Origin of the sequence: Corallococcus sp. RDP092CA (assembly GCF_041903675.1) — a bacterium.
Taxonomy (GTDB): domain Bacteria; phylum Myxococcota; class Myxococcia; order Myxococcales; family Myxococcaceae; genus Corallococcus.
This window is the reverse complement of record NZ_JAYESI010000008.1, coordinates 115,344-171,567: the sequence shown is the minus strand read 5'-3', so window position 1 is coordinate 171,567 and position 56,224 is coordinate 115,344. Positions and strand designations below refer to the sequence as shown.

General features: G+C 70.4%; 51 protein-coding genes, 1 tRNA gene and 2 pseudogenes (2 of these 54 only partly in view). 21 read left to right on the top strand and 33 right to left on the bottom strand.

All coding sequences use genetic code 11. From position 1 onward, the window contains the following. Positions 1-752: the final stretch of an amidohydrolase family protein gene (locus U8525_RS11990; protein WP_374264922.1), read on the top strand. Its footprint begins 832 nt before the window's first position; 752 of the gene's 1,584 nt are visible here — the last part of the coding sequence; its start codon lies off the left edge, out of view; it ends in the stop codon at positions 750-752. 139 nt (positions 753-891) lie between these two features. Further along, positions 892-2,247: a hypothetical protein gene (locus tag U8525_RS11985; RefSeq protein WP_374264921.1), complete on the top strand. Its 1,356-nt coding sequence runs from the start codon at positions 892-894 to the stop codon at positions 2,245-2,247. A 218-nt stretch (positions 2,248-2,465) separates the two neighbouring features. Here U8525_RS11985 and U8525_RS11980 read toward each other — a convergent pair whose 3' ends face one another. Then, a complete protein-coding gene (locus tag U8525_RS11980; protein WP_374264919.1) occupies positions 2,466-3,011 on the bottom strand; it encodes an ester cyclase in 546 nt (181 codons plus the stop codon). Positions 3,012-3,193: 182 nt separating this feature from the next. Here U8525_RS11980 and U8525_RS11975 point away from each other — a divergent pair, with 182 nt between their 5' ends. Next, a complete protein-coding gene (locus U8525_RS11975; protein ID WP_374264917.1) occupies positions 3,194-3,925 on the top strand; it encodes a hypothetical protein in 732 nt (243 codons plus the stop codon). A 128-nt stretch (positions 3,926-4,053) separates the two neighbouring features. Here the strand turns inward: U8525_RS11975 and U8525_RS11970 are convergent, their stop codons facing one another. The 3 genes from U8525_RS11970 to U8525_RS11960 all read right to left on the bottom strand — a co-directional run bounded on the left by U8525_RS11970 (position 4,054) and on the right by U8525_RS11960 (position 8,016). Next, positions 4,054-4,713 carry a hypothetical protein gene (locus tag U8525_RS11970; protein WP_374264915.1) on the bottom strand — a complete coding sequence of 220 codons (660 nt, stop codon included), beginning with the start codon at positions 4,711-4,713 and terminating at the stop codon, positions 4,054-4,056. A 204-nt stretch (positions 4,714-4,917) separates the two neighbouring features. Next, entirely contained in the window at positions 4,918-6,351 is a 1,434-nt protein-coding gene (locus tag U8525_RS11965; protein ID WP_374264913.1) for an aldehyde dehydrogenase family protein, read from the bottom strand. A gap of 33 nt (positions 6,352-6,384) precedes the next feature. Further along, positions 6,385-8,016, bottom strand: coding sequence for an acetolactate synthase large subunit (locus tag U8525_RS11960; RefSeq protein ID WP_374264911.1), 1,632 nt, complete (start codon positions 8,014-8,016; stop codon positions 6,385-6,387). A 101-nt stretch (positions 8,017-8,117) separates the two neighbouring features. Here U8525_RS11960 and U8525_RS11955 point away from each other — a divergent pair, with 101 nt between their 5' ends. Next, complete coding sequence (locus U8525_RS11955; RefSeq protein WP_374264909.1) at positions 8,118-9,002, top strand: LysR substrate-binding domain-containing protein; 885 nt, start codon at positions 8,118-8,120, stop codon at positions 9,000-9,002. Positions 9,003-9,015: 13 nt separating this feature from the next. Here the strand turns inward: U8525_RS11955 and U8525_RS11950 are convergent, their stop codons facing one another. Beyond that, positions 9,016-9,426 carry an MAPEG family protein gene (locus U8525_RS11950; protein WP_374264907.1) on the bottom strand — a complete coding sequence of 137 codons (411 nt, stop codon included), beginning with the start codon at positions 9,424-9,426 and terminating at the stop codon, positions 9,016-9,018. A gap of 363 nt (positions 9,427-9,789) precedes the next feature. Here U8525_RS11950 and U8525_RS11945 point away from each other — a divergent pair, with 363 nt between their 5' ends. Then, positions 9,790-10,383: a biotin transporter BioY gene (locus U8525_RS11945; RefSeq protein WP_374264905.1), complete on the top strand. Its 594-nt coding sequence runs from the start codon at positions 9,790-9,792 to the stop codon at positions 10,381-10,383. Between the two features lie 315 nt (positions 10,384-10,698). Continuing rightward, complete coding sequence (locus tag U8525_RS11940) at positions 10,699-11,946, top strand: DNRLRE domain-containing protein (RefSeq protein ID WP_374264903.1); 1,248 nt, start codon at positions 10,699-10,701, stop codon at positions 11,944-11,946. A 42-nt stretch (positions 11,947-11,988) separates the two neighbouring features. Here U8525_RS11940 and U8525_RS11935 read toward each other — a convergent pair whose 3' ends face one another. The 3 genes and pseudogenes from U8525_RS11935 to U8525_RS11925 form a co-directional block, all read right to left on the bottom strand. Next, positions 11,989-13,527 carry a dolichyl-phosphate-mannose--protein mannosyltransferase gene (locus U8525_RS11935; RefSeq protein WP_374264901.1) on the bottom strand — a complete coding sequence of 513 codons (1,539 nt, stop codon included), beginning with the start codon at positions 13,525-13,527 and terminating at the stop codon, positions 11,989-11,991. Continuing rightward, positions 13,422-13,967, bottom strand: a complete 546-nt coding sequence (locus U8525_RS11930) for a hypothetical protein (RefSeq protein ID WP_374264899.1) — start codon at positions 13,965-13,967, stop codon at positions 13,422-13,424. Before U8525_RS11930 ends, U8525_RS11935 begins: the two co-directional genes overlap by 106 nt. 139 nt (positions 13,968-14,106) lie before the next feature. Next, positions 14,107-14,412 (bottom strand): annotated as a pseudogene (locus tag U8525_RS11925) (CmlA/FloR family chloramphenicol efflux MFS transporter); the annotation flags it as partial. A 229-nt stretch (positions 14,413-14,641) separates the two neighbouring features. Here U8525_RS11925 and U8525_RS11920 point away from each other — a divergent pair. Continuing rightward, positions 14,642-16,090 (top strand): M20 family peptidase, encoded by a 1,449-nt coding sequence (locus U8525_RS11920; RefSeq protein ID WP_374264897.1) that lies wholly within the window; start codon positions 14,642-14,644, stop codon positions 16,088-16,090. A gap of 6 nt (positions 16,091-16,096) precedes the next feature. Here U8525_RS11920 and U8525_RS11915 read toward each other — a convergent pair whose 3' ends face one another. The 6 genes from U8525_RS11915 to U8525_RS11890 all read right to left on the bottom strand — a co-directional run bounded on the left by U8525_RS11915 (position 16,097) and on the right by U8525_RS11890 (position 19,494). Next, positions 16,097-16,726, bottom strand: a complete 630-nt coding sequence (locus U8525_RS11915) for an HAD hydrolase-like protein (RefSeq protein ID WP_374264895.1) — start codon at positions 16,724-16,726, stop codon at positions 16,097-16,099. Positions 16,727-16,748: 22 nt separating this feature from the next. Further along, a complete protein-coding gene (locus U8525_RS11910) occupies positions 16,749-17,321 on the bottom strand; it encodes a tRNA-uridine aminocarboxypropyltransferase (protein WP_374264893.1) in 573 nt (190 codons plus the stop codon). 7 nt (positions 17,322-17,328) lie between these two features. Then, positions 17,329-18,009 (bottom strand): hypothetical protein, encoded by a 681-nt coding sequence (locus tag U8525_RS11905; protein ID WP_374264891.1) that lies wholly within the window; start codon positions 18,007-18,009, stop codon positions 17,329-17,331. Positions 18,010-18,068: 59 nt separating this feature from the next. Continuing rightward, positions 18,069-18,281, bottom strand: coding sequence for a hypothetical protein (locus U8525_RS11900; RefSeq protein ID WP_374264889.1), 213 nt, complete (start codon positions 18,279-18,281; stop codon positions 18,069-18,071). A gap of 451 nt (positions 18,282-18,732) precedes the next feature. After that, positions 18,733-19,098, bottom strand: a complete 366-nt coding sequence (locus U8525_RS11895) for a cupin domain-containing protein (RefSeq protein ID WP_374264887.1) — start codon at positions 19,096-19,098, stop codon at positions 18,733-18,735. 195 nt (positions 19,099-19,293) lie between these two features. Beyond that, the gene (locus U8525_RS11890) at positions 19,294-19,494 is read right to left on the bottom strand and encodes a cold-shock protein (RefSeq protein ID WP_374264885.1); all 201 of its coding nucleotides are present in this window, start codon (positions 19,492-19,494) and stop codon (positions 19,294-19,296) included. A 356-nt stretch (positions 19,495-19,850) separates the two neighbouring features. Here U8525_RS11890 and U8525_RS11885 point away from each other — a divergent pair, with 356 nt between their 5' ends. The 4 genes from U8525_RS11885 to U8525_RS11870 are packed head-to-tail and all read left to right on the top strand — an operon-like array spanning position 19,851 to position 22,719. Continuing rightward, on the top strand, positions 19,851-20,384 hold the full coding sequence (locus U8525_RS11885) for a periplasmic heavy metal sensor (RefSeq protein ID WP_374264883.1): 534 nt from the start codon (positions 19,851-19,853) through the stop codon (positions 20,382-20,384). A 29-nt stretch (positions 20,385-20,413) separates the two neighbouring features. Next, a complete protein-coding gene (locus U8525_RS11880; protein WP_374264881.1) occupies positions 20,414-20,629 on the top strand; it encodes a hypothetical protein in 216 nt (71 codons plus the stop codon). Positions 20,630-20,644: 15 nt separating this feature from the next. Further along, complete coding sequence (locus tag U8525_RS11875; protein WP_374264879.1) at positions 20,645-21,325, top strand: response regulator transcription factor; 681 nt, start codon at positions 20,645-20,647, stop codon at positions 21,323-21,325. Continuing rightward, positions 21,325-22,719 (top strand): ATP-binding protein, encoded by a 1,395-nt coding sequence (locus U8525_RS11870; RefSeq protein ID WP_374264877.1) that lies wholly within the window; start codon positions 21,325-21,327, stop codon positions 22,717-22,719. The genes U8525_RS11875 and U8525_RS11870 overlap by 1 nt, the downstream gene beginning before the upstream one ends. 33 nt (positions 22,720-22,752) lie before the next feature. On the opposite strand, the gene U8525_RS11865 is transcribed toward U8525_RS11870, so the two are convergent. The 5 genes from U8525_RS11865 to U8525_RS11845 form a co-directional block, all read right to left on the bottom strand. Further along, on the bottom strand, positions 22,753-23,592 hold the full coding sequence (locus U8525_RS11865) for a carboxypeptidase regulatory-like domain-containing protein (protein ID WP_374264875.1): 840 nt from the start codon (positions 23,590-23,592) through the stop codon (positions 22,753-22,755). 92 nt (positions 23,593-23,684) lie between these two features. Then, positions 23,685-24,548, bottom strand: coding sequence for an ABC transporter permease (locus tag U8525_RS11860; protein WP_374264873.1), 864 nt, complete (start codon positions 24,546-24,548; stop codon positions 23,685-23,687). After that, positions 24,545-25,534 (bottom strand): ABC transporter ATP-binding protein, encoded by a 990-nt coding sequence (locus tag U8525_RS11855; RefSeq protein WP_374264871.1) that lies wholly within the window; start codon positions 25,532-25,534, stop codon positions 24,545-24,547. The genes U8525_RS11860 and U8525_RS11855 overlap by 4 nt, the downstream gene beginning before the upstream one ends. A gap of 40 nt (positions 25,535-25,574) precedes the next feature. Beyond that, positions 25,575-26,459, bottom strand: coding sequence for a heme o synthase (gene cyoE / locus U8525_RS11850; RefSeq protein ID WP_374264869.1), 885 nt, complete (start codon positions 26,457-26,459; stop codon positions 25,575-25,577). A gap of 204 nt (positions 26,460-26,663) precedes the next feature. Continuing rightward, on the bottom strand, positions 26,664-29,012 hold the full coding sequence (locus tag U8525_RS11845) for a tetratricopeptide repeat protein (protein WP_374264867.1): 2,349 nt from the start codon (positions 29,010-29,012) through the stop codon (positions 26,664-26,666). Between the two features lie 202 nt (positions 29,013-29,214). Between U8525_RS11845 and U8525_RS11840 the strand changes: the two genes are divergently transcribed. From U8525_RS11840 to U8525_RS11825, 4 genes are all read left to right on the top strand, one after another. Further along, positions 29,215-29,290: transfer RNA gene (locus tag U8525_RS11840), tRNA-Ala, on the top strand. Positions 29,291-29,385: 95 nt separating this feature from the next. Beyond that, positions 29,386-30,000, top strand: a complete 615-nt coding sequence (locus tag U8525_RS11835) for a DUF2760 domain-containing protein (protein WP_374264865.1) — start codon at positions 29,386-29,388, stop codon at positions 29,998-30,000. A gap of 87 nt (positions 30,001-30,087) precedes the next feature. Then, on the top strand, positions 30,088-31,950 hold the full coding sequence (locus tag U8525_RS11830; protein WP_374264863.1) for an Hsp70 family protein: 1,863 nt from the start codon (positions 30,088-30,090) through the stop codon (positions 31,948-31,950). A 25-nt stretch (positions 31,951-31,975) separates the two neighbouring features. After that, on the top strand, positions 31,976-34,756 hold the full coding sequence (locus U8525_RS11825) for an Hsp70 family protein (protein WP_374264861.1): 2,781 nt from the start codon (positions 31,976-31,978) through the stop codon (positions 34,754-34,756). A gap of 398 nt (positions 34,757-35,154) precedes the next feature. Here the strand turns inward: U8525_RS11825 and U8525_RS11820 are convergent. The 3 genes and pseudogenes from U8525_RS11820 to U8525_RS11810 form a co-directional block, all read right to left on the bottom strand. Then, a pseudogene (locus U8525_RS11820) lies at positions 35,155-35,523 on the bottom strand (hypothetical protein); the annotation flags it as partial. Between the two features lie 233 nt (positions 35,524-35,756). Then, positions 35,757-37,553 (bottom strand): bifunctional UDP-sugar hydrolase/5'-nucleotidase, encoded by a 1,797-nt coding sequence (locus U8525_RS11815; protein ID WP_374264859.1) that lies wholly within the window; start codon positions 37,551-37,553, stop codon positions 35,757-35,759. Between the two features lie 65 nt (positions 37,554-37,618). Further along, the gene (locus U8525_RS11810; protein WP_374264857.1) at positions 37,619-38,884 is read right to left on the bottom strand and encodes a myxosortase-dependent phytase-like phosphatase; all 1,266 of its coding nucleotides are present in this window, start codon (positions 38,882-38,884) and stop codon (positions 37,619-37,621) included. Positions 38,885-39,023: 139 nt separating this feature from the next. Here U8525_RS11810 and gmd point away from each other — a divergent pair, with 139 nt between their 5' ends. Then, positions 39,024-39,995, top strand: coding sequence for a GDP-mannose 4,6-dehydratase (gmd, locus tag U8525_RS11805; protein WP_374264855.1), 972 nt, complete (start codon positions 39,024-39,026; stop codon positions 39,993-39,995). A 1-nt stretch (position 39,996) separates the two neighbouring features. Continuing rightward, positions 39,997-40,923: a GDP-mannose 4,6-dehydratase gene (locus U8525_RS11800; RefSeq protein WP_374264853.1), complete on the top strand. Its 927-nt coding sequence runs from the start codon at positions 39,997-39,999 to the stop codon at positions 40,921-40,923. A gap of 19 nt (positions 40,924-40,942) precedes the next feature. Here the strand turns inward: U8525_RS11800 and U8525_RS11795 are convergent, their stop codons facing one another. The 6 genes from U8525_RS11795 to U8525_RS11770 all read right to left on the bottom strand — a co-directional run bounded on the left by U8525_RS11795 (position 40,943) and on the right by U8525_RS11770 (position 47,195). Continuing rightward, a complete protein-coding gene (locus tag U8525_RS11795) occupies positions 40,943-41,677 on the bottom strand; it encodes a hypothetical protein (protein ID WP_374264851.1) in 735 nt (244 codons plus the stop codon). A gap of 20 nt (positions 41,678-41,697) precedes the next feature. Next, on the bottom strand, positions 41,698-43,380 hold the full coding sequence (locus U8525_RS11790) for an ADP-ribosylglycohydrolase family protein (protein WP_374264849.1): 1,683 nt from the start codon (positions 43,378-43,380) through the stop codon (positions 41,698-41,700). Between the two features lie 21 nt (positions 43,381-43,401). After that, entirely contained in the window at positions 43,402-44,013 is a 612-nt protein-coding gene (locus U8525_RS11785; RefSeq protein ID WP_374265044.1) for a DarT ssDNA thymidine ADP-ribosyltransferase family protein, read from the bottom strand. Positions 44,014-44,027: 14 nt separating this feature from the next. Continuing rightward, positions 44,028-45,098, bottom strand: a complete 1,071-nt coding sequence (locus U8525_RS11780; RefSeq protein WP_374264847.1) for a 3'-5' exonuclease — start codon at positions 45,096-45,098, stop codon at positions 44,028-44,030. 393 nt (positions 45,099-45,491) lie between these two features. Beyond that, positions 45,492-46,049, bottom strand: coding sequence for a NigD-like C-terminal domain-containing protein (locus tag U8525_RS11775; protein WP_374264845.1), 558 nt, complete (start codon positions 46,047-46,049; stop codon positions 45,492-45,494). 36 nt (positions 46,050-46,085) lie between these two features. Next, the gene (locus tag U8525_RS11770; protein ID WP_374264843.1) at positions 46,086-47,195 is read right to left on the bottom strand and encodes a glycosyltransferase family 4 protein; all 1,110 of its coding nucleotides are present in this window, start codon (positions 47,193-47,195) and stop codon (positions 46,086-46,088) included. Positions 47,196-47,225: 30 nt separating this feature from the next. Here U8525_RS11770 and U8525_RS11765 point away from each other — a divergent pair, with 30 nt between their 5' ends. Both U8525_RS11765 and U8525_RS11760 read left to right on the top strand, forming a co-directional pair. Beyond that, positions 47,226-49,463, top strand: a complete 2,238-nt coding sequence (locus U8525_RS11765) for a glycosyltransferase family 4 protein (RefSeq protein WP_374264841.1) — start codon at positions 47,226-47,228, stop codon at positions 49,461-49,463. Then, entirely contained in the window at positions 49,460-50,542 is a 1,083-nt protein-coding gene (locus tag U8525_RS11760; RefSeq protein WP_374264839.1) for a hypothetical protein, read from the top strand. The genes U8525_RS11765 and U8525_RS11760 overlap by 4 nt, the downstream gene beginning before the upstream one ends. Before the next feature lie 109 nt (positions 50,543-50,651). On the opposite strand, the gene U8525_RS11755 is transcribed toward U8525_RS11760, so the two are convergent. The 3 genes from U8525_RS11755 to U8525_RS11745 form a co-directional block, all read right to left on the bottom strand. After that, positions 50,652-52,556, bottom strand: a complete 1,905-nt coding sequence (locus U8525_RS11755) for a hypothetical protein (RefSeq protein ID WP_374264837.1) — start codon at positions 52,554-52,556, stop codon at positions 50,652-50,654. Positions 52,557-52,573: 17 nt separating this feature from the next. Beyond that, a complete protein-coding gene (locus tag U8525_RS11750) occupies positions 52,574-53,509 on the bottom strand; it encodes a class I SAM-dependent methyltransferase (RefSeq protein ID WP_374264835.1) in 936 nt (311 codons plus the stop codon). A 215-nt stretch (positions 53,510-53,724) separates the two neighbouring features. Beyond that, positions 53,725-54,405 (bottom strand): hypothetical protein, encoded by a 681-nt coding sequence (locus U8525_RS11745; RefSeq protein ID WP_374264833.1) that lies wholly within the window; start codon positions 54,403-54,405, stop codon positions 53,725-53,727. A gap of 185 nt (positions 54,406-54,590) precedes the next feature. On the opposite strand from U8525_RS11745, the gene U8525_RS11740 reads away from it, so the two are divergent. After that, positions 54,591-55,133 (top strand): histidine phosphatase family protein, encoded by a 543-nt coding sequence (locus U8525_RS11740; RefSeq protein WP_223644160.1) that lies wholly within the window; start codon positions 54,591-54,593, stop codon positions 55,131-55,133. 17 nt (positions 55,134-55,150) lie between these two features. Then, complete coding sequence (cyaY, locus tag U8525_RS11735) at positions 55,151-55,483, top strand: iron donor protein CyaY (protein ID WP_374264831.1); 333 nt, start codon at positions 55,151-55,153, stop codon at positions 55,481-55,483. Between the two features lie 87 nt (positions 55,484-55,570). Here the strand turns inward: cyaY and frr are convergent, their stop codons facing one another. Next, positions 55,571-56,125 (bottom strand): ribosome recycling factor, encoded by a 555-nt coding sequence (gene frr, locus U8525_RS11730; RefSeq protein ID WP_223644158.1) that lies wholly within the window; start codon positions 56,123-56,125, stop codon positions 55,571-55,573. Positions 56,126-56,179: 54 nt separating this feature from the next. Next, on the bottom strand, positions 56,180-56,224 hold the end of the coding sequence (gene pyrH, locus U8525_RS11725) for a UMP kinase (protein ID WP_374264829.1). The gene runs 699 nt beyond the window's last position; only the last 45 of its 744 coding nucleotides appear in the window; its start codon lies beyond the right edge, outside the window; the stop codon is at positions 56,180-56,182.

The window sequence follows — 56,224 nt, the reverse complement described above, 5'->3', positions numbered from 1 at the left end:
GCGTGACGTTCTCCCTCGGCTGTGATTGGTCTCCCACCGGCAGCAAGAACCTGCTCCAGGAATTGAAGGTCGCGCGCCATGAAGCGGAGCGGCAGGGCGTGTCCCTGCCCTCCCGGACCCTGGTGTGCTCGGTGACGGCGGACGCCGCCCGGGTCGCAGGCTGGGAGACACAGGTGGGCACGCTCCGGGCCCATGCCCTCGCGGACCTGCTGGTCATCGCGGGCGCCGATGGCGACCCCTATGACACGTTGATTGGCGCCACGGAGAAGCAGGTGCGCCTCGTCACCGTGGATGGCGTGGCCCGCTTCGGAGACCGCGCGCTGATGGAACGGCTCGCCTTCAACCGGAGCCATCCCCCCGAGCCCTGGGCCGTCGACGGCGTCGCGAAGGCCTTCCACCTGTGGGCGGACGACTCCCCGCTCAACGACCTGGGCTTCGAAGCCGCGCGCGCCCTGCTCGACGACGCCATGGCGGACCTGCCGGCCTTCCAGCGACGGATGGAACACGACGAGCGCGAGCTGCTCGGGCCGGGCGCCCCCAAGCCCTTCGTGCTCGTGCTCGACAATGAGCCGCAGGAGGTCTTCGCCACCGGCCCCGCCGCTGTCGAGTTCACCACCGACCTCCAACAGGTGGCCGAGCGCATCGCGCTCGATCCTCCGACGGTGAGTGGGCAGGACTACTGGGCGCTCGTCTCAGCGCAGCTCAACCTGGATGACACCCTGAAACAACGGCTGCGGAAGGACTATGCGTGAAACAGGTCCGGCGCGGCGGCACCCTCCCCGCCGGGCCGGAAATAAATGCCCCTGACGGCGTAACCCCGGTGCGGCGGCGGTACTGGACCGGCCGGAAGGGACATTTCAAATGTTTCACTGCGTACGGAAGGCTGGATGGGTGGCACTGGCGGCGAGCGCCCTGCTCGTGGGCGGCGGGGCCTGCGGGGGCGACGACAACGCCCCTGACGACGAACCGTCCTCGGACGCGGGGACGCAGCCGGACGCCGGCACGAAGCTCCCCGCGGAGGAAGGCCGGGCGCTGGCGGTGTCCAAGGGCGGCCTCATCGTGGTGGGCTCCACCGAGGTGAACCTGGCGACGACGGGCGTGGACATGCTCGTGCGGCGCTACACCGCGTCGGGGGAAGTGGACACGTCCTTCGGCACGCAGGGCTCGGTGGTGCTGGACTTCGAGGGTCCCGCCGAGGGCCCCATCTCCGGCCAGCGGGAGCAGGACGACCGCGCGGACACGGTGGCGGTGCTCGAGGATGGCAGCATCCTGGTCGCGGGCTTCGCGCGGGGTGGCAGCAAGACGGATTCGCGCGACTTCGCGGTGGTGAAGCTCCAGGCCAACGGCCAACTGGACACGGGCTTCAACAAGACGGGCCGCTCGCGCCTGCACTTCGGCGAGGAGAACGCCGTCGACTTCGTCGGCACCGTCCGCGCCATCCTGCCGCTGGCAGACGGCCGCTTCTACGTCGGCGGGTTCCTGACCAAGTCCGACGGACTCGACGAGGACTTCGCGCTCATCCGCTACAACGCGAACGGCTCGCTCGACACGACGTTCAAGTCCGCGGGCAGCCCGTCCGGCAGCTGGATTGGCGGCGCGTACACGAACGCGGAGTCCGTGCAGGGCATGGTGCTCCAGGGCTCCAGCGTCGTGCTGGGGGGAGGGAACGACTTCGCGGCCGTGCGCATCACCTCCAGTGGCAGCCAGGACATGACGTTCGGCACCTCTGGCCTCGCGAAGAGCGAAGGCGGCCAGGCTCACGCCCTGGTGGCGCGGCCGAATGGCGGCTTCCTGCTCGCGGGCGAGCGCCAGGACGTGAAGGTCGGCGGTGAAATGCACGGCGTGCTCAAGCTGGTGGCGTACACAGCGGACGGTCAGCCGGACGTCACCTTCGGCCCGGCGGGAGTGAGGGAGCTCACCGCGCCCGCGGGCGTGCTGGATGTGGTGGACGTCAGCGGCCTGCGGATCCAGGCGGACGGGAAGATCCTCATCTTCGCGGACGTGTACGCGAAGCCTGTCCTCTTCCGCCTCCTGGCCAACGGCGACCTGGACACGTCGTTCGGCACGGACGGCATGGTGCGTTGGCCGGAGACGCAGCTGGCGGTACCGCTGTTCATCCGCTCCACCACCGGACCGAAGCTGGCCATCCTGGGCGACAAGGCCTTCGTCACGGACGCGAACATCCATTCATCCGGGTTCTTCCCAGACGAGAACGCGCGCGTGCTGCTCCAGAGCACGGGGCTGTAGCCGTGCGGCCTGAAGCCTGGCACCGAGCACGGGTGCCAGGCTCCTCACGCCGGATGCGAGGCTTTGAAGGACCTGGCAGGTGTTGTGGTAGAGCGCTCGGGTGCAGTGACCGTTGTCCTTCAATGCGGCCTCTTTCACCCCATCAAAGCCTCACCTCCCAAGCGCACACGGACCATGGAATGCCGCGCATCTCCTTCTCCTGACCTTCAGAGGCCGCGTCAGTCGGTGAAGACGGGCGGGGTCGTCTGGGTGAGGATGGGCACGGGCTTGTCGCCGGACATCGCCAGGAGGCCCTTGAGGCACCGCGCGGCGAGCAGCCAGTTCCTCGGGTCCTTCATGTCGAGCCCGCCGACGAGCTGTTTGAGGATGCTGAGGGTGTCGAAGTAGACGCGCTCGCACACCAGCGTCTCGGACGCGTCGAAGATGAAGTACGCCGACATGCGCACCCGGAACTTGTTGCCCGTGGCGGGAATCTGGCCCAGCGGCCCCAGGTGGGTGCCCATGAGCCAGAACTCCACGATGACGGCATCATCGCTGTGCCGCAGCGAGATGATTTCGTGGTGCTGGTCCGGGAAGGCCACGCGGGTTTCGCGGTAGTAGTCGCGCACCGCGCTGTTGCCGTCGTGGACCGTCAGGGTGGGGATGAGCTCGTAATGCGGGTGCGGGAAGGTCGATAGGACGGCGTCCCAGTCCTGCCTCACCTCGTCGTGGAAGTGCGCCAACACCAGCTTCTGTCGTGCCTTGCGGACCTGCTCCGTGAGCATGCGGCCTCCGTGGAGCGCCCCAGCTTACGGGCCCGGCCCTGGCGGAGGCACGGCCCGTGCAATCAATTTCCAGCGCAGTCCCCCAACCCCCTCCACGGAGCAATCCCATGGACATGCGCTGGAAGAACCGCGGCTCACTCACTTGTAATGCACTCGGACTCGGAGTCGGCGTCGGGCTGCTGTTGGCCGCATCGCCGGGCATCGCCAGGGACGCGACGGGCGACGGCTGCACGTGGTTCTCCGGCGTGGAGAGCTGCCCGCTCGACGCCTCACAGCTGTCCGCCACGAACGAGGGGCTGCTCGTCAAGAGCGTGGATGGAAAGCAGGCGGGAGTGAGCCTTCACCTGGAGGGCGCCACCGGCTGGGATGCGTGGCTGAGCCCCCTGGAGCCAGACGCGAACAGCCGGATGCTGCTGACCTTCATCGGGGCCCAGCCGGACGGCACGTCGGAGCTGCTGGAGCGGGTGGCCGTCGCGCACTCGAAGGCGGAGAGCCAGGGCGCCATCTACGTGGACGCCTCGGTGCACGGGGCCTCCACCTACACCGTGCGGGGCTACGTCGGCGGACAGCTGGCCTTCGAACGCTTCGGCGTGGCGCCCGTCCCGGAGAGCCCCGGGGGCCCGGCGGGCCTCGCGAGCAACACACAGTTCGCCCGGCTCGTGGCCTTCCCCGGGAAGTGGGGCAGCGGCCACGGCGTCATCGCCGGGCCCAACGGAGAGACGTGCACGCCCGGCCTGGATTTTCCGTTCCCCCGGCCCGTCCGCTTCCCCGACCGCACCCTGTCGGCCGCGGTGGACCTCGTCACCTTCCAGCCTGAAGGCGTCAACTCCAAGGCAAGCGCGCTCCGGGAGGTGTCCCTTCAGGGAGAGGGGATGCAGAGCTTCACCCTCCAGAAGGTGGCGCGCACCCCTTGATGTCGGCGCTGCGTCAGGACTCATGAGTTTCCGCGTGTAACAGGATTCGCCACGATTGCAGCTCTACGCGTGGCCATTCCTGTCACAGCCTGCCGGGGGCCCACCGTCGGTGGTGGGCCCTCCGGTCGTCAGCGCGCCTTCTTCTTGGCCGGGACGACCTGGAACCTCGACTGGACGTACTCGATGGTGCCCAGCTCCTTGCCATAGGCGGAGCTCGGCTCATCCACATAGGACGTGATGCGGATGACCCGGCCCTTCCGGGGCGGGTGGTAGGCCAGGATGGAGCCGCCCCAATCCTTGAGGTCCTTCGTGGTCAGCCCGGGTTTGCCTTTGGGCGCGATGAGCCCCGCGTTGGCGTAGAGCTCGATGGCCTTCGCGAGGGGGACCTCCAGGGCGTCCCTCTCGAGCGTCAGGCCTGACTTGTCGCAGCGGTAGACGGCGGTGTTGACCACCGAGTCCCCGGTGCCCACGAGCACCAGGTGGTAGCCCTCCGGATTCTTGAAGAGGGCGGCCTCATAAGCCGTGAAGGAATCATTCCCCACGGCCATGTAGCCATTGGGCACGTCGCGGACCGTCCATTCCTGCCCCACCGCCTCCTCGGCGAAGTACATCGCGGAGTTGTCCACCGAATCGTCCTTCGACGCGGACGCCACGGCCGTCTTGAGGTGTGCCGCCAGGTGCTGGAGCGCGGTCTCGATGTTCGTGGTGGCACAACCCGCGCTCGCCGCCGGCTTCGCGGGAGGGGCCGCAGCCAGGGCCAGGACGACGACAGCCTTCAAGAGCATCACGGCGGAGTCCTTTCAGGGGGCGGAAGGAGGGCCCGCCCGGCTCCGGCGGACTCTACTGCCCCAGGCGGCTTCAATGCGGCCGCCCAAGCGCTTCCGGGCCTCCAGGACGCTGACATGCAGGCCGGCCCGCACGACCTCCCGGACGCCTCGTCGCCTCGGCTGGGGACGAAGCACGCGAGGCGGGGGTGCCCCCTGGGATGGCCTTCACCCCTGGCGGAGCACCAGCAGCCGCACCTCCGTCATGTCCTCCATCGCGTACTTCACGCCCTCGCGCCCCAGCCCGGACCCCTTCACGCCACCGTAGGGCATGGTGTCGACCCGGAAGCTGGGCACGTCACCGACGACAACTCCGCCCACCTCCAGCTCATCCCAGGCCCGCATCGCCCGGGACAGGTCCTGCGTGAAGAGCCCTGCCTGGAGGCCGTAGCCGCTGGCGTTCACGTGACGCAGGGCTTCGTCGAAGTCGCGGAACGACTGGAGCACCACGACCGGGCCGAAGGCCTCCTCCGCGCACAGCGCCGCGTCTTCGGGCACGCCCTCCAGCACGGTGGCGTCGAGCAGCGCGCCGCGCCGCCCTCCTCCCGTCAGCACCCGGGCCCCTCGCTCCACGGCCTGCTGAATCCACCCCTCCAGCCGCCGCGCCGCGGGCTCGTCAATCATCGGCCCGAGCGTGGTGGCTTCATCCCGGGGGTTGCCCGCGCGCAGGGCCTTCGCCCGCGCGACAAGCCGCTCCCGCAGGCCGTCGTACAGCGACTCATGCGCGAACACGCGCTGCACCGAGATGCAGCTCTGCCCCGCCTGGAAGAAGGCGCCCTGCGCGATGCGGTCCGCGACGAAGTCCAGGCGCCCGGCCTGATCCGCGTCCACCACGCAGGCCGCGTTGCCGCCCAGCTCCAGCACCACCTTCTTGCGGCCCGCGCGCGCCTTCAAGTCCCAGCCCACCTTCTCCGAACCCGTGAACGACAGGAGCTTCAACCGGTCGTCCTCGATGAAGGGGCCCACGGCCTCCAGGCGCGTGGGCAACACGGAGAAGGCGCCTTCGGGCAGGGCCGTCTCCGCGAGCACCTCCGCCATGAGCAGCGCGCTCACCGGCGTGCGGTCCGACGGCTTGAGCACGAAGGGGCAGCCCGCGGCGATGGCCGGCGCCACCTTGTGCGCCACCAGGTTGAGCGGGAAGTTGAACGGCGTGATGAACGAGCACGGGCCCACCGGCACCCGCTGCGTGAAGCCCCGGTAGCCCGCGGCGCGCGGTGACACCTCCAGGTTGAGGACCTCGCCGCCTCCGCGCACCGCCTCCTCGGCCGCGGCCTTGAAGGTCTCGATGAGGCGGGAGACCTCCGCCCGCGCGTCGCGCAGCGGCTTGCCCGCCTCGACGCAGAGGGCGAGCGCGAACGCCTCCGCCCGCTCCTGGAAGCGGCGCACGCAGTGCTCCAGCACCTGCTGCCGGGCGTAGGGCGCCAGCTTGCGCATCGGCTCCGAGGCTCGCACCGCCGCGGCGATGGCCTCCTCCACGGCGGCCGCGTCCGCGACGGCCACGTGCGCGACGACCTCTCCCGAATACTTGTCGGTGACGGCCAGCTCCGCGTTGGGCTGCCTCGGGCGGTTGGCCAGATAGTATGGGTAGCGCTCAGCCAGCATGGGGGTCCTCGCTTTCAGATGTCTGCCCATGGCTCACGACTCCACCAGGGGTCCGGCACCGAGCGCCCGCGCGGTGTCCGTGTAATCAATGGGCAGGTCGATGACGTGCACGCCGCCCGACTCCAGGCAGCGCGCGAGCGTGGCGCCGAACTCGGTGGCGCTCGCCGGGCGGTGGCCGCGTGCGCCGTAGGCCTCCGCGTAGCGGACGAAGTCCGGGTTGCCCAACTTCATGCCGAACTCGGGCAGGCCCATCTCCTCCTGCTTCCAACGGATCATCCCGAAGCCGTCGTCGCGAACCACGACCACGGTCAGGTCGAGCTTCAGGCGCACCGCCGTCTCCAGCTCCTGCGAGTTCATCATGAACCCGCCGTCACCGCAGACGGCCACCACCTTGCGTCGGGGGTGGACGAGCTTCGCGGCGATGGCGGACGGCAGGCCCGCGCCCATCGTCGCGAGCGCGTTGTCGAGCAGCAGCGTGTTGGGCCGGCGGCAGCGGTAGTAGCGGGCGAACCACAACTTGTACATGCCGTTGTCCAGACACACGACGCCGTCGTCCGGCAGGGCGCGGCGCACCTCCGCGACGAGCCGCGCGGGGTAGAGGGGGAAACGGTCGTCCCCGGCGCCGCTCACGAACTGCGCGTCCAGCCCCGCTCGCGCCCGCTCGAAGGGCGTGAAGTCCCAGTGCGAGCGCGGCCCCACGCCCTCCGCGATGCGCCACACGGCGTTGGCCAGGTCTCCCGTCACCTGCACCTGCGGGAAGTACACGGGGTCGACCTCCGCCGAGGAGAAGTTCAGGTGGATGACCGTGCGGCGGCCGGCGCGCATGACGAACGGGGGCTTCTCGATGACGTCATGGCCCACGTTGAGGATGCAGTCCGAGGCCTCGATGGCGCGGTGGACGAAGTCGCCGTCGGACAGCGCCGCGGTGCCCATCCACAGCGGGTGCGTTTCATCCACCACGCCCTTGCCCATCTGCGTGCTGAAGAAGGGCAACCCCACGCGGTCCACGAAGGCGCGGAGCATCTCCGACGTCAGCTTGCGGTTGGCCCCCGCGCCAATCATCAGCAGCGGACGGCGGGCCGCGGCGAGCGCCTCCACCGCCTGCGCGATGGACGCCTCGTCCGCCACCGGCCTTCGAAGGACACCCGGCGACAGGGGCATGGCCTCGGTGGACTCGCGCGCCACGTCCTCGGGCAGCTCCAGGTGGGTGGCGCCGGGGCGCTCCTCCTCCGCGCGGCGGAAGGCCTCGCGGACCGCCGAGGGCACGTGCTCCGCGGAGACAAGCGTGCGGGTGGACTTGGTGAGCGGCCGCATCATCCCGACGACATCGACAATCTGGAAGTGCCCCTGCTTGCTGACCTTGATGGGCTTCTGGCCGGTGAGCATCACCATGGGCATCGCGCCGAGCTGCGCGTACGCGGCGGCGGTGACCAGGTTGGTGGCCCCCGGCCCCAGCGTCGCCAGACACACGCCCGCGCGCCCGGTGAGCCTGCCTTGCGTGGCGGCCATGAACCCGGCCGCCTGCTCGTGGCGCGTGACGACGAGGCGCATGCCCGCGGCGCGCATGGCCTCGACGAGGTCCAGGTTCTCCTCGCCGGGAAGCCCGTAGACACAGCGCACGCCCTCCGCTTCGAGCGCCTTCACGAACAGCTCCGATGCCTTCATGGGTGCCTCTCCTCCGGTGACACGGAAGATGTACCCGGGGGCCTCGATGCGTACATTCGTCTGTTTTCATCGGCTCGATAGATGGCATCTATGATGGCGCGATGGAGCTCCGACACCTCCGCTACTTCTCGGCCGTCGCAGACGCGCTGCACTTCGGGCGCGCCGCGAGGCGGCTGCACGTCTCCCAGCCCACGCTGTCGCATCAAATCCACCAGTTGGAGGAGGAGGTCGGCGCGCCCCTCTTCGAGCGGGCCCGCACCGGGGTGCGGCTCACGCAGGCGGGGGAGTTGTTCCGCACCTATGCCTCCCGCGCGCTGGAGGACGTGAACGCGGGCGTGTCCGCGGTGGGCGCGCTGCGGGGGCTCGCCACGGGGGCGCTGCGCGTGGGCTATCCCCCGAGCATGCGCGGCCTCGTGGTACCGGCGTTGACGGCGGTGCTCCGCAGGCACCCCAGGCTGGCGCTGAGCGCGCAGGAGGCCGTGGTCCGGAAGCTGGAGCGGCAGCTGGCGGCGGGAAGGCTGGACGTGGGCCTCGGCTACGCCCCCGCGCGCCTTCCGGACCTGGACACGGAGCCCGTCTTCGACAGCCGGCTGGCGCTCGTCGTCGCACGCGGCCATGCGCTGGCGGGCGCGGAGTCCGTGGGCGTGAAGCAGTTGGCGGAGGAGCCCTTCGCGCTGCTGTCCCGCGGCCTGCGGGTGCGCGCCCGCGTGGACGCGCACTTCGCGGCGATGCGGTTCGCGCCTCGCGTGGCGCTCGAGTCGAACGCGGTGGCCACCGTGCTGGCCATCGTCCGCGCGGGCCTCGCCGTCACGGTGCTGCCCGCGCCGCGCCTCGCGGACGCGGAGCGGCTGGTGGTGAAGCGGCTGTCCCCCGCGCCCCGGTCGGAGCTGGCGGCGCTCCTCTGGCGCAAGGGCGCCCCCCGCACGCCCGCGGCGGAGCTGTTCGCGGCGGAGGTCCGCGCGCGGGCGAGGGAGGACGCGGGCTGAAGCCCACCGAGGCTCAGCTCCAGGGCCGCAGCCAGAGCACCCACCCCGCCAACCCCAGCTGCACGGCCAGGGTCAGCACCGCGCCGAACGCCTGGACGGGGCTCCCACGGAGCATCCCGAACGCATGCGCCAGACGCGCGACGAGCAGCGCGCCGCCGAAGACATGGAGCGCCGTCGGGTTTCCACCGCCCAGCTCGGCCAACAGCAGCAGGATGAGCGTCAGGGGAACCTGCTCGATGTTGTTGCCATGCGCGCGGATGGCGGCACTCAGGCCGGCATGTCCTCCGTCGCCGCGGAACACCTTGTGCTGGGTGCGCACGCGGCTGACGTTGGCGGAGAGCCCCACCGTGAGGAAGGCATTGAGCGCGGCATAGAGCGACGTCACGGAGACCAGGGAGAGCGTGCCGAGCAGGGGGTTCGTCAAAGCGAGGGCCTCCGACCGCGAGAAGGTTGAGCGGGCGATCACGATTCTCGCATGACCTCGGGCGGTGCGCCTGGCCGCGGACGCGAGCTGGCGTGCGCCGTTCTTCGCGATAACCCAGCGTCATCCCCTGCCCGAATCATCAGCGCGCCGGGGGCCATATCGTCCAGCAGACTCCCCGGTCGCAGCCCGCATTCCAGGGGCCGCACCTCCTCCACCGATGGGTGGAGGGCGCCGCGCACTTCCACTGCGTCGAGCGCCCGGACGCCGTGGCCTCCGCCCTGCGTGCGCTGGTCGCCAGGATGACGCCACGTCCTTGAGTCCGCGGTCCTTGCACCTGCCTACGTCCTCGCCGAGCATCGGCCCGTGGCTCCCCTCCCCCCGACGTCCTCTCCTCACGTCCTGTCGGACCACCTCGCGCGGACACGCGCCCAGGAGGCTGCGCTCGTCCTGGGCGCGGCGCTGCTCACCGCGCTGCTCGCCCAGGTCGCCGTCTCGGTGCCCCGGTCGCCGGTGCCCATCACGGGACAGACGCTCGCGGTCGTCCTCACGGCGGCGGCGCTCGGGCCGGGCCGGGGCCTGGCGGCACAGGCCGCCTATCTCCTGCTGGGCGCGGTGGGGCTGCCCTTCTTCGCGAAAGGGGCCAGCGGCTGGAGCGCGCTCATCGGGCCCACCGGTGGCTTCCTGGTGGGCTTCCTCCCCGCCGCGTTCCTCGTGGGCCTCGCGGCGCGCCACGGCTACGACCGGCGGTGGTGGACGGCGGGCCCGCTCTTCCTCGCGGGCCAGCTCCTCGTCCTGGCCATTGGGGTGTCCTGGCTCCAGGTGAAGACCGGGCTCGACCTCACCACGGCCTTCCAGAAGGGCGCGCTTCCCTTCATCCCAGGAGGTCTGCTCAAGGCCGCCATCGCGGGCGCGCTCATTCCCCTCGCCTGGAGATACACGCGGCCGCGCGCGGCCTGACGAAGTCCGCCGGTTTCATCCCGGGGCACGGCGGCCCGTGCGTCCAGGCGCGCGCCTGTAGCTTCCTCAAGGCCGCCGTGGAGGCGCTGCCCCGTGAACTGAGCCCCATGACACCCGCGTCCGCTGGGCGTGCTCGCGCGCGTGCCGATTCTGGCACGTTCCTCCCCGACGCGGGCGCCGCCGCGAGGCGCTCCGCCGCGCAAGCGCTTGTCTCCACTGAGGTTCTGGCACCGCTCCCGCCCTGGCGCGGGGGTTGCTCAAGGCCTGCGCGTCGCGCCGGAAAGGACCGGCGCGCGTACCGTCGAGTGCCATTGCATGCACCTTGTATCCCCGTGGAAGCAGTCCCCGCGCTCCCTCCTCATCACGCCGCTCATCGCGGGGCTCGTCCCTGGTTGTGATGGCGGCGAAGCACGGCGGGAGCCAGCCCCATCGACACATGTCAGGCCCGCTCCGCTCCTCACGACGCCCACGCCAAAGCAAATCATCCTGGAGCCGGAGGCGAACACGTATGTCCGGGCCGCCAACCCGAGCACCAACTTCGGCACCGCGCAGAACCTGTACGTCGACTCCAGCAAGGCCGAGACCTACCTGCGCTTCAACCTGAGCGGCATCCCGGCCGGCGCCCACATCGCCTCGGTCATGCTCCAGGCCCTGGCCTACGACGGCTCTTCCCCCGGCGGTGACGGCAGCGTCTATGCGCACCTGGTGCCGGACGACACCTGGAGCGAGACAGGCATGACCTGGAACAACCGGCCCGCGGTGACCGGTGACAGGCTGGGCTCCTGGTGGCTCTGGAACCCCAGCAGCACGCCCAAGCCCTTGCAGTTGGGCGTCAACTTCGACGCGAGGCTGAAGGCGCCCGTGCAGCAGGCCCTGGACTCGGATGGGCGGATCTCCTTCCGCCTGCGGTCGCCGGGCTACCACACGGTGTATCGCTCGCGGGAGTACAGCGTCGCCAGTGAGCGGCCCCGGCTGGTCGTCAGCTACTTCGAGCCCACGGATCCGCGGGTGACCGCCCACCTGGAGGCGGCGTCCTTCTCCCCCGTGGCGGACGCGTCCGTCTGGATGAGCACCTCGAACGCGAACGCGGGCTCGTCCATGGCCCTGACCGTGGACCGGGCCGACGCGGAGACCTTCCTGCGCTTCGACCTCTCCGCCCTTCCGCCCACCATCCAGGTGGCCTCCGTCGTCCTGGTGACCACGTCCTCGGGTGGAGACGCCACTCCCGGCGCGGACACCCATGTCTACACGCGGTGGGTCCCCAACAATGCGTGGAGCGAGACGGGCCTCACCTGGAACACCAAGCCGTCCGTCTTCAGCTGCGAGCTCGGCTCCTGGCAGTTCCCGAGCCAGCCCGTGCCGTACACCACGCAGGCGGGCGTCAACGCGAGCCCGCTGCTGGTGCCAATCATCCAGGAAGCGCTGTCCATGGAGGGCCAGGTCTCCCTCCGACTCGACTCTCCGGGGAGCCGCTCGGTCTATGACTCGCGCGAGTACTCGAACACCACGGCCCGCTTGCCGCGGCTGATCGTCTACTACACCCTCCCCACGGTCACGCCGTGAGGTGAGCGCAGCCGGCCGCCACGGCAATCGCTGGCGGCCGACTCAAGGAGCCGGCGGGGACACGGCCACGCGCTGCCCCACGGTGCCGAACTCCAGCTGCGTCACCTTCTCGCGGGGCGGGCCCAGCGCGGGCAGGATGAACCACGCCGCGCCCCTCAGGGCCTGGGGGCTGCGCAGCGTCGCGCCCGGCTCCAGCACCCGCTCCACGATGCCGTCGGGGCCGTGGAAGGCGACGCGCAGCGGCTGGGGCGGACCGAGCGCCCGGACATAGAAGGCGTAGCGCTCAAGGTCCTGGCCCACGCCGCGCGACGCGAACCCGAGCACCTCCAGGTTCGCCTGCCGCGCGGACAGCTGCGTGATGCCGTCGGGCAGCGGCGCGGGCTGGGGCAGCGGCGCCTCCAGGTCATAGGCCCGCAGCGCGGCCTGCGGCGGCACGCCGGGGACGGGGGCATACGGCTCCGCGAGCGGTGAGACGAGATACGGGTGATACCCACGCTCATGCGCGAGGGCCACGTCCGGCGCCCGTCGGTACGCCATGCGCCCGCTCCAGAACATGAGGTTCAGGTTCTCGAAGTTGAGCGGTGGATCCCTGTCCAGCGCGGCGAAGATGACGCTGCGCTTCGGCGTGTTCCGGGCCAGCGCCCGCCCCACCTCGCGCGAATAGCTGACGTACAGCTCGTCGAGGTGCTCGGCCTGGTAGCGCGCCTTCTCCACCGGCAGCGTGATGGCCAGGTGCCAGCCGAGCACCGCCGACGCCGCGAGGCCCAGCCTCACGGTCATCCACTCGGGCCTGCGCGCCAGCCGGAACACCACCGCCGTCAGCAGCGCCGCGGAGACGGCGAGCGCCAACCCCTCGGCGAGCCCCGGGAGGGTCCGCGTCTGCGCCCACGACGTGGGAAGCGACTCGCGCAGCCGGGTCAGGGCGGGCAGGTGCTCGATGGCCAGCGGCGTGGCGAGCCCCGCCAGCAGCAGGGCCGCGAGCGCGGGATGGCGCCGCGCATCCGAGCCCGCGATGGCCAGCGCGGCGAGCACCGCGGGCACGGCCCCCCACGCGATGGCCGGGACCTTCACCGTGCCCAGCGACAGGACGAGCCACGTCGCCCCCACCCACAGCGCGAGCCCCACCGTCTCCAGCTCCCGCTTGCGCACGGCGCGCACCAGCAGCCAGCAGAACGCGACCAGGGGCACCACGTTCGGGAGGGGCTGGAGGCTGGTGCGGTTGACCTCGTTGAGGACGGCGTCCAGCGGGCGGCGCCAGGGCCCCACGTCCACCGTCGGATCCTGGAAGAGGTGCGCGCGCGTGACGCGCGACTCCAGGTCGTGCAGCTCCGGCCAGCGCCACGCGGAGTAGAGGCTCCACGGCGCGGCCACCACGAAGGCCGCGGCCCCCATGGCCACCACCGTGCGCAGCCGCGGGCCCGGACAGAAGCGCAGCCGGCTCAGGGCCCACAGCGTCGCGCCCACGCCCAGCGGCGTCAGCGCGAGCCCCGTCTTGCAGAGGAAGCCCAGCCCCACCACCGCCCCCGCCGCGAGCCCCCACCGCCACGAGTCCTCCCGGGTGGCGTGAAAGAGCAGCGCCACCGCCACGGCGTTGCAGCCCGACAGCCTGCCGTCCGGCCCGCGGGCCGCGGCGCGATGAGGTAGATGGCGGCCCCCGCGGCCAGGTGGCCCAGGAGCGAGGCCAGCCGCAGCGCGAGCGGCGTCACGCCCACGACGTACATCATCAGCGCCCCGAACCAGAAGGGGCCCGTGGGCTTGTGCATCCAGATGTGCGCGGCCCACCAGTGCCGGATGTCGCTCGGGTAGAGCGGATCCTTGTAGATGTGCGGCGTGAAGAACGTGTCGTGCGTGCCGCGCGCGGCGGCCTGATGCATCGCCTCGTCCCAGTTGTAGATGGCGGGATGGGCCAGGTGCGGCGCGAGCTGCGCGAGCCCCCACACCACGAGCGCCGCGACAAGCAGGCCATCGAGCTTCGTCCGGAAGGGGTCAGAGGGCTGGGCGGCCTGAAGATGCGTGCTCATCGGAAGGGGCGTGAATTCACCATCCACGCCCTGGGACCGCAAGCCGCCCCCCTCCTGACCGCTACGCGAGGAAGAGCCTCGGTGGCGCCCCGCGAGCAGCCCGGTACGCCAGGCCGCTCAACGTCACCCCGGCCATGAGCTACGCATAGCCCACCAGGGGCCACGCGGTGTCACCGTCCAGCAGGACGACCATCGAGGTCCCCAGGACGCCGACGACGAGGCTCTGGATGCAGAAGGAGAGCGCGACCGCCGCTCCCGCCACGGCGTCAAAGGCCTGGAGCGCGCCATTGGCGGTGACGGACGCGGCGAACACGATTCCGATCGCGATGACCCAGATGGGCATGACGAACGTCCAGAAGGACGGCGCCGCGAGGAGCTGCCCCACGGTCAGCAACACCGCGCCCAGGAGCAGCAGGAGCATGCCGCGCGCGAGGCTCCCCGCCAGCGGAGCGGATCCAGACGAGACGGCGCCGCACCACCTGTGTCGTCTTGAGTGTATTTCATGACTGGCTTTCCCGTTGCAGGGTAGCCCTCCCGCCCTTGAGCTGGAGCCGCCCGCCGGGAGCACCTGGTTGTTGGAATCCTGGCGGCGCGGTGCCCGGGTGCCGCGGTGGAAGTTGCATGTCGCGCCAACTGCTACGCTCGGCGGACTCCACTCCGGGACTCCTCCACCCATGAAGCGCACCCTCCTCGTCCTGCTGACACTCGTCCTGCTGCTCGCGGGCGGCCTCGTCGCCCGCACGCTGCGCTTCGGTTCACGACAGGTCTCCGCCGAGCCCGCGGACCCCTTCCCGGTGGATGCCGCCGCGGCCGCGGGCCGCCTCGCCGAGGCGCTGCGGCACAGGACCCTCGCCGCGTCCGACGGCCTGGGTGCGGACGACGCGGCCTTCCAGGCGCTGCATGACCAGCTCGTCGCGCAGTTCCCCCGCGTGCACGCGCGGCTCACGCACGAGGCCGTGGGCGCGCATTCGCACCTCTACACCTGGAAGGGCTCGGAGCCCGACCTCGCGCCCGTGCTGCTGATGGGCCACCTGGACGTGGTGCCCGCGGAGGCGGAGGCCACCTGGAGCCACCCGCCCTTCGACGGCGCCGTGGCGGAGGGCTACGTGTACGGGCGCGGGACGCTGGACGACAAGGGCAGCGTGCTGGCCATCCTCGAAGCCGTGGAGGGCCTGCTCGCCGAGGGCCACCAACCCCGCCGCACGGTGATGCTCGCCTTCGGCGCGGACGAGGAGGTGGGCGGGCAGGACGGTGCCGCGCGCGTGGCGGCGCTGCTGCGCGAGCGGGGCGTGCGCCTGGCTTCGGTGCTGGACGAGGGAGGCCCCATCGGCGTGGGGCTGGTGCCCGGCGTGGCCGCGCCGGTGGCGCTGGTGGGCGTGGCGGAGAAGGGCTCCGGACGCGTGGAGCTGACGGTGCGGAGCGAGGGCGGGCACGCGTCCATGCCGCCCCGGCAGACGGCCGCGAACACCCTGGCCCAGGCGCTCGTGCGGCTGGAGCAGAACCCCTTCCCGCCCGAGCTGCGCGGCGGGACGCGGGCCCTCTTCGAGTACGTGGGGCCGGAGATGGGCTTCGGCATGCGCCTGCTCTTCGCCAACACCTGGCTCTTCGCACCCCTCATCGAGCGGCAGATGGCCGCGTCGCCCTCCACGAACGCCAGCATCCGCACCACCCTCGCGGCCACCATGCTCGAGGGCAGCCCCAAGCCCAACGTGCTGCCCGCGAAGGCGCGCGCGGTGCTCAACGTCCGCCTCCTGCCGGGCGACAGCCTGGAGGACGTGCGGAGCCACGTGCGCAAGGTGGTGGAGGACGAGCGCGTGGAGCTGGTCGTCGAGGGCGATGAGGCCTCGCCGGTGTCGCGCCTGGACACGGAGGGCTGGCATCAGCTGCAGCGCAGCATCCGGCAGGTCTTCCCGGACGTGCTGGTGGCGCCCTTCCTCACCGTGGCCGCCACCGACGCCCGCTACTTCCATCCGCTGAGCGACAGCGTCTACCGCTTCGTGCCGGTGCGGATGAACCGGGAGGACCTCACGCGGATGCACGGCCGCGACGAGCGGCTCTCCGTCGAGGAGCACGCCGCCGCCATCCGCTTCTACGCGCAGTACCTGCGCAACACCACGCGCTGAGCGCGCCTACGCCGCGACGGTTCGCAGCAGCTCGTCGAGGTGGGTGAAGACGACCGTGGGCGCGCGCGAGCGCAGCAGCGCCTCCGTCGCGTAGCCCCACGTCACCGCTGCGGTGGCGATGCCCTCGGCCGCCGCGGCCTCGATGTCGCGCACCTCGTCGCCCACGGAGAGGACCTCGTGGGGGCGCACGCCGGCGGCCTTCAACACCTTCCGGAACTTCGCGCGCTTGCTGAAGAGGCCCGCGCCACAGGCGTAGTGGCGGATGCGCGCGGAGCCCACCGGCCCGAGCACGCGCCGGATGTTCGCCTCCGCGTTGGAGCTCACCACGGCCAGGGTGATGCCCAGCGCCTGCAACCGCTCCAGCATCGCCTCCACGCCCGGGAAGAGCGGGATGCGGTGCGCGTCGCGCGCCGCGAGCTTGCGCACGTGCGCGGCGATGAAGGGCAGCTTCCACCTGGGCACGCCCAGCGTCGCGATGAGGGCCCGGGTGTCCTGGCCGCGCAGCGCTTCCAGCTCCTCCGCGCTGACGCCGCGGAAGCCGTAGCGGCGGGCCACGTCGTTGAAGACGCCGCGCATCCAGCCCGCGCTGTCCGCGAGCGTCCCGTCGAAGTCGAAGATGATCAGCCGGTATGCCATGGGTGCCTTCGCCTCCCGGGCCTCAGCTCAGCGTCCCGCAGTCGGCGATGCGCTGGACCCGGAGCGCGGCCAGCCGCGCCAGCGGTGCCGCCACGTCGGGCCCTTCCAGCAAGGCCACCGCTCGGGCGACAGCGTCCAGGGTGGACATGCCGGCGGGGTGCGAGGGCTCGCGAAGCCGGAGCAGCCCGGGCTCGGGCGGGGGCAGCACCAGCCGGGGGAGCGCGCGCAGCTCGGGGAGCCGCTGGGTCATCCTCCGCGCCTGCGACCAGTTCGCGTCCAGCACCACCACCTGCCTGGGCGGGGGCGCGTCCGGGGGCGCGGGGGCCCCGTCCGGGAACAGCAACCACGTCCCCGGCTCGGTGAGGACCTCCATGTCGAAGGTCCCCGCCATCGAGCCGTGGATGAGCAGCCGCGAGTTCGCGAGCGCGTGCGCGGCCACGCCCCCCGTGTTGCTCCGCTTCGAGACCTCCATCACGTGCTGGAGGAAGACGAACCGGGTCCGGGTCTCCACCCGGGGGACCTCCGCGCACAGGCACAGGTGCTTCGCCAGGTTGCAGCGCGAACAGCGGGGGGGACGGGCGGCACGGGGAGGCATCCTCCCGTCATCCTGGGCCGGTCCCCGTTTGAAGAGAAGCGCTCGTTGCCGGAGAGGCAGCCACCGGGCCCACGGCGGGTGGCACGGCGCCCAGGCCCAGCTTCTCGCGCCGGGCCAGCTCGCTCGCGCCCAGAAAGCCCCGGATGAGCCCCCCGAAGACAATGGCGCGGAAGGCCAGCCCCCAGAGGACGGACAGCCCTGACGATCGCGGCGACATCACTGTCGCGTACACCCCGAAGAGGCTGTCGACGGAATAGATGAGAATGGCCACCAGCGGCGCCGCGCGGGAGCGCTTGAACATGAAGAAGCCCAGCGCGGCCAGGACACCTCCGAAGAGGAGGTTGAACACAACCACGCGAAGCTGCTTCACCGGGTTGCGCGCAATGACAAACGACACCATCGCGGACGCCGTGATGAAGGACGCCAGGCCGTAAAGCATGAGCGTGCCGGTCCGCACCCGCCGGATGGGATCCGTCGCGGTGTCGGGCAGGGGCACGCCGTTGCGCAGCACCCGCAGCTCCGGCGTCATGACATGGACGAGCTGGACGTGCAGCGCGCTTGCGTCCGGGAGCTTGAACTCCACGCCCTGTTCCAACTGGAGGGGGTCTTCCACCGAGCCCACCCGCTGGCCCTCCAGCTCGACCTCCAGGTCCCGGTAGTCGGCGCGCCACTGCAACTTCAGGCTCAAGGGCCCGCCCTCTTCCAACGCCAGCCTCATCGCACCCATCGACGAACTCCCACGCCAGCTCAGAAGAAGTGGTTGTACAGCGCCAGCCAGAGAAGAAAGAGCATCACCACGTGGAACCACCCCACGTTGCGTGCGATCACCGCCGGCTCGCGCCCGGACAGGGGCGCCTGGCCCGCCTCGATGGCATTGAGCTCCTGCTGTCCCAGCACCAGCCCGGCGATGCCAGGAATGAAGCCGCAGAAGCCCACGGTGGCAAGCACCAGGGCCAGCACCGCCCGCCCGGAGGGCTTCTCGCTCCGGCTCAACGCATGGCAGGCGGGGCACAACCCGCGCCCCCCGGCGCCTTTGCGACACAGGGCACAGGTGAAGGTTCCGCACCGGGAGCAGGTCTCTTCCGCGAGCGTATCGGGATGTCTGGGACAAGAAGCGGCGGGCACTGCATCCATCCCATACCCATATCATTCACTGCGTCCTGGCGGCGCGTTCGAAGGCCTCGCGGGCGCGTTCCCTCTCCGGCCGGTGCTGCTGCGCCCACGTCGCGAGCGCGGAGACGGGTTCGAGCAGCGCGCCCCAGCGCTGAAGCGGCGAACACGCCCTTCAACTTCTTCCTCGCCGCGCTGTCTTTGTCTTCTGGGGCGAAGGTCCCGCGCTGGGCATCCGCATTGGCCGAGGACCGCCCCCGGACGCAGCTCCGAGGGCCGGTCCCCGAGCGCCCCCTGGCCGTCAGGCCTTGGCGCCCTTCGTGGCCTCGTGCTCGTCGCGGCCGTGCACGGAGGACACGGGGCTCGTCGCCTCCACGGCGGAGAAGGTCTCCAGGACCTTGTACGTGTGGCTGGCCCCTCGCGGCACGAGCCAGGAGTCCCCCGGGTTCAGCAGGATGACCTGCCCCTCCAGGTGCAGCTCCGCGCGGCCCTTGAGCACGAAGCCCACGGTCTCGTAGTCGCGGGTGCTGGCGGGCTTGGCCTCGGCGGGCGGCTCGTCCTCCCACAGCCGCATGGCCACCCGGACGCCGGATGCGAGGTACTTCTGGCCCATCTCCCCCTTGGGGGAATGGCGGCTCTCGACCTTCTTCACACTGGTGTCGCCCATGTTCGCCTCTCCTGGGGGCGGCGTGAGGCGCCGCGCTCCTCCTCGGGAGAAGGTAGGCAAGGCCCCCGGCGGTGGCGGACCGCGTCGCGCAGGCCGCTCGCCCGCCCTGCGTCCAGAAAGACGAAAGCCCAGCCTCCGTGGGGAGACTGGGCTTCGAGGACTCACCTCAGGGGGTGAGTCGCAGGTCCAGCTCGCTCAGGCCGCGCGGACGTTCTGCGCCTGAAGGCCCTTGGGGCCGCGGGTGACTTCGAACTCCACCTTCTGGCCCTCGGCCAGGGTGCGGAAGCCATCCATGTTGATGGCAGTGTGATGGCAGAAAACGTCCTCGCCATTGTCCTGCGCGATGAAACCGAAGCCCTTCGCGTCGTTGAACCACTTCACGGTACCAGATGCCATTGTGAGTCTCTTCTCTTTCTCTGCTCTGTGCGGGTGACCGGCTCACGCCTGTCACCCATGCCGGAACGCACATCGCCCCGGCATTCCGGGCACTCTACCCACTTCCCGCCCGAACACCACCATCGCGGGCGGAATCCAGCAGGAAGCCGTCCTTCATCCGACACAGCGGACCCGGACGAGGCCCGGCGATTGAACATCCCATGCCCCACCGGGCATTCCGGACACCCCTCCCCGGCCCTTCACACTTCTTCACCGCCGCCGGGCGTGGGCTTCACACCCGCCCTCTACCTTGCGCTCCGTCAGAAACGACGCGGGCCCGCCGGTGCGGTGCCCGCCTGCCTCCTGGAGCCAAGACCATGTTCGGATTCTTCTTCGGTACCGCCTGCCTCGCCGGTCTCTTCGCCACCCTGCGTCGGGGCCGCTACGGCTCCCCCCCCCACGGCCGGGGGGGCCGCTGGGGCATGCGCCCCCGGCTGCGCTGGCTCTTCGAGCGGCTGGAGACGTCTCCCGGCCAGGAGAAGGTCATCGTGAAGGCCGTGGAGAACGTCCGCGAGGCCTTCGCCAAGGTGAAGGACCAGTGGGGCCCCAGCCGCACGTCGCTCGCGGGCTCGCTGCGCGGCGAGCACTTCGACGGCGCCATGCTGCGCGAGCTGTTCAGCCGCCACGACGTGGCGCTGGAGACGCTGCGCAACGCCGTACAGGACGCCCTGTCCCAGGTGCACGAGGCGCTGGAGCCCAACCAGCGCCGCGAGCTCGCGGACATCATCGAGCACGGCTGGGGCTACGGCTGGCGCGGCGAGGGCCGGGGCTGGCATGGCCGGCACTGCGGTGGGTACGGCCGCTGGGGTGGCCGCCCCCACAACGATGACCGCCCCGCGTCCTTCATCTGAACCCCCTGCCCCCTTCCTGGAGACTTCCCATGAGACACCGCCTGCTCGTCGTCCTCCTCGCCGCGGGTGCCATCGGAGGCTATGCCTCCGGCTTCGCGAGCCTCGCCCGCCACCACCGCGCCCACTGCCACCGGGGCGACTGGGGGGGCCCCGCCTACCGCAACGGGATGCCGCCGTACTGGGACTGGCACGCGCCCAGGCCCCAGGACACCGCGGCCCCCGCCGACGCACCGGGAGCGCGTTAGGATTCACGTCCGCCCATGCCCACCCGCGTCCTGCTCATCGATGACGACACCCGGATGTTCGAGCTGCTCGCGGAGTACCTCGGGCAGAACGGCATCACCGTCAGCCACGCGCCGGATGGAGGCCGCGGGCTGGCGGCGCTGGAGGCGAGCACCTACGACGCCGTGCTCCTGGACGTGATGATGCCGGGCATGGACGGCCTGGAGGTGTGCAAGCGCATCCGGGCCAGGAGCCGCATCCCCGTGCTGATGCTCACCGCCAAGGGCGACGAGACGGACCGGGTGGTGGGCCTGGAGCTGGGCGCGGACGACTACCTGCCCAAGCCCTTCGGCCCGCGCGAGCTGCTCGCCCGCCTGCGCGCGGTGCTGCGGCGGGCGCAGCCGGCGGCGGTGGCGGACCGGCTCGAGTCCAGCGGCGTCTCCATCGACGTGTCCGGGCGCGAGGTGAAGGTGGAGGGGAGGGTCGTGGAGCTGACGGGCCTGGAGTTCGACCTGCTGCTCGCGCTGGTGCGGCGCGCGGGCCGGGTGATTCCGCGCGACGCCCTGCTGGGCGAGGCGGGCCGCAACGACACGGTGGTGAGCGAGCGCACGGTGGACGTGCACATCTCCCACCTGCGCCAGAAGCTGGGGGACGAGGGCGCGCGCCTCATCAAGACGGTGCGCGGCGTGGGCTACGTCTTCGCCAAGGAAGGCGCCTGATGGGCTGGAGGCACCACCACTGGCATCCCGACAGGGAGGCCTGCGGGCCGGAGCTGCACCGGAGGTTCGGCCGCCACGCCCAGGCCCGCCACCGGCGCATGTTCCACCTGGGCCGGCTGGGCTCCTATGTGCAGGAGCGGCTGCGGCGGCGGCTGTTCGTCATGTTCGGGCTCACCATCCTGGTGACGGTGTTCGTGGTGTCCTGGGTGATGAACCTGGCCGGCGGCAACAGCTGGCGGCAGGAGACGGAGCGCATCCGCGCGTTCGTGGGGCACCGCTTCGCGGAGGTGTGGGACGCGCCCGCCGCGCGCGACGCCCTGCTGCGGAGCATCTCCGACGACCTGGACGTGGACGTCGAGCTGACGGACCTGTCCGGCGCGGTGGTGGCCCGAGCAGGCCACCCGTGCGCGAAGCCGGACGCGGCCATCCCGGTGATGCGGCGGGACGCGCAGCTGGGGACGCTGCTCGCGTGCTACCTGCAGACCCGCTCGCGAAGCCCCTGGCGCGCCGTGCTGCCGCTGGGCATCGCGGTGCTGGTGCTGTGGACGGCGGCGGGCGGCATCTCGTTCCGGCTGGCGAGGCCGGTGGACACGCTGGTGAAGGCCACGCAGGAGCTGGGCGAGGGCCGCTTGAGCGCGCGGGCGAGCCTGGACCGCCACCTCACCGGCGAGTTCGCCGTGCTCGCCGAGTCCTTCAACGACATGGCGGCGCGCATCGAGAAGCAGCTGGCGGACCAACGCGAGCTGCTGGCGGCCGTATCCCATGAGCTGCGCACGCCGCTGGCCCGGCTGCGGGTGCTGACGGAGCTCCTGCGCGACGGCGGCGGCAACCCGCGCACGCTGGACCAGGTGGACCGCGAGGTGGTGGAGCTGGACGCGCTGGTGGGCGAGCTGCTCGCCAGCTCCCGCCTGGACTTCGGGCAGCTCACGCCCAAGGCGCTGGAGGCGGGCGTGCTGGCGGCGCAGGCGCTGGAGCGCGTGGGGCTGTCCGCGACGCTGCTCCAGCCGGAGACGGACGACGTGGCGCTGATGGCGGACGCGACGCTGCTGGGCCGGGCGCTGGTGAACCTGCTCGACAACGCGCGCAAGCACGGCGTGGGCGTGGAGGCGCTGCGCATCCAGGAGCACGGGAAGGAGCACCTGGCCTTCAGCGTGGAGGACCGGGGCCCGGGGCTCCTGCCCGGCGAGGAGACGCGCATCTTCCAGCCGTTCTACCGGAAGGACCGGGGCGGCGAGGCGCGCGAGGCCGGCTCGCTGGGGCTGGGGCTCGCGCTGGTGCAGCGCATCGCCCGGGCCCACGGCGGCGAGGCCTTCGCGGCGAACCGGCCCGGCGGCGGCGCGCGCGTGGGCTTCACGGTGCGCAGGGCCGGACCGCCGTCGAGCCCGCAGGGGTGAAGGGGCCGCGAGCAGCCCCCTCCCCTCTCCCGGCTACTGCTTCGCCTGCGCGTCCGTCGCGGCGAAGGTGAACGTCGCCTCCGCGGGCGCGCCGTCCTTCACGGTGACCTCGGCCGTCTTGGTGCCCAGCGTCTCGTGCCACGCCTCCAGCGTGTACGTGCCCGCGGGCAGGCCGGTCAGCGTGAAGGCGCCGTCCGCGCCGGTGGTGGCGAAGTACGGGTTGGGGTTGCTCACCACGTAGGCCGCCATCCACGGGTGCACGTCGCACTTGAGGCGCAGCACCTCCGCGTCCGACGGGAGCGGCTTCTGCACCGGCGCGCCCGAGGGCGGCTGCGCCACGTTGAACACCGGCCGCGTGCCCACCACGCCGCGCACGTTGTGCAGCGTGCCGTCGCTGTTCTTGAACACCACCTGCTGGCCCGCCACCGCGCCCTGCACGCGCGGCACGTAGGTGCACTTGGACTGGTCCACCACCACGGGCGTGGCCGGCGGCGCCGCGGGCGCGCCCGCGACCGGGCCCTTCACACGCACCAGGACGTTCTGGAGCTTGCCGTCCTTCACCAGCACGGACTGCTCCTTCTCCGGCCGCCCGTCGCACGCCGGGTCCGCGCTGGGCGCTAGGTCCGCCATCTCCGGCGGCGTCCCGGTGAACGACACCGTGCCCTTCACCACGCCGTTGCCCGCGGGCGCCGGAGCCGCCGCCTCCCCCGTCCCCGCCGTGGGAGCCGGAGGCACGGCCTCCTGCGCGGGAGCGGACGGACGCGCGGCGGGCGTCTCCGTGGAGGGCGTGGGCGCCTCCTCCTTCTTGCACGCGGGCAGGGCCAGGAGCCCCGCGACACCGACCATCGACAGGCCCAAAAGACGCAGCTTCATGACGCGGTCTCCTCTGGAGTGTTCTTCCGTGATGCGGTGCCCGCCGTCGTAGTGGAAGGCACCGGGCAAGTCCACCGACCCGCGGCGAGCGGCTACTCGCGGCGGCTCACGCTGAACGCGGCCAACCCCACGAACACCGCCGCGAACGCCAGCAGCGCGGGCACCTCCCACCCCACCGTCGCCCCGCCCTGCGAGCCCACCGCCAGCGACGCCTGCGCCCCGTACAGCGCGCGGCGCACGCCCTCGACGAAGAAGCGCATCGGGTTGAGCGTCATCACCCACGACAGCACCGGCCCCGCGCCCTTCACCGGGAACATGGCCCCGGAGAGCACCCACATGGGCAGCATCACCAGGCTCATCACCGCGTGGTAGCCCGCGCTCGACTTCACCCACCACGCCAGGGCCATGCCCATGCCGGTGAGCGCCAGCGCCGACAGCACCATCACCGCGGCGAGCAGCGGGTAGTCCACCGCCTTCACGTCCACGCCGGCCAGCGGCGCGAAGAGCAGGAACAGCGACGCCTGCATCAGCGCGATGGAAGACGAGCCCAGCGCCTTGCCCAGCACCACCGCCAGCCGGGACCCCGGCCCCGCCAGCACCGCCTGGAGGAAGCCCTCCTTGCGGTCCTCGATGACGGTGATGGTCGCGAAGATGGCGCTGAAGAGCACCACCATGGTGACGACGCCCGGGAAGAAGAACTGCTGGTAGCCCAGCCCCTGCGCGCCCTCCACGCGGAACGACCCCGCGAAGCCCGAGCCGATGACGAACCAGAACAGGATGGGCTGCGCCAGCGCGCCAACCACCCGGCTGGGCTGCCGGAAGAAGCGCACCACGTCGCGCGAGAGCAGCACCCACACGGTGGCCCACTGGAGCGCGAGCGTCCCCGGCTCCCGGCGGTGGGCCGGGGCGGCGGGCGCGTCCAGGGAGGAGGACGGAACGGAAAGGTCGGCGCTCATCGGCGTTTCCTCGGCGCGGGCGTGGGCGAGGGGGCGTCCGCCCCCAGGGCCTTCCCGGTGAGCTGGAGGAACACGTCCGCCAGCGTGGGCCGGCGCAGCGACACGGAGGCGAACCGTCCCGAGGGGAAGGCCTCCACCAGCCGCGGCACCAGCGCATGTCCCTGTGAAGCCTCCACCTGCACCCGCCCCTCCACCACCTTCGCCGCGAGCCCCAGCCGCTCCGTCACCTGCGCGGCCAGCGCCTCCGGCTCAGGGCCCTCCAGCGTCAGGATGTCGCCGCCCATGCGCGAGGCGAGCGCCCCGGGCGTGTCACACGCCACCAGCCTCCCGGCGTCCAGCACCGCCAGCCGGTCGCACCCCTCCGCCTCATCCGCCCGGTGCGTGGTGAGCAGCACGGTCACGCCCTGCGCGTCGCGCAGGCGCTTGAGGTGCGTCCAGAAGGTGCGGAAGGCCGCCTCGTCCAGGCCCTGCGTGGGCTCGTCCATCAGCACCACGCGCGGCTGGTGCACCAGGGCGCGCGCCAGCTCCAGCCGCCGGCGCATGCCACCGGACCAGGTGCCCACCTTCTCGTCGCCCCGGTCCAGGAGGCCGATGAGCGACAGCATCGTCTCCACGCGCGCCTTCGCGTCCGCGCCCGTGAGCCCGTACAGCCGCGCCCCCAGGAGCAGGTTCTCCCGGGCCGTGAGCAGGTCGTCCAGGCTGCTCTTCTGGAAGATGATGCCCATCTGGCGCCGCAGCGCCGGGTCGCTCAGGGAGAGCGCCTTGCCGGCGAAGCGCACCTGCCCCGCGTCCGGCGCGAGCAGCCCTGCGAGGAGCTGGAAGGTGGTGGACTTGCCGGCGCCGTTGGGTCCCAGGAGGCCCAGGATCTCTCCCGGCTGCACGGACAGCGACAGCCCGTCCACGGCGGTGCGCCCGCCGAAGCGGCGCGTGAGCCCCTCCAGGCGGAGCAGCGGCGGGGGCGGGGTCGGAACGGAGGTGTCAGGCATGCGGAAAGGCGGCCTCGCGCCCGGACGCCGCGCGAGGGGCCTAGCCGCGGGGGATGCGGTCCAGCACCATCACGGCGAACAGGCCGGTGAGATACACGAGCGAATACAGGAACGTCTGGCGCGCCCAGGGCTTTCCCAGGTGCTTGAAGAAGCCCCACGCCCCCAGGGCCAGGAAGCCCAGCCCCAGCACCACCGCCGCCGCCAGGTACCAGGTGCCGGCGATGTGCAGCTGGAACGGCAGCAGCGTCATGGGCACCAGCGCCACCAGGTAGAGCACCACCTGCGCGCGGCTGGACTCGTCCCCGCGCTCCAGCGGCACGGACTTGAGCCCGGCCGCCGCGTACTCGTCCTTGCGGAACAGCGCGATGGCGATGAAGTGCGGCATCTGCCAGAGGAACATGATGGCGAACAGCGCGAAGCCGCCCGCGTCCACCTGGTCCGTCACCGCCGTCCAGCCCATCAGCGGAGGCAGCGCGCCGGGGACGGCGCCCACTAGCATCGCCGCGGACGTGCGGGCCTTGAGCGGCGTGTAGGCCAGCACGTAGCTGAGCAGCGCGATGAGCCCCAGCACGCCCGTGAGCAGGTTGGCCCCCAGCACCAGCGCGGGCAGCGACACCGCCGCCAGCGACAGGCCGAACCACAGCGCCGTGCTCGGGTCCATGCGCCCGGCGGGCAGCGGCCGGTTGCGGGTGCGCGCCATGAACTGGTCGCTGTGCCGCTCCAGGTAGCAGTTGAACGCGTTCGCCGCGCCCACCGTCCCCGCCGTCGCCAGGAGCGTCACCAGCATCCGCACCGGCGTGAAGTGCCCCGGCGCCAGGAACATGCCCCCCGCCGCGGTGATGAGCACCAGCGACGACAGCCTCGGCTTGGTGAGGGAGATCAGGTCGGACGCGGTGGACGACAGGGACAGGGCACGCGCGCTCAAGCGGACTCCAGCAGGTGGCCCCGGACCGCGGTCGCTACCGGTCAGGGGGTGTGGGGTGGACCCTCCCATACCGTCACCCGGGAGGGGTGGCAAGGCGGGTGCGCCCCGCCACATCAGCCTGCCTTGTCGCCCCCCGTCGAAAACGGAACGCCGCGAGGCCCCTGGGGGCGCCGCGGCGTGTGGGAGACAGCGGGAGGCGGGAGGTCAGTTCCCCGCGAGCCGCTGCGCGTCGGACAGGTACTCGCCCTTGGGCTCGCGCTTCACGTACTCCTGCGCCAGCGTCTTCACCTTGCCCGACTGCTTGGGGTCCTTGGAGAGCAGCGACGCGTAGAAGTAGTACGCCGGCGAGTAGTTCTCGTCGGCCTGCAGCGCGCGCTGGTAGGTCTCGTCCGCCTTCGCCGTGTCGCCCTTGCCCTGGTAGACGCGGCCCAGCTCCGTGAGCGCCAGGGCGACGCGGTCGGGCTGGCCGAAGAACTCCTGGCTGGCCTTCTCCAGCTGCTCCTTCGCCTTGTCCCACTCCGAGCGCTCCCGGTAGATGCCGCCCATGGCGAGCCGGGCCTCCGGGTTCTTCGCCTTGGGGTCCTTCACCGCGCGCTGGTACTGCGCGAGCGCGTCCTCCAGCTTGTTCTGGCGGCGGTAGGCGTTGCCCAGCATCACCACCAGCTTCGGGCTGTCGCCCATGGTCTTGAGCGCGGTGACGAGCGCCTCGGCGGCCTCCTTCTCACCGCCCGGCTTGCCCATGAGCGCCTTGGCCAGCTCGACGTGGAACTGCGCGCGGCTGCCGTCCACGCGGATGGCCTTGCGGATCTCCTCCGCGGCCGCGTCGAAGTTGCCCTCCGCCAGCAGGCGGCGGCCCTTGATGAGGTTGAGCTCCGGGTTCTGCTTGTCCAGCGCGAAGCCGGTCTCCTCCGCCTTGGTCACCTCCTGCTTCGCCTTGGCCGGATCCGCCGGCACGCCCGTGGCCTCGGACAGCTTCTGCTGCACGTCCGGCTTGAGCGAGGGCATGTCCAGGGCCACGCGGGCGATGAGCAGCGAGCGCGCGAGCTGCGCGGTGGCGAGCTGGCGGGGGCTGGGCGGCGGCTCCGCCTCCAGCAGCTTCTTGATGTCCCGGCTGGCCACCGCGTAGTTCGGCTCGTCCTGCTCCAGCATCAGCAGCGAGCGGCCCAGCAGCGACTCTGGGTGGTCCTTCTCGTAGCGCAGGGCGAAGTCGTAGTTCTTCCAGGCGGTGTTGTCCTGGCCCAGCCGGCGGTACACCGCGCCCAGGCCCGCGTAGACGCGCGGATCATCCGGCGCCAGCGCCTGCGCGCGCTCCAGGCTGTCCCGCGCGCGCTCCAGGTCTCCCGCGTTCATCTGGATGAGGCCCAGCGTGAGGTACAGGAGCGAGGACGCCTTGTTCTGGTCGTTGAGCTCCTTGACCTGCGTCTCCAGCGAGGCCAGGGCGCCCTTGCCGTCTCCGCCGTAGGTCTTGATCAGCGCCTGCGCCGCGATGAGGTGGCTGGACAGCTCCTTGCCCTTCTGGGCCGCCGCCAGGTGCTCCTCCGCCTGCCGGCGCGCGTCGTCGCCGCCGCCGTGCTCACCCCAGCGGATGGCGTACGCGTAGGCGAGGTAGCCGTGGGCCGCGGTGGAGTCCGGGTCCACCTCCAGCGCCAGGTCCGCCGCCTCGCACGCCTTCTTGTAGCTGGCGAACGAGTCGTGCTTGAGCTGCTCGGTGGCGGCGTCCAGGTTCTTCTTGAGCTCGCGGCCGCGCTTCTTGGCCTGCGCCGAGTACCAGCCGTATCCGCCCGCGAACAGCGGGATGAGGATGAGCAGGATCAGCGACAGCATCTTGCTGCTGTTGCTCTTGGACGCGTTCCGCTGGCGAGGCGCGACATCGTCGTCGTCGTCCTCGACCTCCTCCACCACCACCTGCGGACGGCGCTGGGCGGGGCGCGCGGCGGAATCCGCGGGACGCGCCGTGCGGGCCGCCTGCTGCGACGGAGCGCTGATGCGGCCCACGGCCTGCCCCGCGGCAGGCGCAGCGGCGGGCGGGGCGGCCACGGGGACGGTCGCCGCGGCGGGCGCCTCCGGGGCGGCCGGGGGTGGCGCGGCCACGGGCGCGAGCACCGGCGCGGGCGCGGCGGGGCGGGGGATCTCCACCTTGTACTGCTGGAGCAGCGTGACGGTCTCCGGATCCCCCGGGTCCGCCTGGTAGGCCTTGAGCAGGTTGGCGCGGCCGGCGTCCGGCTCGCCGTTCTTCAGCTGCAGCACGCCCGCCATGCGCAGGGCGGCCTTGTCCTCCGGCTGCACCTGGAGCGCGCCCATGACCTCTTCGAGCGCCTTCTTGTCCTTGTTCTGCGCCGCATAGACGCGCGCGAGGAGGAGGCGGGGATCGGCCGCGGTCGGGTGCGCCTTGACGCCCTTCTTGCAGACGACCATCGCTTCCATGAAACGACCCAGGTCGAGGTACGCCTCCGCCAGGGGCTTGTACGCATCCGACGACGGGTCGGAAGCGAACGAATGCTCAAGCTTCGCGAGCTCGGTGGGGCTCAACGTCTTCGATGGGGAGGTGGACATGAACCAGAAGGGGCCCGGAATGGCCGGGAAGGATGCGGTACCGGAAGGCGGTTTTTATGGCATCCACAGTGCGGCACGTCAATCGCAGGGTTGGTACTGGAAACGAGCGGCTTGACAGCGGGGTGGGGCTCCGGTACTAGCCCACTCACTTCGCGGGACCCAACGCCCGCGAGGCGCAGCAGGCAGCCAGCAGTCCCCATATGGGGGTGTAGCTCAGTTGGGAGAGCGTCGCGTTCGCAATGCGAAGGTCGTCGGTTCGATCCCGTCCACCTCCACCATGAAGCACGAAGGGCCTCACGGGAAACCGTGAGGCCCTTTGCATTTCAGGCCATTGGCGAATTGCAAAGGCTTCCGGCTTTGTTATCCGGGGCCGATGACCGACCCGTCCGCCTCCCTGTCGTTCTTCGCCCGCTTCTGGCTCGCCTGGCTGTGCTTCTGGCGCTGCCTCGTGTCCCGCGAATTCGCGCAGGCCGTGCTGCCGACCAGCCGCGCCTACGACGCCGGCCAGCTCAAGGAGCTTCCGTCCGGGGAGCCGTCAGCCCCGCCGCCGGTGAGGACGCCCGCCGTCGAGGCGCCCGTCGCGCCAGCGCCCCTGCCCCCCGAGCGCGAGCACGCCAGCGCCCTGTCGCTGCTGGCCATGCTCCAGCGCGAGGGCCGCTTCCTGGACTTCGTGCAGGAGAACGTCGCGGCCTTCCCGGACGCGGACGTGGGCGCGGCGGCCCGCATCGTCCACGAGGGCTGCCGCAAGGTGGTGCACGAGTACCTCACGCTCCAGCCGGTGCTGCCGCAGGGCGAGGGCGACAAGGTGACGGTGCCCCCCGGCTTCGACGCGCAGCGCATCCGGCTCACCGGCAACGTCGCCGGGGAGCCTCCTTATGGCGGCACGCTCCGGCACCACGGCTGGGTGACCACGGAGGTGAAGTTCCCGTCCGTCAGCCCCGCCATGGAGCCGCGCGTGCTGGCACCGGCGGAGGTCGAGCTGGCCTGATGCCCGCCTGGTGAGCAGGCGGCGCATCCTCCGAAGTCCCCTTCCTTCGAGGAACCACAAGGCCCCTCCCCGGGGTTCCTGACCGATATGGCCCGATACGCAATCGGCATCGACCTGGGCACCACGCACTCCGCGGTGTCCTACTTCAACCTCGAGGACGGCAAGCCGCGCGGCCCCTCGCAGTCCATGCTGCCGGTGCCGCAGGTGACGGCGCCCGGCACCGTGGAGGCGCGTCCGCTGCTGCCCTCCTTCCTCTACCTCCCCAGCGCGCAGGAGTTCCCGGAGGGCAGCCTCGCGCTGCCGTGGAGCGCGGAGCCGGGCGTCATCGTGGGGGACTTCGCCCGCTCGCACGGGGCGAAGGTGCCCACGCGGCTGGTGTCCTCCGCGAAGAGCTGGCTGTCGCACCCGGGCGTGGACCGGCGCTCGGCGCTGCTGCCCTGGCAGGCGCCGCCGGAGGTGCAGCGCGTGTCGCCGCTGGACGCGTCCGCGCGCTACCTGCGCCACCTGAGGGAGGCGTGGGACCACACCTTCGCCCGCGCGCAGGAGGAGTCCGGCAACGCGCTGTCGCGGCAGGAGGTCATCGTCACCGTCCCGGCGTCCTTCGACGCGGCGGCGCGCGACCTGACGCTGGAGGCCGCGAAGGCGGCGGGCATCGAGCACCTCACGCTGCTCGAGGAGCCGCAGGCCGCGCTGTACGCGTGGCTGGAGGCGATGGGGGAGAACTTCCGCAAGCAGGTGCAGCCCGGGGAGGTGATCCTCGTGGTGGACGTGGGCGGCGGCACGTCCGACTTCTCCGTCATCACCGTGAAGGACCGCGAGGGGGACCTGGAGCTGCTGCGCGTGGCGGTGGGCGACCACATCCTGCTGGGCGGCGACAACATGGACCTCGCCCTGGCGCACACGCTCAACCAGCGGCTGGCGGCGGAGGGGCGCAAGCTGGACGCGTGGCAGTTCAACGGCCTCACCTACGGGTGCCGGCACGCGAAGGAGGCGCTGTACGCGGACGCCTCGCTGGAGCGGGTGCCCATCGCGATTCCGGGCCGGGGCTCGTCGCTCATCGGCGGCACGCTGCGCACGGAGCTGACGCGCGAGGAGCTGGACCGCGTCCTCACGGACGGCTTCTTCCCGGTGACGCAGGTGGCGGACCTGCCGCGCACCGCCCGGCGCACGGGCCTGGCGCAGATGGCGCTGCCGTACGCGCAGGACGCGGCGGTGACCCGGCACCTGGCGGCGTTCCTCACCCGGCAGGCCCAGGCCCTGGCGGCCAGCGCGGACTCGCCGGTGGACGTCACGGGCAAGGGCTTCCTGCACCCCACGGCGGTGCTCTTCAACGGCGGCGTCTTCAAGGCCGGACCGCTGAAGGGCCGGGTGATGGAGGTCCTCAACCAGTGGCTCGCCTCGGAAGGGGCGCCCCCGGCGAAGGAGCTGGAGGGCTCCGACCTGGACCTCGCGGTGGCGCGGGGCGCGGCGTACTACGGCTGGGTGCGCCAGGGCCACGGCCTGCGCATCCGCGGCGGCACGGCGCGCGCCTACTACGTGGGCGTGGAGACGGCGATGCCGGCGGTGCCGGGCATGGAGCCGCCCGTGAAGGCGCTGTGCGTGGCGCCCTTCGGGATGGAGGAGGGGACGCAGGCGGACGTGCCGCCCCAGGAGTTCGGCCTCGTCACCGGCGAGCCCACCCGCTTCCGCTTCTTCGCGTCGTCCGTGCGCCGCGACGACAAGGTGGGCGAGATGGTGGAGGACGTGGAGTCGGAGCTGGCGTCCGGGGGGCTGGAGGAGGTGGCGCCCATCGAGACGACGCTGCCCGGACAGCCCACGCCCTTTGGCGACCTGACGCCGGTGAACCTCCAGGCGGCGGTGACGGAGGTGGGCACGCTGGAGCTGCGCTGCCTGGAGAAGAACGGCTCCGGACGCTGGAAGCTGGAGCTCAACGTGCGCATGAAGGAGTAGAAGGAGCCCCGCACACCGGAGGCGTATGCGAATCGTCGGCATCGACCTGGGCACCACCCATTGCGCGGTGGCATCCGTGGATCCAGCAAAGGGCTCGGGGGCGCCCGTCGAGGACTTCCCCCTGCCCCAGCTCGTCCGCCAGGGCGAGGTGGCCCCCCGCGCCCTCCTGCCGTCCGCCGTCTACGTCCCCGCCGGCCACGAGCTGGCCCCGGAGGTGCTGCGCCTGCCCTGGGGCGACGACGGCGGCCCCTACGTGGTGGGCGAGCTGGCCCGCTGGCAGGGCGCGCGCGTGCCGGGCCGGCTGGTGGCCTCCGCGAAGAGCTGGCTGTGCCACCCGGGCGTGGACCGCTCCGCGCCCATCCTCCCGTGGGGCGCGCCCGCGGACGTGCAGAAGCTGTCCCCGGTGGACGCGTCCGCCCTGCTCCTCACGCACATGGCCCGGGCGTGGGACCACGCCCACCCGGCCGAGCCCCTGTCGAAGCAGGAGGTGGTCATCACCGTCCCCGCTTCGTTCGACGAGGCGGCGCGAGCCCTCACGGTGAGCGCGGCGCGCAAGGCGGGGCTGGAGCGGTTCACGCTGCTGGAGGAGCCGCAGGCGGCCTTCTACGACTACACCGCGCGCCACCGCGCGGACCTGGAGCAGACGCTGTCCCAGGTGCGGCTGGTGCTGGTGGTAGACGTGGGCGGCGGCACCACGGACTTCACGCTGGTGCACGCGGGCGTGTCGCCGGAGGGGCCCATGCTGCGGCGGCTGGCGGTGGGCGACCACCTGATGCTGGGCGGCGACAACATGGACGCGGCGCTCGCCCGGCGCATGGAGGAGAAGCTCACCCAGAACGGCCGGCGCCTGTCCGCGACGCAGTGGACGCAGGCCATCCAGGCCGCGCGCACCGCGAAGGAGGAGCTCCTCGGGCGCGCGCCGCCGGAGAGGTACGGCGTGTCGCTCATCGGCGAGGGCAGCCGGCTGCTGGGCGGCACGCTGTCCACGGAGCTGGGCCGCGACGAGGCGCACGCGCTGGTGCTGGACGGCTTCTTCCCCCTGTCGTCGCCCGCGGACCGGCCCCGGCGCGCGGCGCGCATGGCGCTCCAGGAGCTGGGCCTGCCGTACGTGCAGGACCCCGCCGTCACCCGGCACCTGGCGGCCTTCCTCGCGCAGCACGCGGCGGCGGGCTTCGCGGCGCTGGGCGAGGCGCCGTCGCACGAAGGCGCCCTGCCCCGCCCGGACGCCATCCTGCTCAACGGCGGCGTCTTCAACTCGCCGCAGATCTCCGCGCGCCTGGTGGACGCGCTGTCCGCGTGGTGGCCGCAGGCGCCGCGCATCGCGCTGCTCAAGCACGAGTCGCTGGAGCTCGCGGTCGCCCGGGGCGCGGCGTACTACGGCCTGGTGCGGCGCGGACACGGCCTGCGCATCGGCGGGGGCGCGGCGCGCGCGTACTACGTGGGCTTGCAGCGCGGCCCGGACAGCGCGGAGCAGCCCACGCTGTGCCTGATTCCCCGCGGCTTCGAGGAGGGCCAGAAGGTGGACCTGGGCGAGCGCCCCTTCACGCTCACCCTGGGGCGGCCGGTGCAGTTCGCGCTCTACTCCACGACGAGCGACCGCATCGACAAGCCGGGGGACCTGGTGCCGCTGGCGGAGGACCTGAAGCCGCTGCCGCCCATCCACACGCTGCTCAAGGGCGCGTCCGGCAAGGTCACCGAGGTGCCGGTGCACCTCCAGGCGGCGCTCACGGAGATTGGCACGCTGGAGCTGTTCTGCGTGTCGGACGTCGCGGACGAGCGGTGGCGCCTGGAGTTCGAGCTGCGCGGCACCGGCGGCTCGCACGAGCTGACCGTCACCGAGTCCATGCCCGCGCGCTTCGCCGAGGCGAAGGACAACGTGGAGCGCGTCTACGGCAACAAGCCGCTGCCCCTGGGCCCCAAGGACGTGAAGCAGCTGTCGCGCACGCTGGAGAAGGTGCTGGGCCCGCGCGAGACGTGGCGCGTGCCGGTGCTGCGCGAGCTGTGGAGCACGCTCTACGCGGGCGCGAGCAAGCGCCGCCGCTCGGATGACCACGAGCGCGTCTTCTACAGCCTCACCGGCTTCTGCCTGCGCCCCGGCTTCGGCTACCCGCTGGACGGCTGGCGCGCGGAGCAGACCTTCAGCCTCTTCGACGCGCTGGTGCAGCACCACACGGACAAGGCGGTGTGGACGGAGTTCTGGGTGATGTGGCGCCGCGTCGCGGGCGGCCTCACCGAGGCGCAGCAGCAGAAGCTGTACGCCTACCTCCAGCCGCACCTGGCCCGGCGCGTGCCCCCGGACGCGCCCACGCCGGCCGGCAAGCCCAAGGGCATCCAGCCGGAGGGGCTGGACGAGATGATCCGCACCGTCGCCTCGCTGGAGCACCTGTCGCCGGGCGACAAGGCGGAGGTGGGCCGGTGGATCGCCGCGCGCCTGAAGGCCGAGTCCCGCTCCGGCGGCCCGTGGGCCTGGGCCCTGGGCCGGCTGGGCGCGCGCGTGCCGCTGTATGGCAGCAGCCACAAGGTCGTGGACGTGGAGACGGCGGAGGCGTGGCTGGAGCTGCTCCTGTCGCTGGACCTGCGCAAGGTGGACGGAGCGCCCTTCGCCGCCGCCCAGCTGGCGCGCCTCACCGGCGACCGCACGCGCGATCTGGAGCCAGCGCTGCGCGAGCGCACCGCCGAGGCGCTGGTGGCCGCGAAGGCCGCCGACACCTGGGTGCGGATGGTGCGCGAGGTGGTGGCCCTGGAGGCGGCGGACGAAGCCCGGGCGCTCGGTGACACGCTGCCGGCGGGCCTGCGGCTGTCCTGACGGGGAGGCGGGCCGCCCGGGCGGCTCCAGCGCGGCCGGGACGCGAGGCTCGCGCGCCCCCCGGCCGGGCGGAGCATCCCCGAGGGGAACGACCCTTCTGGGGCGCTTCGAGCAGGGACTCCGGACAGAGCCGTTACATGCGGGGGCGCGAGCGTGCGCGCCCCGCGGGGCGGATCATCCCAGGCGGCGGCTCAGACCGGCACGGTGGCCGTCGCGTCAGCCTCGACGACCGACGTGGGCTCGGCGACCGATGTGGGCTCAACGACCGCCGTCGCCTCGACGACCGACGTGGGCTCAACGACCGATGTCGCCTCGACGACCGGCGAGGCGTCGACGACCGCTGTCGCCTCGACGACCGACGCGGCCCCAACGACCGACGCGGCGTCGACGAGCGTGGGCGCCACGGGCGCGGCGTCGAGCGGCACGTCGGTGACGACCTGGAGCACGGGCTCCGTGGCGGCGACGGCGGGCACCTCGACGGTGGCGGCCTGGGACTCGTCCTTCTTCGGCTTCTTCGTGCCCGCGCCCGAGCGGCAGCCCCGGCACCACGGCTGGTTGCGGATGGCGCCGTCCGCCATCTTCCGCAGCCCGAACTGCGCCAGCGGCTTGAGCGTCTTGCACTTCAGGCACATCAGCGAGATCAGCACCTCGTGGCCGTCGGCGTCGTAGACGGAGGACTTGCGCCGCTTGCGCGGCTGCCCCGGCTCGCGCGCCTCTTTCTTCTCGGGCGCAACCGGGACCATCATCGGGGTCACTTTGTAGAGCATCTCTTCTGTCCCTCCCACGCACGGGCTCCAACTTGCTCGCGCTGGCTGGAGGGCCGCGCCTGCAAGGGATCTCGCGTGCCCTAGAGTAGGGAGGTTTCCCTCCGTTGGAAACTGATCCCAGGCCGAAAATTCGGCCCTGGGCGCCTTTTGCTGATCTTCCGCTGGGTTGCACCCGCGATCCAGCCCCAGCGGATCAGCGCGGAGGGAAAATTTCCAACCCCGGGCGCACTTTTTCAGTGCCGCGCGCCCACGCAGGGCCTCGCCGCCTTCGCCAGGTGGACGCGCCCGAGCGCCGGGGGCGTCAGCGCGTTGCCGTGCGCGCGACCGTGGGCGACGAGCACCTCGCGCAGGTCCTTCCCCTGCAACAGGCTGATACGTTCCCGTGGCAGCGTGGACGTCAGCGGCCCCACCCCGTCGCCGCCGCGCAGGAGGAAGTCCGGCACCGCGACCCGGTACGTCGCCTTCGCATCGAGCGGCTTGCCGCCCGGCAGCGTCACGCCCCGGAGACGCTCCGGGCCCGGGCACGCGCCCAGCGTCACCTCCACCCCGGACACCGCGAAGACGCCCTTGCGGCCGCCGTAGGCCAGCGCGAGGAAGCGGCGCAGCTCGTCCGCGCCCAGGTCCATCACCGCGAGCGAGTTGTCGAAGGGCAGGATTTCGTAGAGCTTCCCGAAGGTGAGCGGCCCCTGCGGCAGGTCCGCGCGGATGCCGCCCGCGTTCATCACCGCCACGTCGGCGCGGGCCTCCTCCCGCATCGCGTCCGCGATGAGGTTGCCCAGCGCGCTCTCGCCCTCGTAGACCTGGGGCATGCGGGCCTGGCTCCGCACGCCCACCGGGCGGCGCTGCTCCTCCTCCACGCGCGCCTCCGCGGGGGCCACCAGCGCCTCCACGCGGGCGTCCGGCGTCACCGGCTGGCCCAGGAACGTGGCGGGCACCATCCGCACGTCCTTCGCGTCCCGCAGCTTCAGCGGGTCGCACGTCTTCAGCGTGGCGTCCACGGCGCCGCACACCGGGATGGCGGCCTGGATGCGCGTGCGCTCGGGCAGCACGCGGTGGGTCGAGGGGTCCACGTAGAGGTCCACCACGCCGAACGAGCGCGCCATGCCCGTCGTCTCGATGACCGGCACGTCGCCGAAGAAGTGCCCCATGACCTGGTGCGTGTGGCCCGCCACCACCGCGTCCACCGCGCCCTCCGGCAGCGCGTCCAGCACCGCGTAGATTTCGCCGTCGTCCTTCACGCACCCGGACGTGTCGCGCGGGTTCGCCAGGTCCGCGCACTTGCCGCCCGCGTGCGCGACGGCCACCACCACCTCCGCGCCCTGCTCTCGCAGCGACCTCGCGGCCTCCTTCGCGGCGTCGGCCAGGGACTCGAACTTCAGGCTCGCGACGTTCACGGGGTGGGTCGTCTGCGGCGTCTGGAGCGTGGACAGGCCCAGGAGGCCCACCTTCACGCCCTTCACGGTGACGACCGTGGTGCCGTCATTGCCCAGCCACGCCGGGTGGCGGCCGTCCTGCTCGCGCACGTTGGCGGACAGGAAGGGGAACTTCGCTTGCGCCACGCGGGCCTTGAGCGCGCCCAGCGGGTCCTCGTCCGGACGCGTGGCCACGGGCCCCGGGCCCACCGGCCCGTAGTCGAACTCGTGGTTGCCGATGGCGACCGCCGTGTAGCCCAGCAGGTTGTACACGTCGACGACGATGGCGCCCTCGACCAGGTTGGACGCCAGCGTCCCCTGGAACAGGTCGCCGCCGTCCAGCAGCAGCACCCCGCCGGGGTTGTCCTCGCGCAGCCGCGCCACGTAGGACGCGAAGAGGGCCGCGCCCCCCTCCTCCACCTGCTGCCCGTCCGGCAGCGTGGCGCGGTGGGGCATCACCCAGCCGTGGAAGTCGTTGGTGCCCACCAGCGTGAGCCGCACGGGCTCGGCCGGGGCGGGCGCGGAAGGCGGGGGGGCGGCGGGGGCGGGCGTCGGGGTGCCCTTGCAGGCGCTGGCGAGCACCGCGAGCGCCAGGGCGGTGGAACGAAAGGTGCGCATGTGGCGCGCACTTCATCCCGCCCCCCCGTCGCTTTCAACCCGCTTCGAGCGTCAGCCACCCCGTCTCAGCGCTTGCGCTGGCGGCCCAGGAGCGACAGCGCCAGCAGGCCGAGCGTCGCCATGGCCGGCACCGACGCGCTGGTGCACCCACAGCCGCTGTCGTCGTCCGTGCTCCCACCCCCGCTCGGGTTGCCGTCGCCTGGCTGGACGATGACGCCGCCACCACCGTCACGGACCGTGCCGCCGTCCTGGGTGCCGGCATCCGCCTCCTCCTGCGCGATGAGGAGCGGCGGCGTGAACGCCCGGGCCACGTTGCCCCAGGAGGTGAGCTTCAGGTTGTCGCCCAACGTGCTGCTGCTGACGCCGTCATGCGCGACGAAGAGCCCTTCAGGGAAGGCCTTGCCCAGCGCGCCCGAGTACGCCACCAGCCCGCGCGACTGCTCCACCGCGTCCGTGCCGCCGTCCTGCACCACCTCGAACGCGCCCACCCGGCCCAGCGTGCGCCGGTCGAAGACGACGAAGGTGTTCGCGGTCGGATCCGACGCGATGAGGTAGCCGTCCACGCCGGAGGCCTCGTACAGCGCGATGCGCCCCACGGACGACAGGCCGCCATCCCCCAGGCCCACCACCTGCGTGCCGGTGATGCCGGCGTCCGCGTTCACGTCGTAGCGGTAGAGCCCCTGCCCCTGCTGCGCCACGTAGAGCACGCGGTACGCCGGGTCCACCACCAGGCCCTGCACGGTCCCGGCAGGGATGTCCCGCACCGGGGTCGCCGTGACGCCGCCGTCGGTGGGCGTCAGCACGAACTGCCGCAAGCCCCCGGCCGCCAGTCCTCCGAAGGCCTGGATGGCCCCGTCCGCCGCGCGGGCCAGCCGCACCGTCCCGTAGCTCACACCCACGTCCAGCGGGGCCGCCGTGGGCGACAGGCGCACGAGCCCGCCGCCGTCCGCCCCGGGCTCCATCACGTAGGGCACGAGCCCCGTGAGCGTGGAGTTGGCGCTGAGCACCAGCGCCGCGGACGCGCCGCCCGCCAGCGGGAAGCCGCCGAGCACGTCCACGCTCGCGGCGGTGCCCTCGGTGATGCCCTGCAATTCCCCACCGTCCAGCGCATAGGTGAACAGGCCGTTGTTCAGGTCCGCCGTGATGAGTCGGCTCGCGCCCGGGTCGACCGGGTTCACCCAGAGGGCCACGTCGTTCACCGTGCCACCGCCGGAGCGCGCCCCGGGCTGGGTCTGCGAGGTGTAGGGCACCTCGACTGGAGCGGGGGTCTGCGCGCCCGCCGCCGTGCTCACGAGCACGGCCGTCAACGCTGAGAGGGAGAGGTTGCGCATGGGCGGCTCCTGGGCAGGTCGCTCCCTACCTAGGCACGGGCCCGCTTTCGTTCAAGTTCCCTGAAACCCTGGAACGGTTGGCAGACGGCGAAAGCCTCGGGTACAACGACCACCGTCTTCCAGCCAACAGACAAGGGCCATGGCCAAGCGCGCACTCATTACGGGCATCACGGGGCAGGACGGCAGCTATCTGGCGGAGCTGCTCCTCAAGAAGGGCTACGAGGTGCACGGCATGGTGCGCCGCTCCTCCGAGGAGAAGTTCGAGCGCATCGCGCACCTGCAGGGCAAGGTGACGCTGCACCAGGGCGACCTGCTGGATCAGTTCTCGCTGGCGGCGCTCTTGAACCTCACCCAGCCGGACGAGGTCTACAACCTGGCGGCGCAGTCCTTCGTGCCCACCAGCTGGAACCAGCCGGTCCTCACGGGTGAGTTCACCGCGCTGGGCGTGACGAAGATGCTGGAGGCCATCCGGCACACCCGCCCGCAGGTGCGCTTCTACCAGGCGTCCTCCAGCGAGATGTTCGGCAAGGTGCTGGAGGTGCCGCAGACGGAGGACACGCCCTTCTACCCGCGCAGCCCGTACGGCGTGGCGAAGGCGTACGGCCACCACATCACGGTGAACTACCGCGAGTCCTTCAAGCTCTTCGCGGTGAGCGGCATCCTCTTCAACCACGAGTCGCCCCGCCGCGGCCTGGAGTTCGTCACGCGCAAGGTCACGTACAACGTGGCGCGCATCAAGCTGGGCCTCCAGGAGACGCTGCCCATGGGCAACCTGGACGCCAAGCGCGACTGGGGCTTCGCGGGCGACTACGTGGACGCCATGTGGCGCATGCTCCAGCAGGACACGCCGGAGGACTTCGTCGTCGCCACCAACGAGACGCACACCGTGCGGGAGCTGGTGGAGATCGCCTTCGCGCGCGTGGGCCTGGACTGGCAGAAGCACGTGAAGATCGACCCCGCGTTCGTGCGCCCCGCGGAGGTGGACCTGCTCATCGGCAAGTACGACAAGGCCAAGGAGAAGCTCGGCTGGGAGCCCACGGTGCGCTTCAAGCAGTTGGTGGAGATGATGGTCGACGCCGACCTGGAGCGCGTGAAGGCGGGACAGCGGTAAGATGCGCGTCCTCGTCACGGGAGCGGATGGATTCGTTGGCCGGCATGCGTGCGCTGCCCTCCGGGCGGCCGGCGACGAGGTGGTGGAGGTGCACGGGCCCCGCGGCGAGGGCATCAGCAGCACCGCCCTGCATTTCGACATCGCCGACGAGGCGAGGGTCAAGGCGGCGGTCGCCGAGGTGAAGCCGGAGGCCGTGCTGCACCTGGCCGGCTTCAGCTCGGTGGCCAAGAGCCACCAGAACCCCGCGCGCGTCTTCGCGGTGAACACCATGGGCGTGGTGCACCTGCTCACCGCGCTGCGCGAGAGCGCCCCCAGGGCGCGCGTGCTGCTGGTGGGCTCCGGCGAGGTGTACGGCCCCGTCGCCGAGGGCACCCGCGCGCGGGAGGACCACCCGCACGTGCCGCTCAGCCCCTACGCCGCGTCGAAGTCCGCGGGGGAGCTGGCCGGCGAGCAGTTCTTCCGCAGCTACGGCATGGAGATCATCCTCGCCCGGCCCTTCAACCACCTGGGCGCGGGGCAGGACCCCACCTTCGTGGTGCCGTCGTTCGCGGCGCAGATCCGCGCCATCGCGCTGGGCACGGTGGACCCCGTGCTGCGCACCGGCAACCTGGACGCCATCCGGGACTTCTCCCACGTGAAGGACGTGGTGGACGCGTACCGGCTGCTGCTCCTCCAGGGCGAGGCGGGCCAGGCCTACAACGTGGGCAGCGGCGAGGGCCGCACCATCCGCAGCCTGCTGGAGGAGATGCTCCAATTGTCCGGCGTGCAGGCGAGCATCGAGCTGGACCCCGCGCGGCTGCGCCCCTCCGACATCCCCAGCCTCGTGGCGGACACGACGAAGCTGCGCGCGCTGGGCTGGGCCCCGAAGCTCACCGTCGCGGACGCGCTGCGCGACGTGCTGGGCCCCAGGGTGGGCTCGCAGCACTGAAGCACCGCTGGCGCGCGCCTTACGCGGGGCGCGCCAGCGACTGCCACGCCTCCAGGCGCCGGTCCAACGCGGTGAGGGCCCACAGGTCCGCCGCGTTGCCCGGCGTCACGGCGGCCAGGTCCCGCTGGACGTACTCGCGGGCCTGCACCTCGCCCCACTCGGACAGGATGCGCAGGGCCATCAGCGACGGCTTGCGCGCCACCAGTCGCAAGAGCACGTCCGTCACCCGCGGGCTTCGCTCCGCGTCCGCCAGCCGCTGCACGGCTTCGTGACGGGCCTCCGGCGTGGAGTCCTCCGACTCCAGGGGCGCGGCCAGCTCCGCGAAGCGCGCCTCGTCCAGGAGCGCCGCGGGGCGCCGGCTCTCCCAGTGCTCCACGGTGATGGTGGTGCGGCCCCGGGCCACGCACTCGCGGCGGATGCCGTCGTTCTTGAGCACGTCCAGCACCCGCTCCGGCGCGGGCGTGCCCCCCTCCACCGTGCGCAGCGCGCGCTGGGCCAGCATGGGGGACTGCCCCAGCAGGTGCGTGCGCAGCACCGTGGCCTCCACGTTCCGCTCCCCGCCCGCCGGCACCCGGTCCCACTTGAGGAACACCTCCGCCAGGCCGCGCTCGCGCACGTACCAGCGGTACTCCAGCCACACCGCCCCGCCCCGCTCCGCGAAGCGCGGATCCGAGGGCTCGTGCAGGCGCGGGGCGCCCTCCCGCGTGCCGGTGAAAGAGCGGTCCAACAGCTTCTGGGCTTCGTGAAGTCGCATGGCAAACGCAAAGCAAACCACTAATTCGGACCTCGAATTCGAACCCTTCTCGCCTTCACAACAATCGCAACGAAAGCCACCGCCAGTTCGACCCCCTCATCTCCCGCCGACAGCTCTAAAACAAATCGGCCAATCAGCTCCGGATCGAAGTTGGACCCAACAACTCGATTAAATGCCTCATCAATCGAAACCCGTCGTCCACCCATCCTCTCTTCTCGAAGCCGCACACCAGAACGTTGGTATTGTCCCTTTTCCCCACCCTGCCCCGAGTGAGATTCACCAAAAAGTGCGCGTTGTTCCCCAGGCCCACTCATGTCCTTTTGCCTTGAAGTGCTCTTCACAGCAGACCTTGGAAACATTCCCGCGCCAAGTTCAAGCAGCACCATTCGATGTCTCACCAAGACAGTCTGGCCAAACGACAAACCAAGCCACCGGTATTCAGCGTCACCGTGGGCATCGGCCGAGACAGCAGACTCCCCAAGGAATCTCGCTTCTCCCAGTCCAGCTAGCACAGTCCGACCTGCAGCCACCCCAACCGCATCTATTTGTGCTCTAGGAGGGCTCCATCTGAGAAGGTCGGGATAGGCAAACGTCGAAGTAACCTCTCCTCTCGCTATAGAGGCAAGTCGATCCGCCTCCGCAGAAATATACGACCGATCCATGACATCCGAAGGCGGTGAACCTTCACTCACAGCCCCCAAAAGCGCGCCGGCCATCGTCGCAATTGTATCAGTATCGCTACCGAGGCAATTGGCAGCCTCAACCATGCCCCCTTGAGGATCATCTCTATACAGCCACGCAAGATACCCAGCAAGCAGAGCTGTTTTGGTTCCAGAGCCTCGGACGTTAGCATCGGTCCCACGCAAACTCAGGACAGCCTCTCGATACGCATCGCTAGAGCCCGCCCTTGCCAACCTCGTCAGAATCTCCCAGTCCGCAACAACTTCCTCAACACAGCGCCCAATCTCTCGCTCAAAACTGGCGCCGGTCGCATGCTCCCACATATCCAACCACACTTCACCAAACGTCGCATCAGCCTTGAATATCTCCACAACACTCGGAAGCCAATCAATCACCTCCCTGAGCGCAGACATATCCAAATGCAACCCCCTCAACATAACAAGCCGCAAAGACAAGGCATGAAACACAGCACCCAAAATACCACGCGGATGTCCATGCGTCACAACGGCATTTCGACACACATCAGCCAGCAAATCATGCACATCTCGCCCACCAGAACTCGCCCAGACATGAGGCTGAATTCTCATAGCCGCGCCGTTCCCCCCTCCGTCCACATATCTCGAACTTCCCGAGGAGAAAAAATTTGTACTCCATGTAACCTCGGTCCGCCCCAACGCACTCGCAGCAGCCCTAGAGCCTTTTCCAGCCCCAAGTGCATAACTCAACCAAACTGGCAACTCCACCTTCGCGAACGCCTCAACATCAAAACCACCATCCCCTTGAATGGCACGCGACGTCGCCAACCTCAACTGCGTATCATCGGAATAACAACCAGCAGGCAACTCAATCTCGGGCCCAAACCTCCCGCCTACGCGGCGTCGCCAAGGCAGCAACTCAACCACACGTCCAACACCTACATGACGCTCAAGCACTTCACTCTTTTTAACAAATTCCGTAATAAAGCCAAGCGCATCACCATAAGCAGCCCAAAGCGCCGAATTCCTAACACTATCCGCACTCACACTGCCTCCCAAGCCAACAGCTTACGAAAATTTCTCAGGACGAACCACGCAAGATACGCCCGAAACGCCTAGCGCAAAAAACTGCCCGCATACGACATCTTCATGTTCCGGCGTGGCAACATAAACAGTTCGCAAAAACCCAACTGACAAAGCCTTCGGGTAAAGAGCCTCAGCTTGAAAACATGTCGGCTGGTTCAATGGCGTCATAAAAGAGCGACGGGCGACTCGCTCCAAGTACTGCGGGACCTCTTCTTTGAAGAGTGCATTCAGTCCTACCTCACCAGACGCCCGAGCGACTCCCGAGTACATGTTATTTGTCGTAGCAAACAAAACTCCAGAATGCGAAAGAACGACAGGATCAAACGCAAGCACACACCACCACAAATTCGAATCGCGATGCCAACGACCTGAAGAGACATCAAAAAGACTTGAATTTATTCGACTAATAGAGAGATTTACGTACCCAAACCATGGAGCATCATATCGCCTCTGACAGTTCGGCGTATACACGTATTCCAAATATTTCTCACTCGGTAACTCTCTCCTGGACTTCACATGTCCAGACGCCAAAATACCAACCATCCCTTTATTGGTCGTGAAATGGAGAACCTCCTCAATCCCCCTTTCGATCACCACACTCGCAACGCTCACACATCTACCCCCACGTAAGTATCTACATTAAAATACTCAACCAACGAAGAGGCCTCTGTCGGCTTAAATCCAACCACAAGAGACTTCTTTGCTCTTCCCACAGCCATCGCCAAGAGCCGCCGTAGGTTCTCAAGTTGCGAATCACCTACCTCTTCCCCATGAGGAGTCGTCTCCGCATTAAGGCCGAGAATAAACACATGGTCGAACTCAAGCCCCTTCACCGAATGCATAGTACTCAGGGCAATATTCTCAGGTCCCTCTGGCCAATCATCAGCCCTCGCCAGTTCGACAAAATGCAAGCGGGCGCGCCTCAATTGTTCGCGGAGGTAATCAAACCACCGCCCTCCCTTGGCATGCAAAAACACAACCGATTCGCCTTGAAGATCAATGCTTCGCCTAATCAAGTCAATACAGTACTTCACTTGGCCGGCAAATCCTCCGCTCAAGACTATTGGCAAATCCCCCTCGCGCTCGCACTCAGAAAATTCAGGCAACGCTCCATCATCTCCCACATCCACCCCTTCAACAACCTGCCTAGCAAACGCAGCAATCTGTTTCGTATTTCTATAGTTGTTATTCAGCTTCTGATTATTTCCCGACTGAACTGCAATTCCAACTTCGGACCACGAAAAGAACCTCGGGTAGATCCGCTGCGCAGCATCCAGCAGAAATGTCACCGAGTGATCTTCCGCAAGGAAATTTGTAACGGCGCGCACCTGATTCGCAGAAAAATCCTGAGCCTCATCAACAATCGCAATATCATACTCTGGACTAGGCTCCTGCTCAGCCAACGCTACCGCGAAATCATTCCAGTCAAATCCATTCAGTCGCGTTTTCCACTGCACATAAGGATTGACAACTTCCGCTAAAATACGAGCCCGAAGCCCTCTGTCCACTCTTGGCGCCCTGCCTCGCCCTTCCCTTCGTGTCGAAAGATACTCATTAATCCCCGCTGGCAAAAACCGCCCCAAAATGTAATCCACTTCATCTACCAAGAGATCTGAATCAAGCCCAAGGCCAGATCCCAGCCTCAAAAGCTCATTGCGTCGGAAGTCTTCATCAATCACCGATGAGCCAAAAATCCTATCCTTAGCCCACTTCCCGAATGTGCTAATTTCGATTTCAGCATTACTGCCTGCTGGGACTTGCTGTCTAACCAACTCCGAAACGTAGCCCCGCAGCGTTCTATTATATGTCAGCACGAGCACTCGAACTGGCTCAGCAATTCCAAGCCGAGCATTTCGCCTGATCCAGAATCCAACAAGGAACTTAAGACGCAGGAGGGCAGTAGTCGTCTTACCACTACCGGCTGCCCCTCTAATTACCGCCACGCCTGGCCTATGGTCCTGAATTAGCTTCAATTGCTCTGCGGTAGGCGTGACACTCTTTAAAACTTTCATACTCCCCCAATCGTGTTCACCTTCAGCTCTGCTAAACTAGCGTAGTCAGAATATCAGTTACTAGAACTTGAAGCTGGCGGACTGGTCCGGCACGCCGTTGAAGTCCAGGTGGAGCGTGGCGTGGTCGCCGTGGCCCTTCTCGCTCCACTCCTGCTTCAGCGTGGACAGGTCGAACGCCAAGTCCTTGTAGACCAGGGCCTTGCACCGGTCGTTGTTCGCGTCGTGCATCAGGGTGAGCTCCGCGCGCGGCTGGCCCTCCGCCGTCTGGGTGAAGCGCCCGTCCCAGGCGAGCCCGTAGCGGTGCTCCTTGCAGCCGCCGCCGTGGCGGACGTGGAGCGTCAGCACGTTGCCCTTCACGCGCTGCGATTCAATGAAGAGCGGGTCGCGGGGCGCGGGCGTCTCCGTGACTTCCAGGGGCATGACGATGGGGGCCTCCGGGCTCTCCGCCTCCGCCGCAGGCGAGCGCGACGGCTTCCCCGGAGGCGTCACGGGGGTGGGCGGCGCCTCCTGCTCGGAAGTCGGGGCCGGCTCCTGGGCCTCGTCCTTGCGCGCGGCGTTCGAGCCCGCGCACCCGAGCAGCATTCCGCAGACGATTCCACTCCACACGAGCTGTCGCATGTTCCTCCAGGGGCCCTTCCCGGGCCGGTTGAGTGCCTACCGGTGGCGCAGCGCCGCATCGTAGGCGGCCCGCGTCCCTTCCGCGGCGCGGGCCCAGGTGAACCTCGCGGCCTGACGCTGGCCTGCCTCCGACAGCGCCCGCCGCTCCTCCGGCGAACGCAGGAGCCGGTCGATGACCGCGGCCAGCCCCTCCGCGTCGTCCGGGTCCACCGCGGGCGCGGCACCACCGCACACCTCCGGCAGCGAGCCCGCCGTGGACACCACCGTGGGCGTGCCCAGGCGCATGGCCTCCAGGGGCGGCAGGCCGAAGCCCTCGTAGCGCGAGGGGAAGACGAACAGCGCCGCGCGGCGCATCAGCGCGTAGAAGATGGCGGGGGCCTGGTAGCCCAGGGGCCGGATGTCCAGCCCCTCCGAGCGCAGGCGCGCGATGCGCGTCTCCACCTTCCCGGAGCCGAACCAGCTCTGCCCCGCGAGCACGAGCGTGAAGGGCCGGCCGCGCGCCCTGAGCCGCTCCTGCGCGTCCAGCACCAGCTCCACGTTCTTGCGCACATCGAGCGAGCCCGCGTACAGCACGTAGTCCTTCGGCAGGTTCAGCGCGTGGAGGAAGTCCTCGCCGGCCGCGTCCAGCGCCGGCGCGCTCACGTGGTCCACGCCGTTGTGCACCACCACGGTGCGCGGCTCCACCTGGGGGAAGCGGCGCACCAGGTCCTGGCGCGTGCGTTCGCTGATGCACACCAGCCGGTCCGCGAGCATCAGGCTGCGCGCGAGCCACAGCCGGAACTGCCACCGGTACGGCGCGGAGACGGTGTGCGGCAGATCCAGCGGCACCAGGTCGTGCACGGTGAGCACGTAGGCGGTGCCCGGCGTGCGCCGCAGCGGCAGGTTGAAGTTGCAGAGCGCGTGGTAGACGGGCGGCGGCGACGCCTTGAGCAGCCGCGGCAGCGTGGCCAGCGTCCACGGCGTCCGCTTCTGAACGCCTCGCGGGTGCTCGCCGGACTTGCGCGCGCCCATGCGGACCAGGCGGACGCCCTGGGCCTCGAGCGCGTCCGCGAGGCAGCGGGTGTAGAGGCCGATGCCGGTGGTGGGCTCGTCCCACAGGGTGGCGTCGAAGGCGATGGGTCCGGGGGTCGACACGGGCCGCCTCATACCATGCCCGTGTGGTACACACGGCCCCCCATGGCGGTCCATCAGCTGATCCCAAGCTTCGGCCCCGGCGACGCCTCCGGCCAGGCCGCGCTGCACCTGCAACTCCTCCTGCGCCGCATGGGGCACGTGGGCGACATCTACGCGGAAGAGGTCGCCCAGGGTCTTCAGGGGCTGGCCCGTCACGTCTTCACGCTGAAGCCCCGGCCGGACGACCTGGTGCTGTACCACCACGGCATCGCGTCCCCGCTGAGCGGGCGGCTGATGCACCTGGACTGCAAGCGCGGCGTGGTGTTCCACAACATCAGCCCCGCGCGCTTCTACCGGGGCACCCCGCTGGAGCACGCGCTGGTGGCGGGCCGCGCGCAGGTGGCCGCGCTGGCGCCCTTCCTGGATGTCTCCATCGGGGACTCGGACTTCAACGGCGAGGAGCTGAAGGTCGCGGGCCACCGCAACGTGCACACGGTGCAGCTCTTCATCGAGAAGGAGCGCTTCGCCGCGTCCGTGGCGGACACGAAGCAGCTCGCGAAGCTCGCCGGGCCCGGCCCCACGCTGGTGTCGGTGAGCCGGGTGATGCCGCACAAGCGCTTCGAGGACCTGCTCTCATTGCACCGGGAGCTCCTGAGAATCCGCCCCCAGGCCCGGCTGCTCATCGTCGGCGGCTACGAGCCGGGCAGCCGCTACTTCAAGCAGCTCGAGCGCGAGATGAAGGACCTCACGGGGGTGCACTTCCTGGGGCGCCTGACGCATCCGCAGCTGGTGGCCGTGTACCGCTCCGCGTCCGTGTTCGTCTCCATGAGCGAGCACGAGGGCTTCAGCGTACCCATCATCGAGGCCATGGCCTCCGAGGTCCCGGTGCTCGCGTACGCGGCGGCGGCGGTGCCGGAGACGCTGGGCGGGGCGGGCATCGCGTTCGACCAGAAGCGCTACGCGTTCCTCGCGGAGCTGGTGGTGGACCTGACCGAGGACCGCGACCTGCGCAAGGCGGTGCTCGGCGGACAGGCGCGCAGGCTCCAGCACTTCTCCCCCGCCGCCGCGCAGGTGTCGCTCACCCGCGCGCTCCAGGGCGTGGTGGCGCCGCCGCGCCGTCCGCGCAAGGCCCCCGCGAAGCGGCCGCGCGTGGCGTTGGTGGTGCAGCGCTACGGCGAGGTGACGGGCGGCGCGGAGAGCCACGCCGCGCAGGTGGCGGAGCGCCTGGCGCCGCACTGGGACCTCACGGTGGTGACGACCTGCGCGAAGAACCACCAGACGTGGGAGAACACCTTCCCGCCCGGCGAGGAGCGGGTGGGCCGGGTGAAGGTGCTGCGCTTCCCGGTGACCCGCCGGCGCAACATCCACGCGTTCAACGGCCTGTCGCGCAAGCTGTTCGGCCATGGCAACGAGCGGCTGCGCGAGGAGCAGTGGGTGGCCGAGCAGGGCCCGCTGAGCCCCGGGCTCCTGGAGCACCTGGCCACCACGCAGGACGCGTACGACGGCTACCTGTTCTTCACGTACCTCTACGCGCCCACGGCGTGGGGGGTGCCGCTGGTGGCGGACCGCGCGATGCTGGTGCCCACCGCGCACGACGAGCCGCCCATCCGCTTCGGCGTCTACGGGGACGTGTTCAACCGGCCCCGGGTGCTGATGTGCAACACGCCGGAGGAGGTGGAGATGATCGGGCGCTTCCACCCGGCCCATGCGCGGGCGCGCGTGGTGGGCGTGGGCGTGGACGCGCTGCCAGCGGTGCCGGACCGCTTCCGGGCGAAGTACGGCGTGCACGGCCGCTACCTGCTCTACGTGGGCCGGCTGGAGCCGGGCAAGGGCGTGCCGGAGCTCTTGAAGTTCCACCGCAAGCTGCGGACGCGCTACCAGGACGCGCCGGAGCTGGTGCTCGCGGGCGAGGCGCACATGGACGTGAGCGGCGACGGCGTGCGGCACGTGGGGCGCATTTCTGAACAGGACAAGCACGACGCGCTGGCGGGAGCCCTGGCGGTGGTGGTGCCGTCGAAGTTCGAGAGCCTCTCGCTGCTGACGCTGGAGGCGTTCGCGCAGGGGACGCCGGTGCTGGTGAACGGGAAGTCGGACGTGCTGGTGGGACAGGTGGAGCGCAGTGGCGCGGGCCGGGTGTACCGGGGGCTGGCGTCGTTCATCGAAGGGCTGCGCGAAGTGGGTGAAGCCCGGGACGCGATGGGCCAGCGGGCCCGCATCTACGCGCAGCGGCACACGTGGCCCCAGGTGGTCGCGATGTACCGGGAGGAGATGGCGCGCATCGTGGAGGAGACACACCGATGAAGCTGCTCGGACGGGACATTCCCACGGGGGCCCTGATGGCCCGCATCGAGGAGCGGCTGCGCGTGCGCGGGCTGCCCACGTCGGAGCCGGCGGAGGTGCCAGAGGACGGCGTCGAGCCGCGCGTGGATCCGCTGACGTTCAACATGCACGCGCTGGAGGAGAACGCGGACACGACGCGGGCCCTGCCGCTACACACGCACCGCGCGGGCATGGGGCAGGCGGTGCTCCTGGCCAAGTGGGCGTTCCGCAAGACGTGCCAGGTGCTGATCAACGAAACCCTGGGGCGGCAGCGCGTGTTCAACGGCCTGGTGCGGGACTCGTACGCCCAGCTCTCCGCGGAGGTCCTCCGGCTGCGCCGGGAGGTGGACACGCTGAGGGCCCAGGCCGCGAAGGCACCACCGCCGGAAGCCCCCAGGCCGCCGAGGCCGCCCCCGGCCATCAGCCACGGCCGGCCCGCGTCCCACCTGCCTGACGACGAGGAAGAAGGCCTGCCCCCCAGGGAGAGGGCCCTCCCCGCCATCGAGTTCGGACGTCCGCCGAAGTCGGCGGGGACTGAGCAAGGCCGGCCACCGAAGCCCCCGCGCGAGGAGCAGCGACGTCCGCTGAAGCCGGCCAATGCTGGGCAAGGCCGACCACCGAAGCCGCCGCACGAGGAGCAGCGACGTCCGCTGAAGCCGGCCAATGCCGGGCAAGGCCAGCCACCGAAGCCCTCACATGGCGCGCACGGCCGTCCGCCCAAGCCGCCACCGGACATCGCCTACGGCCGTCCATCGGAGCCGCGGAGTGAGGAGCAGGTCCGCCCCCCGAAGCCGCCGCCTGCATCCATGCCTTCGGCGCCCCTCACCGAGACCGCGGAGCAAGGCCGTCCGCCAGCGCCCCAGAGCACCGACCTCGGCGCGTCCCCCAAGCCAGCGACGAAGGACGAACGCCAGCGCCCGGCGAAACCCACCCACGCCAAGAACGCGCGGGCCGCGAAGTCCCCTCGCGAGCAACTGCCTCGGTCGGAAGGCGCATCCCGCCCCAACGCCCGCGCCCCACGCGGCGCACGCTCGAAGCGCGGCGGACCGAAGAAGGGCTGAGCGTTCGGGCACGATGCCCCCGGGCGGCAACGCTCGTCCCAAGGGCCTCCGCCGCGCGGCGGCCCGGGTCGCGGGCGCCGCGCACGAACACGCAGCACCGCGACCGCGCTCAGGGGTCTACGTCCGGGAAGCGGTACACGGTGACGAAGCTGTCCTGATGCACCAGCTCGCCCCCCAGCTCGTCCGTGATGAACGCGTGACGGATGGGGTGGAAGTAGTGCGTCACGTACCACTTGAAGTGGTGCTCCTTCAGGTAGCGCCGCATCGACTCGCGCTCCTCCGCCGTGACGACGCCAAACGCGTTGCGCATCCCCTCCGCCGCGCGGATGAGCCGCGAGCCCACGAGCGCCGCCTCCCGCACCGGCAACCGGGACAGCCGGGCGTAGGACACCGGCTTGCCGTGATAGAGCTGCTCCCACTGCCCCATCACGTTGTCCGTCAGCACCGCCGCCGGCATGGGCGCGTCGCGGATCTCATCGAACACCGGCGGCAGGCTGGGAAGCCGAGGCACCTGCATCTGGAGACCCCGGTACTCCACGTTCGGCACCAGCGCCACCGCGAGCGCCACCGCCACGCCCAGCCGCGCGTCACGCCGGCCGGCCCACGCGCCCGCGTGCGCCGCCGCGAACGCCACCAGCACCGCCAGCGAGAGGAACGTGAGCAGCACGAAGCGCACCGGCATGCCGCCGCGAGAGAACAGCGGCACCACGTGCTTGAACACCACGTAGGGCATGGGGATCTGGACCTTGAGCGGCACGCCGAACGCCGTCAGCGGCTCCGACAGCGACAGAAAGACGGCCAGCGCCAGGAGCAGCAGCACGTCCCGCCGCCACACCCGCCCCCGCCACGCGGGCACCAGCGCCACCGCGACCAGGGCGCCGATGAGCAGCACCACCGGCGACACCCGGTCCTCCAGCCCGATGTTGAGCACCGTGCCCATGGACAGCACCGCGAAGCCCAACCCCAGCCCCACCCAGCGGCGCCCCTCCGGCACGCCCCGCCACAGCGCGAAGACGGCCAGCAGCGGCGTCACCCAGCCCAGGAAGTTGCCGGTCTCCTCCGCGTTGGTCGACATCTTCACCCGCATGAGGTTCTGGGAGAACTCACGCGCCTCCGCGGGCAGCGACGTCATCCACGTCGAGCGCGTGTCCGGGATGAAGAACGAATACAGGTCCGAGAAGTAGTCCGAGTCGCCGTGGTGGATCTGCAGCGGCGCGGGGAACGCATGCAGGAGCAGCGGCACCATGGGCGGCACGCACGCGAGCCCCGCCGCCAGCCCCGCCGCCGCCGCCCGGCGCACGAGCGGATCCCTCCACGTGTCCACGGACAGGAGCGGCCCCCGCCTCCACCGCTCGGCCACCACCCAGAGGAGCGAGAAGAGCGCGATGTAGACGAGGTAGTAGTAGTCACACAGCAACACGTACAACGCGCACAGCGCCAGCCCCACCAGCCACTTGCGCTTGCCCTCGTCCAGCCAGCGGAAGAAGCAGAGCAGGTAGAGCGGCAGCCCCTCCAGCGCGGAGAGGTTCAGGTGCGCCGTCGCGTGGGTGAGGTGGTAGCGCGAGAAGTTGAACACGCACGCGCCCGCCAGCGCCGCCGCCGCCGCGAGCCAGGGCCCGTGGCCCGCGCGCTCCAGCAGGTAGCGAAAGAGCAGCCACGACGTGTAGCCCGTCAGCACGAACGAACCGAACAGCACCACGTTGTACGCCGTCTCCACCGGCATGAACGGCAGCAGCGCCACGCCCCACAGCGTCTTCGCCGGCGCCAGCGTGTGCCAGTACAGCTCCGCCCCCAGGGGCCAGTGGAGGAACGGCACGAAGAACGGGTTCTGCGGCTGCACCCAGAGGGCCTGCCGCATCCACCACAGGTGCCACATGTTCATGTAGACGTCTTCGCGTCCGCCCATCACGTGTCCCTGCATCTGGGACACGAGCGGCCAGGTGTGGAACGCCGACAGCGCGAAGAACGTGAGCAGCACCAGCGGGTGCAGCACCCGCCGCATCAGGGGGGACATAGGCGCGGGGGGATGGCTCAGAGGGGTCGCTCGGCGGCCATCAGCATGTTGTCGCCCAGGTTGAACGGGATGGACCAGTTGGACGGCACACCCCGCCGCAGCAGCTCCAGCGCCGGCGCCGCGGGCGTGAAGCTCGCCCCCACCTTCCGCAGCAGGTAGTCCGCGGAGATGATGTGCGTGTACGTCCGGACGTCCGTGACGTGGAAGCCCACCTCCTCCAGCAGCGTCGCCAGGGTGCGGCGGCCGAAATAGAAGAGGTGCATGTCCATCAGCCACGGCCACTGCCCGCCCATCAGCCGCGCCAGCAGGCTGCCCGCGTCGATGGTGGACAGGTAGATGCGACCACCGGGCCGCACCAGCTTGAGCGCCGCCTTCAGCTCCTCACGCGGATCCGCGAAGTGCTCCACCACGTCCCACAGCGTCACCACGTCGTACTGGAGCCCCTTCGCCGCCAGCTCCCGCAAGGGGAGGCCGTGCACCGTGAAGCCCAGGCTCCGCGCGTTGCCCGCGGCCCAGCGCGACAGCTCCAGGCCCTCCGGGCGGAAGCCCGCCTCGCGCGCCACGTCCAGGAAGTAGCCGCAGTAGGCCCCCACATCCAGCAGCGTGCGGCCCTGGGCGGACCCCAGCTCGCGCAGCACGCGGCGGAAGGTGTGGTAGCGGTTGTCCTTCTCCGCGACGTAGAGCGGATCCTCCACGTCCTGGTACGCCTGGAGCAGCGCGTCCGGGGACTGCAGGGGCCACTGGAACATCATCCCGCAGTCCTCGCAGCCCCAGATGGGCGGGTGGCTCCGGTGGCCGAAGGACGTGCAGTTGTAGGCCGCCGCGCCCTCGGAGGAGGTCCCCCCGCGCGCCCGGTGACGCAGCCGCAGGCGCCGCCCCTTGCACAGGTAGCAGGCGTCCGGCACGGGGGCCAGGTGCGGTTCGGAGGCACGGCGAGCGGCGTTGTCCATCATGGCGGCGCACCGTAGCCGCTGGGGCCTACCGCCTCAACACGGCGGCCGGAACAAATCCGGCCCATGGCGTCCATTGCACAGGGGGCGTCCAGGCCCCAAGCGCCCTGCCTCCAAGCGACACGCCACGACGACAGTCCCCCTCCCCCAGGTCCACCTTCCGGAAGCCCCGCGACCTGCGCGCGCTGAACGCTCCCGCGCACCGCAAGCAAGTGCAGCTACCGCCGCACGCCCGCGAAGGCCTTGAGCATGTCCTGGTAGTTCTTCGTCAGGTCCGCTTCGCGGGACAGCACCACGTCCACGTTGGCGTCGCCGAACTCGCGGCGCGCCTCCGGCAGCTTCTGGAAGGCCTCCACCTGGAGGCGCATGGACTCCACCTGCGGCGCCAGCTCCTTCTGCTGCTCCTCCGGCATGCGGGCCTGGAGCGCCTCCAGCTTCTTGAGCTCCTCCTCGTACTGGAGCGTGCGGCCCATCTGCCGCTGGCTGATGACGGCGGTGACCACCTCCGCGATGCGGTTGACCTCCTCCGTGGACAGCCCCGCGGCCTGGCGCGCGTCGGCCTCCGCCTGCGCCTTGCGCTCGATGAGCTTCAGGCCGCTCTTCGCCTTCTCCATCGCCTGGGGAGTGCCGGCGTCCAGCAGCGGCCCCATGTCCTGGAGGCCTCGCATCAGCGACCCGTACACCTCCAGCATCTTGCGCTGATAGCCCACGTAGGCCTCCAGCTTGGCCTGCGTCAGGGCGTAGGGCTCGGCCGGGACGTCCTCCCCACCCTCCCCGCCCTCCGGCCGGGCGACCGTCCCCCTGGCGTCATCCGCCCCTTCCGGGGCCCCCTCCGCCGCGTCCTTGCGACACGCGGACAGGGCCAGAAAGACGGCCAGAAACCCCCACGACTTGCGCATGCCACCTCCCGTGAACGCCGATGGGTGGCCAGTGTATGCTCCGGCCGGCCCCCGCGAGCGGCGGTTCCCGAAACGCCCCCCACGGGCAGGCTGTTCCGGGCACTGAACATTCGCCTCATTACCTTTGACCAACCGGGCCACGGTCATGTACGAACCGCGGTCTTGTCGCGACCGGTGGAGGGACTTTGAGGATTTTCCTGGTAAGGCACGGCGATGCGGACGCGGAGATCCCCGAGGGTCTCGGCGACGAGGCGCGCGCGCTGACCGCGAAGGCCCGTACGAATGTCGCCGCGCATTTCGCGTCGCTGTCGGAGCGCATGGGGCCCATCAGCCTCATCCTCACCAGCCCGCTGGTGCGCACGGTGCAGACGGCGCAGATCCTCTCCAACTCCGTGAAGCATGAAGGCCTCCTGCGCGTGCACCGCTGCCTCCTGCCGGACATGCCGGTGGGCGCCGTGGAGCCCGTCCTCAAGGAGTACTCCGACGAGAACCTCGTCCTGGTGGGCCACCAGCCCTCCATGGGCGCGCTCGCGGCGCACCTGCTAGGGATGCAGTCCTTCCCCAAGCCGGTGAACCCGGGCACGGTCATCGCCATGGAGTGGCCGGACACGCCCAGCACCACCGAAGACCAGGTGCCCGGCGAGAAGGGGGAGAACCCCCCGGCGCAGCACCTGAAGTTCCTGTTCTACGCCGCCCCCGGCCAGCAGGTCCTCGACGTCATCCAGTGACGTCCGGAAGCGCGGCCATGATGGATGAAGCCCGCTACCATTCGCTCGTGGCCGCCGCGTTCAAGCGCATCCTGGCGGCCGCGGACGCCTTCGACCCGGACGTGCTGGAAGCCGAAGCCACCGGGGACAAGGTGACGCTCACGGCCGCCTCCGGCGAGAAGTGCATCATCAACACCCAGCGCGCCGTCTGGCAGATCTGGGTGGCCGGCCAGGGCCAGGGCATCCACTTCAGCCACGACGACGCCACCCGCGCCTGGAAGGACGACAAGGGCAAGGGGCTGGAGCTGTTCGCCTTCGTCTCGGACGTGGTGAAGCACCTCACCGGCGAAGCGCTCGTCTACCCATCCTGAGCGCCCGCCCGGGCCTTCGCCGAGGGCCCCGGGTGAAGCCCGGTGCGGACCCGTGGCGCCCGGCCACGGGCCCGACGTGAGGACGGCTCAGACCGTCATCACTTCCTTCTCCTTCTTGGAGACCAGGTCGTCCACCTGCTTGATGCCGGCGTCGGTCGCCTTCTGGACCTCGTCCGTGCGGCGCTTGAGGTCGTCCTCGGTGATCTTCTTGTCCTTCAGCTGGGCCTTGAGGGCCTCGTTCGCGTCGCGGCGGATGTTGCGGATGGCGACCTTGTGCTCCTCGCCCTTCTCCTTCACCTGCTTCGCGATCTTCTTGCGCGTCTCCTCGGTGAGCGGAGGGAACGGCAGGCGGATCATCTCGCCGTCGTTCATCGGGTTGACGTCCAGGTTCGCCTCGCGAAGGGCCTTCTCGATGTCCTTCAGCACTCCCTTGTCCCAGGGCTTGATGACGATGAGGCGGGGCTCCGGCGCGCTGATGCTGGCCACGCCGTTGAGCGGCGTGGGCGTGCCGTACTGGTTCACCTTGATGCCGTCCAGGATGTTGGTGTTCGCGCGGCCGGTCCGCACCTTGGTGAGTTCCTTCTTGAGGTCCTCCACCGACTTGTCGATCCGGCTCTTCAGTTCCGCGGCGGCGTCAGCCATTGTGCGTCTCCTGTCAGAAGTGGGTGTGTCTCGGTCGTGTCCTGCTCGGGGGTCTCAGGCCCAGACCGTCTCGGAAGCGCCGACGACGGTGCCGAACTC

What these genes read in the sequence shown, in the direction of transcription:
- U8525_RS11980 (WP_374264919.1), bottom strand. Translation starts at nt 3,011, where the DNA reads ATGCTCACGGAGCAGGTCCGCAAGGCACGACAGAAGCTGGTGTTGGCG.
- U8525_RS11965 (WP_374264913.1), bottom strand. Translation starts at nt 6,351, where the DNA reads ATGCTGGCTGAGCGCTACCCATACTATCTGGCCAACCGCCCGAGGCAG.
- U8525_RS11960 (WP_374264911.1), bottom strand. Translation starts at nt 8,016, where the DNA reads ATGAAGGCATCGGAGCTGTTCGTGAAGGCGCTCGAAGCGGAGGGCGTG.
- U8525_RS11955 (WP_374264909.1), top strand. Translation starts at nt 8,118, where the DNA reads ATGGAGCTCCGACACCTCCGCTACTTCTCGGCCGTCGCAGACGCGCTG.
- U8525_RS11940 (WP_374264903.1), top strand. Translation starts at nt 10,699, where the DNA reads ATGCACCTTGTATCCCCGTGGAAGCAGTCCCCGCGCTCCCTCCTCATC.
- U8525_RS11930 (WP_374264899.1), bottom strand. Translation starts at nt 13,967, where the DNA reads ATGAGCACGCATCTTCAGGCCGCCCAGCCCTCTGACCCCTTCCGGACG.
- U8525_RS11920 (WP_374264897.1), top strand. Translation starts at nt 14,642, where the DNA reads ATGAAGCGCACCCTCCTCGTCCTGCTGACACTCGTCCTGCTGCTCGCG.
- U8525_RS11915 (WP_374264895.1), bottom strand. Translation starts at nt 16,726, where the DNA reads ATGGCATACCGGCTGATCATCTTCGACTTCGACGGGACGCTCGCGGAC.
- U8525_RS11910 (WP_374264893.1), bottom strand. Translation starts at nt 17,321, where the DNA reads ATGCCTCCCCGTGCCGCCCGTCCCCCCCGCTGTTCGCGCTGCAACCTG.
- U8525_RS11895 (WP_374264887.1), bottom strand. Translation starts at nt 19,098, where the DNA reads ATGGGCGACACCAGTGTGAAGAAGGTCGAGAGCCGCCATTCCCCCAAG.
- U8525_RS11890 (WP_374264885.1), bottom strand. Translation starts at nt 19,494, where the DNA reads ATGGCATCTGGTACCGTGAAGTGGTTCAACGACGCGAAGGGCTTCGGT.
- U8525_RS11885 (WP_374264883.1), top strand. Translation starts at nt 19,851, where the DNA reads ATGTTCGGATTCTTCTTCGGTACCGCCTGCCTCGCCGGTCTCTTCGCC.
- U8525_RS11880 (WP_374264881.1), top strand. Translation starts at nt 20,414, where the DNA reads ATGAGACACCGCCTGCTCGTCGTCCTCCTCGCCGCGGGTGCCATCGGA.
- U8525_RS11875 (WP_374264879.1), top strand. Translation starts at nt 20,645, where the DNA reads ATGCCCACCCGCGTCCTGCTCATCGATGACGACACCCGGATGTTCGAG.
- U8525_RS11870 (WP_374264877.1), top strand. Translation starts at nt 21,325, where the DNA reads ATGGGCTGGAGGCACCACCACTGGCATCCCGACAGGGAGGCCTGCGGG.
- U8525_RS11865 (WP_374264875.1), bottom strand. Translation starts at nt 23,592, where the DNA reads ATGAAGCTGCGTCTTTTGGGCCTGTCGATGGTCGGTGTCGCGGGGCTC.
- U8525_RS11860 (WP_374264873.1), bottom strand. Translation starts at nt 24,548, where the DNA reads ATGAGCGCCGACCTTTCCGTTCCGTCCTCCTCCCTGGACGCGCCCGCC.
- U8525_RS11855 (WP_374264871.1), bottom strand. Translation starts at nt 25,534, where the DNA reads ATGCCTGACACCTCCGTTCCGACCCCGCCCCCGCCGCTGCTCCGCCTG.
- U8525_RS11845 (WP_374264867.1), bottom strand. Translation starts at nt 29,012, where the DNA reads ATGTCCACCTCCCCATCGAAGACGTTGAGCCCCACCGAGCTCGCGAAG.
- U8525_RS11835 (WP_374264865.1), top strand. Translation starts at nt 29,386, where the DNA reads ATGACCGACCCGTCCGCCTCCCTGTCGTTCTTCGCCCGCTTCTGGCTC.
- U8525_RS11830 (WP_374264863.1), top strand. Translation starts at nt 30,088, where the DNA reads ATGGCCCGATACGCAATCGGCATCGACCTGGGCACCACGCACTCCGCG.
- U8525_RS11825 (WP_374264861.1), top strand. Translation starts at nt 31,976, where the DNA reads ATGCGAATCGTCGGCATCGACCTGGGCACCACCCATTGCGCGGTGGCA.
- U8525_RS11815 (WP_374264859.1), bottom strand. Translation starts at nt 37,553, where the DNA reads ATGCGCACCTTTCGTTCCACCGCCCTGGCGCTCGCGGTGCTCGCCAGC.
- U8525_RS11810 (WP_374264857.1), bottom strand. Translation starts at nt 38,884, where the DNA reads ATGCGCAACCTCTCCCTCTCAGCGTTGACGGCCGTGCTCGTGAGCACG.
- gmd (WP_374264855.1), top strand. Translation starts at nt 39,024, where the DNA reads ATGGCCAAGCGCGCACTCATTACGGGCATCACGGGGCAGGACGGCAGC.
- U8525_RS11800 (WP_374264853.1), top strand. Translation starts at nt 39,997, where the DNA reads ATGCGCGTCCTCGTCACGGGAGCGGATGGATTCGTTGGCCGGCATGCG.
- U8525_RS11795 (WP_374264851.1), bottom strand. Translation starts at nt 41,677, where the DNA reads ATGCGACTTCACGAAGCCCAGAAGCTGTTGGACCGCTCTTTCACCGGC.
- U8525_RS11775 (WP_374264845.1), bottom strand. Translation starts at nt 46,049, where the DNA reads ATGCGACAGCTCGTGTGGAGTGGAATCGTCTGCGGAATGCTGCTCGGG.
- U8525_RS11770 (WP_374264843.1), bottom strand. Translation starts at nt 47,195, where the DNA reads ATGAGGCGGCCCGTGTCGACCCCCGGACCCATCGCCTTCGACGCCACC.
- U8525_RS11765 (WP_374264841.1), top strand. Translation starts at nt 47,226, where the DNA reads ATGGCGGTCCATCAGCTGATCCCAAGCTTCGGCCCCGGCGACGCCTCC.
- U8525_RS11760 (WP_374264839.1), top strand. Translation starts at nt 49,460, where the DNA reads ATGAAGCTGCTCGGACGGGACATTCCCACGGGGGCCCTGATGGCCCGC.
- U8525_RS11755 (WP_374264837.1), bottom strand. Translation starts at nt 52,556, where the DNA reads ATGTCCCCCCTGATGCGGCGGGTGCTGCACCCGCTGGTGCTGCTCACG.
- U8525_RS11750 (WP_374264835.1), bottom strand. Translation starts at nt 53,509, where the DNA reads ATGATGGACAACGCCGCTCGCCGTGCCTCCGAACCGCACCTGGCCCCC.
- U8525_RS11745 (WP_374264833.1), bottom strand. Translation starts at nt 54,405, where the DNA reads ATGCGCAAGTCGTGGGGGTTTCTGGCCGTCTTTCTGGCCCTGTCCGCG.
- cyaY (WP_374264831.1), top strand. Translation starts at nt 55,151, where the DNA reads ATGATGGATGAAGCCCGCTACCATTCGCTCGTGGCCGCCGCGTTCAAG.
- frr (WP_223644158.1), bottom strand. Translation starts at nt 56,125, where the DNA reads ATGGCTGACGCCGCCGCGGAACTGAAGAGCCGGATCGACAAGTCGGTG.